Consider the following 57,671-nt stretch of genomic DNA (forward strand, 5'->3'; position numbering starts at 1 on the left):
GGAATACGTTTCAAAGCTGAACTAATCTGACAATTCTGGCCCGTCAAAAGGGACGACTGTCAGATCAAGTATGAACCACTACACTCTATACGTATAGGCACATTGTGCTCGTTGACTATCTTTAAAAGTCGCATCTTCTTCAACTATACAACTTACTGCATATCCACACATCCCCTTGGGGACGCCACAGAAAAATAAGCACGCATGCGCAAGCATAGGTGCTTTTTTCTTTTGTTCTGCCTCAGTGTGTCATGGGTAATGCTATTACAGCACACGCAGAGAATTATTCCGCCTGGTTGCCCCAACAGGCAATGCACACATCCCATTCAAACCACGCAGCACAAGAACAGCCAGCTCGGAACCACCAACCGCTCACCCGCTCCATAGATCACTTTATAATGTATCCGTCCTAATATATTATCGCAATGATACACTTCCCAGCATGTGACCAATCGCTCTTATGCTTGACTTTTCCGGTCCCTGGGCGGTAATACCCACTTCTTGCGTTGATAACGAAATTCAAATTCATATTCCGACACCACAGGTAGGACGTGATAATGCTACACCGCAGAGCCGTTGCCATACTGCTGTTCCTTCTTCTGGCAGGATGCCTGCACCAAACGCCGCTGTCCGCACAGCAGGATGAAGCCCATTGGCTGGACGGCCTCTGGCCCCACGAGAAAAGTGAACTGCCCCGGCACGAATCCGCACTCTATGGACGGCTGGAAAACGGCATGCGTTACATCATCCAGCACAACGCCAAACCGCAGGGCCGCGTGACCATGCAACTGAATGTTCAGGTCGGCTCGCTCATGGAGCGCGACAACGAACGTGGGCTGGCCCATTTTCTGGAGCATATGGCCTTCAACGGCGGCCGCAACTTCCCTCCCGGCGAACTGATTCCCTTCTTCCAGAAAAACGGCATGGCCTTCGGACGCGATGCCAATGCACACACCTCCTATCAGGAAACCGTCTATAAACTCAATCTCGTCTCCCCGGAGGCAGAGAACCTGCAACAGGGCCTGCTGGTGCTGCGCGATGTTGCAGACGGCCTGAGCATCCTGCCCGAAGAGGTGGATAAGGAGCGCGGCGTCATTCTGGCAGAAAAGGCCGCACGCGATTCGGAACAGTACCGTGCGGGCAAGCGGGTGCGGGAAGTGCTCTTCGGCGGCACGCGCTTCCTCAACGACCCCATCGGGGAAGAGGAAATCATCCGGCAGGCCACGGCAGAGACTATCCGCGGATTCTACGAGGCATGGTACCGGCCGGAATTCATGGTGCTCGTGGTTGTGGGCGAGGTGAACCCGGCAGACGTGGAAGCACGCATCAAGGCCATGTTCGGCGATTTCAAACCCCACGGCGACCCCCGCCCCGTACTCCCGTGGGGCGATGCCGTCCATACAGGACTCATCCCCTTCCACGACCGTTACAATGCGGAATTCACCATCGTCCGCGTGGGTGCCGTCAAGCCGCGCACATGGCGCAACGACTCGGAAGCCGTTCAGCGCGAAATGGCCTTCGCCTCCATGGCCAACAGCATTCTCAGCACCCGGCTTCAGCGCATAAAGGCATCCGGCAACGCGCCATACATGGAGGCGCATGTCCGCCAGTCCGATACGTTTAACCAGTTCCCTTCCGCAGACCTTATTGCCAAGTGCGAAGCAGGCAAATGGCAGGCCTCCCTTGCCGTTGTGCAGGAAGAGCTTAACCGCACCCTGCGCCACGGATTCCTGCAGAAAGAGGTGGACACCGTCCGCGCCGAAATGCTCCGCGCCTACGCAAAACTGGCGGAACGCGCCGCGAATCTGGAGAACGACTTCGTGGCCCAAACCATCATCGGTTGCCTGAACGGCAACCGCGTGTACCAGTCATGGCAGCAAACCTACGACATGTATGCCCGATTCTTCAACGAGGCCACGCCGCAGCTGCTGCACACCGCCTTTGTCTCCGCATGGAACTCCGGCAACCGTCTGCTCTTTGTCACAGGCAACGCCGACATCCCCGGCGATGCCTCCGCCACCCTGCGCACGACATGGCTGGCTGGCGAAGAACGCGACATTACCCCACCAAAGCCCCTGAACCAACTGGATTATCCCTATGTGGATGAACCGCAAGTTCCCGGCACTGTGGCGGAACGCGCTGTCCTTGCCGTACCCGGCACCACTCTTTCACTGCATGAGGTCCGCTTTGCAAACGGCCTTATGCTGCGCATGCTGCCCACGCCCTTCCTGCAAGGCAAAAGCTCCCTCTCTCTTCACACGGGCGGCGGAACAGACGCAGTGGAAGATGCGCACTACACGCAGGCAGTACTGGCCTCCCATACAGACCGGCAGTCCGGCTTCGGACGACTGAGCACGGAAGAGGCCCGCCAACTGGCCCGCCGCGAAGGATACAACGCGCAGTCCTCCCTTGCTCCCCGCTCGCTCATCATAAGCGGCGCAGGAGAAACAGAGGACATGGCGGGCATCCTGCAAGCCATGTGGACACAATTCAACGATCCGGTGATAGAAGAAAAAGACCGTGCGCAGCTGCTCAAAGCGCTGGCCGTGGCAGATGCCGCCCGCGACAAGACCGTCTCCAGCGCCATGGACCACCGCAGCCGCGCCTACTTCTTCGGGGCATCGCCCCGCACCCTGCCCGTCACCGCACAACAGGCGCAGACGTTCACCCTAGAACAGCTTCAGCGCACCCTGCGTGAACTGCACGCCCCTGCGGATGGTGTGCTGAACATCGTGGGCGACTTCAACCCTGAGCAGGCTGAAAACCTCGTTGCCCGGTTCTTCGGCGCGCCCGATGTCGTCTGGACTTCGCCGGACCATGCCTCCCACAGGCAAAGCTACGTCTTTCCGCCCGCAGACGACAGGGAGCGTGCATTCTCCGTCCGGGCAGAACTGGGGCAGGCCTCATTGCAGATCGCCTTCCACCGTAATGTGCACGATGTCTCAGACCGCAGGGAAATGGCCGTGCGCAGGCTGCTTGCCGCCGTTGTCCGCGACAGGCTGCGCGATACCGTGCGCGAAGAGCTGGGAGCCTCCTACTCCCCCGGCATGCGCTACTGGGTGGAAGATACCGACGGATTCGGCCTCTACATCATCCGCATAGAAACCAAAACAGACCAGTTGCCCCTGCTGCTCAAGGCGGTGGATGACGTGCTGGCCGATGTTGCCACCGGTAACATCCGGGCAGAAGAACTGGAACGCCAGCGCCTGCCCATGCTCAGCGGGTGGGAGACTTCCCGCCGCGAAAACACCGTCTACACCCGCCTGCTCAACCAGATGGCGCGCCAGGACAAACCCTTCATGCAGTGGGATGCAGAATACCCCGGCCTGCTCATGTCCGTAACTGCACAGGACCTCAACACCGAAGCCGCACAAGCGTTCGCCGCGCAGAACCGGGCAGTCATGACGGGCACGGAGGCTCCTGCGGGAGAATAAGCACATGGCAGCACTTATCGAATGCACGGGCATCACCCATTCCTACGGCGAAAAAACCGTCCTGCACGACCTCACCTTCACCGTGCATCCCGGAGGCGTATTCGGCCTGCTGGGCAAGAACGGCGCGGGCAAAAGCACGGCCATCAATATCCTCATGGGGTTTCTGTGCCCCACGGGCGGCTCATGCCGCGTTCTAGGGGAAGAGAGCCACAATCTCACGCCGTCTGCCCGCAGCCGCATAGGTCTGCTGCATGAAGGTTTCGTGCAGTACGACTTCATGACCGTGGCCGAACTGGAACGCTATTACGCTCCCTTCTATCCCAAATGGGACAGAGAGGTCTTCTTCGACCTCATAGCGCGTATGCACATGCCCCACTCACGACGTCTTTCCCGCATGTCGTGCGGGCAACGCTCACAGGTGGTGCTCGGGCTCATCATGGCCCAGATGCCGCAGCTCATGATCCTGGATGACTACAGCATGGGGCTGGATGTGGGCTACCGCAGGCTGTTCATCGACTTCCTGCGGGAATACGTCACGCGCCGCAACACCACGGTCCTGCTCACCTCCCACGTGGTGCAGGAACTGGACAAAATCGTGGACAGCATGATCGTGCTGAAGGAGGGACGGGTCTGCGTCTCAGGTACCAAACAGGCGTTCATGGCATCCTTCAGCTGCTTCCGGTTTAACCGCACGGAGGCCTCCCTTTTACTGAAGCAGGACAAGGTGCTCTGCACAGTCGAACACGGCAGTACCCAGACCGCAGTGTACGGCTTCTTCAACGAGGACTCCCTGCGGGCCTATCTTTCCGGCAAAGGGGTGCCCTGCACCGCACTTGAACAGGTTGCCATGGACTTCGAAGACGCCTTCATCGGCCTTACCGGCAAGTACTAGCGCTCTGTGCGCTGCAAATAACCCTGAGACTCTTCTGGAACCACAATGAACGCACAGACGCGATCCCTGCTGGAAAAGGAATGGATAAAGATACGCCGGGGCATATGGATTATCCCGCTCCTGCTTGCCTACGCCGTGGCAGACAGCCACCTCGTCCTGAATACCATCAACCGCATGCACGGTCCGCTGGGACTGTGGGCAACCATACTCGACAAGTCACCAACCTTTTTCTCCAGCTACCTGCTGCTCGTTCCCTGCGGCGTGTTGCTGGCAGCCCTGCAGGCATGGCCGGAATGCCAGGGCAAACGGCTGCGACTGCTCTTTCACACCCCCGCAACGCCGGAGCGCATTCTCTCCGTCATGCTTCTCACAGGCACAACGGTACTCATACTCTTCAACCTTCTGGCACTGGCCGCACTCACCGTTTCCATGCGGGCACACCATTTCCCGCCGGATGTCATCATCCCCGTGCTGCTCACGGTGGCCCAGTGGTGCGTGCTCAGCTTCGCGGCTTATTTCTCGGCCATGGCCTTCTTCGGCAGCACGGGCCTGCCCATGAAGCTTGTCGCCCTTGCAGGCGGTTACGCAGCCTACACCCTGCTGGCCGATGTGCGCGGCTACGGCCTCTATGCCCGGTCCCTTCCGGTCTATACCGCCTTCGCGCTGGCTTTTGTGCCGCTGGTGTACTTCGCCTTCCTGCGCTTTATGGGAGACCGTACCACCACCCGCTTCGAACTGCTGCGCACTGCATCCCTGCTGCTCATATCCTTCTGCCTGTGCGCGCTGCTTCCCGTAAATTACTGGCGCGTTGCCATGCCGGAACGAGTGCGGCAGAGCATGCACTACAGCCCGGTTCTCGGCGAGTTTGTCCTCTCCAGCACGGTGCTGGGCAAAGCCATAGGCCCCCTCGGGGCAGGCTCTACAGTGAACACCCTTGAGAATGGCACCGAACTCACCAGACAAGAACACGCGCGGGCGCTGCCCTTCCTCTATGCGGAAGACCTTATGAAATGGAATACCTTTCCGCCCGAGGTGGCAGGCATGGCCATAACAGCCCAGCAGGCCAAATACGGCTGGCAGTTCCTGCGTTTCCGCGCCAACGACTGGAACCGCCCCGCCCCCATGCTGCACATGCTGCTGGAATCCAGCCCGGAGGGGGCTCGGCTGCAAATGGCACCAGACCTCATGCGCCTCGCCTCCGGCGGTATGGGGCTGGAATTCATACGCCCGGAAGACGGTCAGATTGATGAGAAAAAAAGCCGGCTGTTCACTCTGGCCCTCAGTCAGGCGGGTTTCGCCTTTCCCGTCACGGCACTGGGCGGCAACCCCGACACGCGCAAGGAATATGATCTGGGCTACTTTCTGACAGACTCCGGCAACACCCTCTTCCAGCTGCAGATGGTCCGGGGGGAGCCCCGCTGCGTGAACACGAAACAGAACATTCCGGGCACCGTCCGTTCCATCATCGTGCAGGAACATCGCCGCAGGGATTGGAGCGCCTTTGTGGTTACAGATGCCGACCTCTACGCACTGGAAACCCACTCCGGCCAACTGCGCCGCTTCCCGCTGGAGAGGTTCAATGCCAACACCTCCCGCCTGACCCTGTGGTCAGACATGGTTTCCAAAAGCGCCATTCTGGCCAACATGGCCCTTCCGGAAGATGGCGAGCACGGCATAGGCATGACTCCGGACTACGAGCTGGCGCATACCTTCACCCGTCCTCCCAATCCTGACGACCTTGCCGCCATGGAGCAACGGCGGATGCTGGCCTCGTTCCTCTTTCCGCTGCAGGTCGGCCAGCATATTCCCGGCTCCGCGTATGTGCATCTGGGCGTGAAACGGGCAGACAATCCCGCACTGGGGCTGGCCTCCTGCCTTATTTCGCTGCTGCTTGTGGTTCTTATGCGCCGGGTTTCCCGCAAGCCTTGCCGCCCGGGGAACTGGATACTCGCGGCCGTATTCGGCCCTGTGGGCCTGCTTGCTATTGTCATGGCCGATGCCCATTTTTCGCTACCTTTCCTGAAACGGCGCGGGGAATAATACGGTAACCACCCTCAGAAACACGGGGGTTCGTTGTTTCTGGGGGTTTTATAATAACCCTTAACTGATAATGAAATTCATTATGCACGGGAGAAAATGATGAAAAGGGTACTTCTGGGATGCCTGCTCGCCCTGCTGCTTTCTCCGGCAGGTCACGCGGAGGAAGCGGCGCTGCACGCAGTTCCCTCCGCAGTCGCAAACCCGGCGGAGCGCGCAACCGGCCACAACGCAACGGTTCCCGCCCCGCAGGGCAATGCCACGCTTCAAATGGAACAGGCCGCAACCACAGGACCCCAAGGGGATCAGTCCGTCCACCAGCTTGATTCGGTAGAGGTGGAGGCAGAAAAAGTGCAGTCGGGCAGCGCAACCATAAAGGGCCGTGAACTGCGCTCGCTGCCTTCGCACAGCGGCTCCATAACAGAAGCCCTCAAGGGCATGTCCAATGTCCAGTTTTCCAATGAAGAAACGTCCGGCCTCACCGCCGGAGAAATCCGTCCGCCCCGCGTGTCCATTGCCGGAGCAAAGCCGTACGAGAACAATTTTCTCATAGACGGCATGAGCGTGACCAACACCCTCAACCCCGGCGGGCTGGCTGCCAACGATTCCGCCGCCTATAACGACATGACCGTGAGCGGCGCGGACCAGACCATCTTCTACGACAGCAGCCTCGTGGATTCCGTGACCGTGCACACCAGCAACGTTCCCGCCAGATACGGCAGCTTTGTGGGCGGCGTGGTCAGCGCGGAACTTGTCGACCCGCGCAAGGACAAGTGGCACGGCGCCGTTTCAGGCAAGCATACCCGCAGCAAATGGTTCGAACTGCGCGGCGTGGACCAAAGCTCGGTGACAGCCGACAACCAGCCCCGCTTCACCATAAACACCATGCATGCCGCGGCAGACGGCCCCCTGACCGACAATGCCGCCCTGCTGGTCTCCTACTCGCAGAAACACTCCACCATTCCCCTGAAGATCAAAGAGAACGACGGCAGCTACAAAGATAAGAACCAATACCGTATAAACGAGAACTACATCTCCAAGCTCACGGTCACCCCGGATGAAGACCTGAAGCTGAGCGTCGACTTCACCTACGCCCCCTATGCCGAAAAGCGCTGGCGCTCCGCATGGCCGGACAGCGATTGGTATATTGAAAACGAAGCTTACCGCTTCGCTGGCAAGGCAGAGCTCGCCACCGACTGGGGCGACTGGACAGCCAAAACCGCCTATTCACAGAACGGCTGGAGCCGCGATTCCTCCAGTAACTATCGCTCCCAGTCCACAGGTGCCGGTATTCCCGTAGCAGACCGGGTGGCACGTGGGGGCGTTGGCGACGCCCTAACCGAAACCCGGAGTATTGATGCCGGGCTTGATTTCGACCTCACGGAGTTCGAAACCGACTTCCTTCTCTGGCGCATCTCCACGGGTCTTGCTGTGAACAACACCACCACAGACATGTGGAATCAGGAAGCCGAACTCTCCGTATACAGCCTTCCCGCCAACGGACGCTGGATAAAGACAGAGACCAGCTATGCCGAGCGCAGCCAGTCAGCCACCCTAAACACACTGGGCTATTATGCACAGACCGAGATACAGTGGGACCGATTCACCCTCACGCCCGGCTTCCGCGTGGATTACGACGACTTTTCCTACAACACGGACATAGCTCATCGCCTCAAGGCGGAACTGGACACCATGGGCGACGGCACCGTGCGTCTGGTGGCAGGCTATAACCGATACTACGGCAGCCAGCTCAGAGCCTACGCTTTCGACAGATATCGGCCTTCATCAACACGTCAGGAACGCCTGAATGCCGATATGACCACCACCACAGTCACCTTCTCGCAAGGTACAGACAGAAGCTACCAGTCGGCGGGTATAAAAACCCCCTATTCGGACGAGATCACCGGAGGAGTCCTCGGCACGGTGCTCGGCCTTGATTACGGTGTGGAAGTGGTGCAGCGCGAGCACAAAGACCAGATCATCAGCAAAACGCGCGGCAACAACCTGTACGAACTCACCAACGACGGCAAAAGCGAGTATGAAGGCATAACCGTCAACCTCGGCCGCTCCTTTGAGACCGAGCATCTGGGAAGCCACACGCTCAAGCTGGGTGCCACCCAATCCAAGACCAAGACCTTCAACGGAGCCTATAACAGCGAGGTAGCCGTAAACACCATCACCAACGGGTTCAAGTACAATTACGACAAGGTCTACTACAACGGCGAGGTCATCAACCGTGCCGACCTGCCTGCGGAAGACTACAACGCCCCGCTGGTGCTCACCCTCTCGTGGCTGGGCAGCTTCTACGAAGACAGGTTCCGCGTGAACTCCGTCTCCCGTTGGAAAGACTCCTCATCGGGGCTCTCCACAGATTCCCGCAAGGCCGCCGCAACCCCATACGGCACCACCGCCACCAACCCTGCCACCAGTTCCTCGCAATGGGTGTCTCCGGACGGAAGCTCTTACTACAATGCCTACAAAATGGGCGTCATCTCCGGCGGCTTCGTCACAGACGCCTCCTTCGAGTTCGATGCCCTCAAGGAAGAACAATACACCGTCACCCTGCTGCTGGATGTGCTCAACGTATTTAGCGAGAGCACAGAAACCAGCGTGACAGAGGGGGCGCTCTCCCGCGGCCGCTCGGTCTACGCGGGCATCCGCTGCGAATTCTAGTGCAGGCCTGTCCGTGCCGCAGCATGCCCGCCGTATGCGGAAGGCAGCGCACGGCGCAACCGCATCACACTACCGCGCCGCGCCGGGGTTTTTCCCCGGCGCGGCACCACCACAAGGAAAAGGCCGATAAAGACCATGCGGAAGAAGACCGAAAGAGAACATCGTCACAAAGAACTCCTCCGGCACTGTTGCTGCCCGCTGACACTGATGATGACACTGGCGCTGCTCCTGCTGCCCGCAGCTTCCGGAGCAGAACCGATATCTGTACTCGGGCTGGGCGATACCCCCCGCTACCTGTGGAATCAGGAGCACTTTGCCCACGCCAATCTCCAAGCCCCAAAGGGCGGCACGCTGCGCCTGTCCGCCAGCGGCAATTTCGACTCCTTTCACCCCTACATCGCGCGCGGCATCACCGCCGCAGGCATGGGGCTGACGGTGGAAACGCTGGGAGAAGCCGCGCCGGACTACAATACCTTGGAGTTCTACGGCCTGGTGGCGCAATCTTTCGAAGTGGCTCCGGACCGCTCCTCCGTCACCTTCCACATCAATCCGGCCGCCCGCTTCCACGACGGCACCCCCATCACGGCGGAAGACGCAGCCTTCTCCTTCCGCCTGCTCACGGAACAGGGAGCACCCAACTACCGCAATTACTATGCGTCCGTGGAAAAGGCAGAGGTGCTCTCCCCCCTGAGCGTCCGCTTCGTGTTCTCAGAAAAAGACAACGCCGAATTGCCCGTCATTCTGGCCCAGCTGCCCGTCCTGCCCAAGCACTACTGGGAAACAAGAAACTTCTCAGCCCCCATGCAGGAACCGCCTCTGGGCAGCGGCCCCTACCGGGTCAAATCCTTCTCCATGGGCAGCCACGTGGAATACGGGCGGGTGCCGGACTACTGGGGCAAAGACCTGCCCGTAAACCGGGGCCGGTACAATTTTGACTCCGTGCGCTATGAATACTACAGGGACGACACCGTAGCCCGCGAAGCCTTCAAGGGCGGCGCCTTCGACCTGTATACCGAACGCACGGCCAAGGCATGGGGCAACGCCTATGCCGGTCCCGCTCTCGCTGCGGGCGACATCGTGCGCGAAGAATTTTCCACCAACAAGCCGCAGGGCATGTACGGCTTCATCTATAACACCCGCCGCCCGGTCTTCGCAGACCGCAGGGTCCGGCAGGCGTTGGCGTTGGCGTTTGATTTCGAATGGACCAACCGCGCCCTGTTCCACGGTGCCTACACCCGCTCCGAAAGTTATTTCAGCAACAGCGAATTCGCCAGCAGCGGCCTGCCCGCACCGGAAGAACTCGCCCTGCTCTCTCCCTTTACCGAACAGCTTCCTCCCGGAACACTGGATACGGCATACACCGTGCCCGTCACGGCGGGCGACGGCAACCTGCGCCCGGTCCTCACCAAGGCCCTCGCCCTGTTCGGCGAAGCGGGCTGGACCCTGCGCGAGGGCAGGCTGGTCAATGCGCAGGGACGCCAGATGGAATTCTCCCTGCTGCTACGCTCCGCCAGCCTGAACAGAATCGTGCTGCCCTTCCGGCAAAATCTGGAACGTCTGGGCATCCGTATGCATATCGTGCAGGCAGATGCCACCCAGTATGTAAACCGTGTGCGCGATTTTGATTACGACATGATCCTGTCCGGCATCCCCCAGTCGTCCTCCCCCGGCAACGAGCAGCGCAACTACTGGGGCAGCGCCGCAGCCGCCACCCCCGGCTCGCGCAATTACGCGGGCGTAAACTCCCCCGTGGTGGACGCGCTGGTGGAGCACATCATCGCCGCCCATGACCGCGCAAGCCTTGTGCATGCCTGCCGCGCGCTGGACAGGGTGCTGCTGCACGATGCCTACGTCATCCCCGGCTGGTACTCCACCACGCTGCGGGTGGCATACTGGAACAAATTCGCCCGCTCCCCCGTTGCCCCCGCCTCCGGCATAGACATCCACTCATGGTGGGCAGACCCCGCCAGGGAAGCCGCCCTGCGGCGTCCGGGCACCAAAGGCGGAGAATAGGCATGCTCACGTATATCCTGCGGCGGCTTGTGCTGCTCGTTCCCACGTTCCTTGGCATCATCGCCCTGAACTTCTTTGTCATCCAGTCCGCTCCCGGCGGTCCTGTGGAGCAGTACCTGCTGCGTCTTGAAGGGGCAGACAAAGCGTTCATGGAACGCATCGGTGCAGAATCCTCCGATTCAGGCGGGGGTATGGGGGGAACGCAAAGCTTTGACGCGGGCACCACAGACGGCCTGTACAAGGGCAACCGGGGACTCTCGCCGGAGGTGGTGGAAGAGGTTTCGCGCATGTACGGCTTTGACAGGCCCATCCACGAACGCTTCTTCCTTATGCTGCGCAACTACCTCAGCTTCGACTTCGGCGACAGCTTCTTCAAGGGTCGCAGCGTCATGCAGCTTCTGGGAGACAGCCTTCCCGTCTCCGTCTCGCTGGGGGTATGGAGCACCCTCATCATCTACATGGTATCCATCCCGCTCGGCATATGCCGGGCGGTGCGTCAGGGCACGCGGTTCGATGCGGTAACGGGCACCCTCGTGGTCATTGGCGACGCCATCCCCGGCTTCCTGTTCGCCGTCCTGCTCATCGTGCTGTTCGCGGGGGGCAGCTACTGGAGCATCTTCCCCCTGCGGGGCCTTGTCTCACCCGGTTTCGAGCAGATGACCCTATGGCAGCAGATAGCAGATTACTTCTGGCACATGGCCCTGCCGCTCACGGCACTGGTCATCGGTGGATTCGCCACCCTCACCACGCTCACACGCAACTCGTTTCTGGACGAGATACACAAGCAGTACACCGCCACCGCACTGGCCAAGGGCCTGACCATGGGGCAGGTGCTTTACCGGCATGTGTTCCGCAATGCCATGCTCATCGTCATTGCCGGATTTCCTTCCACCTTCATCCACATGTTCTTCACTGGCTCGGTGCTCATAGAGGTCATTTTCTCCCTCAACGGGCTGGGACTGCTGGGTTTTGAAGCCGCCATGACCCGCGACTATCCCGTCATGTTCGCCACCCTGTACCTCTTCACGCTGCTGGGGCTGCTCACGCGCATCCTCTCAGACATCACCTACTCCATGGTAGACCCGCGCATCACCTTCGGCAGCAGGGGGGTATCGCGTGGCTAAACTCTCCCCCTTCACCCGGCGCAGGCTTGCCGCCTTCCGCGCGCACCGGCGCGGCTGGTGGTCCCTGTGGCTCTTCCTCGGCTTCTTCGCCCTGAGCCTCTGCGCAGAGATCATCGCCAACGACAAGCCCCTGCTTGTCTCGTACAGGGGCGAGCTGTTCTTCCCCGTGGTCAAGGATTACCCGGAAACCGCCTTCGGCGGTGACCTGCCCATCCTTGCCAATTTCAAGGACCCCGTCGTGGCAGACTCCGTCACCCGCCACGGCTGGATGCTCTGGCCCCCCATCCGGTTCGCCCACAACACGGTGAACTACGAGGCGGAATCGTTCCCCGCCCCCCCATCCGCCCGCAACTGGCTCGGCACAGACGATCAGGGGCGGGATATCGTGGCCCGCATCCTCTACGGATTCCGCCTGTCCATCCTTTTCGGATTCGGCCTCTCGGCCATCAGCTCCGTGGTGGGCGTCACCGCCGGGGCGGTACAGGGCTACTACGGCGGCAAGGTGGATCTCCTGTTCCAGCGGTTCATGGAAATATGGTCCGGCATGCCCGTGCTCTACCTGCTCATCATCCTGTCCAGCATCATCACCATGGGCTTCTGGTCGTTGCTGCTGGTCATGCTGCTGTTCAGTTGGATGGGGCTGGTCCATGTGGTACGGGCAGAATTCCTGCGCTGCCGACAGTTGGACTACGTGCGCGCGGCGCGGGCCATAGGCGTGTCCGATGCAACCATCATGTTCCGGCACATCCTGCCCAACGCCATGGTGGCCACACTGAGCTACCTGCCCTTCATCTTCAGCGGGTCCGTGACCACACTCACCTCGCTCGATTTCATCGGTTTCGGGCTGCCCGCCGGGTCGCCCTCGCTGGGCGAACTGCTGGCGCAGGGCAAGAACAATCTGCACGCCCCCTGGATAGGACTCACGGCCTTCGGCGTGCTGGCATGGCTGCTGTGCATGCTGGTGTTCATCGGCGAGGCCGTGCGGGATGCCTTTGACCCCAACGGAGGAAAACGCGCATGAACCCTGTTCTGCACATACACGGGCTGACCATAGGCTTTCCGGGAACCGCCGCAGCCGTCTCCCCGGCGGACACGCCGCCCCCGGTGGTCCGCAACGTCAACCTCACGCTGCACAAGGGGCAGGTGCTGGGGCTGGTGGGCGAGAGCGGCTCCGGCAAATCCCTCACCGCCCGGGCCATCATGGGCCTGCTGCCCCCCGGCGGCAGAATTCTTTCCGGCAGCATGGAATTCTCGGGGCACAACCTCGCCACCCTCTCCGGGGAAGCTATGCGCTCCCTCCGGGGAAACCGCATCGCCATGTTGTTTCAGGACCCTTTAAGCAGTTTCAATCCTCTGCACAGAATAGGCCGGCAGATAGGAGAAGGCCTTGCCCTGCACAGAAAATGGCCCCCCGCGCGCATCCGCAAAAGGGTGGCAGAGCTGCTGCAACAGGTGGGCATGAACGATCCCCGGCGATTCATGGACGCCTTCCCGCACCAGCTTTCCGGCGGCCAGCGCCAGCGCGCCATGCTTGCCATGGCGCTGGCCAACGAGCCGGATATCCTCATCGCAGATGAACCCACCACCGCACTGGACGCCGTTGTCCAGCAGCAGGTGCTGGAATTGCTGCTCTCGCTGCGGGGAGATATGTCCATCATTCTCATCAGCCATGACCTGCCCATGATGCAGCAGGCGGCGGACCACATCTGCGTCATGCGCAACGGCGAAATCGTGGAGCAGGGACCGGCCCGCGCCCTCTTCTCCGCACCGGAACACCCCTACACCCGCCTGCTCCTGTACCGGGGAGAAGACCGCGACCCGCAACCGGCGGTAACAGATACGCTTCCTGTGCTCTCCGTACGCGACCTGAACGTGCGCTATCCGGCAGAAAAGAACTGGCTGGGCAAAACCCGCACATGGCACCACGCCGTGCGCAACGTCCGCTTCGACCTGCACCGGGGCGAATGCCTCGGCATCGTGGGCGAAAGCGGTTCCGGAAAATCCTCGCTGGGCCTTGCCGTGCTCCGGCTGGTGGAATCATCCGGAGAGGTGCGCTTCATGGGCACCCCGCTGCACACCCTGCCGGAAGCCCGCCTGCGCCCGTTGCGCGCCGGGCTGCAAATCGTGTTTCAGGACCCCTTGGCATCGCTGAACCCCCGCCTCAGCGTGCAGGAATGCATTGCAGAAGGACTAAAGGCGCAGGAACGGCTCAGTGAAGAGGAAACGGAAACCCGCGTGATCTCCGCCATGCGCGAGGTGGAGCTGGACCCGCTCCTGCGCCACCGCTATCCGCATGAACTTTCGGGCGGGCAGTGCCAGCGCATCTGCCTTGCCCGTGCGCTTGTCATGGCGCCGCGCTGCATCGTGTTCGATGAACCCACCTCGTCGCTGGACAGGAACACCCAGTTTCAGGTGGTCCATCTGCTGCAACGGCTCCAGCAGAAGCACGGCCTTTCCAGCCTGTTCATCGCGCATGATCTGGCACTGGTCAGACGCCTGTGCCACCGGGTGCTCATCATGCACAACGGCAGCGTCGTGGAGTCCGGTCCCACACCGCACGTCTTCGCGGCACCGCAGCACCCGTACACCCGCTGCCTGCTTCAGGCGGCGCAACCTTCGCTGCAACGTCCCGCAGGCATGGCGGGAACAGGAGAACCCGCATGATCAGCATACACACTCCGCTCTCCCGCCCCCACGGCGGAACAGAAGCGGACAGTCCCGATACAACGACAATCAGCATACCCCAAACGGAATATCGCACCATGCGCACCATAATGCTCACGCCCCCTCAGGCCCTCCCGCACAGCGCCCTGCGCCTCTTCACCCATATGACCGGCATACTGGGCATGGCCCTGCTGTGGCTTGCCGCCCCCGCCCTTGCGGCAAACGCTCCCAACCCGGATGCGGTCATGCGCTCCGTCACCTCCACCATCACCATGGAAAAGGCAGGGCAGGAACGCGGCAGGGAATGGGAAAACGAACAGGCCCGCCTGCTGGAAGAAATCCGGCAGGCCCGGCTTGAGGAATCCTGGTACGCCCTGCAGGTGGAAACCTTCACCCGTTATGTGGAAACAGCCCGCAGCCGCGTGGCCGAACAACGCTCCGTCCGGCAGGAGTTGGAACGCATGGAGACCGAACTGGAGGGCGAACTGGTACGCACGCTCACCGCCATGGAATCCCTTGTAAACAGCGACATGCCCTTCCTGAGCGAAGAACGGGCGCGCAGAATCGCCTTCCTGCATAAATCCCTTGCAGATTACGAACTCGCCAGTGCGGAAAAACTGCGCCGCGTGCTGGAAGGCCTTCAGGCAGAAGTCTCCTACGGTGCAGGCGTGCACATGGAAGATAACATCATAGAACCGCACGGCGTCGCGCAGGGCGTGCAGCTTATCCGCACAGGCCGCGTAGGGCTGTATGCCCTGTCGCCCGACGGGGCGCGCGGCTGGCACTGGAAACGCGGGCACGGATTTGCCCCGCTGGATGACGCGGCGGTCCGTTCGGTGGCAACCCTGCGGGATATGCTGGAAAGAAAGCAGGTTCTCACCCTGCCCGTCCTGCCGTTCTCCCCTTCACAGCCGGTAATGGATGCTTCGCACGGAGCCGCAGAACCCAACACCGCCGGTCAGGCAGAAGAATTCAGGGGCGCTGCAGCCACAATCAGCGCCCCCGGCACAGATGCGGATAACCTGCTGCATCAGACAACGTCCGCAGCACAGGCACAAGGGGAGGACCGCTGATGCGCACCATGATCATATGGATACAATGGATAATGCTGATCTGCCTGCTCGCCGCCCCGCAAGGGGTGTGGGCGGACCAGGCTGCCCCCGCTGCAGCCGCCGGAAAGGATTTACGCACCGTCGGCACGGAAGCGGAAGCCACAAAGCAGCAGGCACAGGAAACCCTGTCCCGTGTGGCCAGGGATATTACTGCCGAACGGCAGGCCCTGCAACAGGAGCTTGCCCGGATAAAGACCGCCGCCGCACAGGCACGCACGCGCGCAACAGCACTGGAAACAGAACTGCGCGCCCTGCGGGACGAGGAATCCACCCTCGCCCGCGCACTGGACGGCAAGCAGGACACCCTGCGCAAGATAGGCAACACCATCCGGGACAACGCCCGCCTGCTCAAAGGTATGGGAGCCACATCCTTTGCCGCCTCCATGCACGGCGAATGGCAGCCCCGCCTTGCCCTCATGTCAGACCCGGAACGCTTTCCCTCGCTGGAAGACGTCATCTTCCTCATGCACAGCCTTCTGCGCACGGCGCAGGACAGCGGCCATGCCATCCTCACGCAGGAAACGGTGCTGGGCCGCGACGGGGCGGCCATCACCGCCTCCGTGCTGCGCGTGGGAGCCATGCAGGCTGTCTACTCCGGCGGGGCGGAAACGGGCTTCCTGCTGCCCCGCCCGGAGGCAGGCCCGCTCCATGCCGCCCCCTACGTCCCTTCCGCTGCGGAGACGGAACGCATACGCGCCGTCCTCACTGGTCCGGCAACACCTCTGCCCGCGCCTGACAGCAACGTCACTCCGGCACGGGCCGCTGTGGAACAGGGCACCGTTCCCATGGACTTTTCCGGCGCAATGCTGCTCAGCAATCCCCCGGAACCGCGCACCCTGCTCACCTCCCTGCGCGAGGGCGGCATCTTTCTGTGGCCCATCCTGCTCATAGGCCTTGCGGGCTGCCTCATCGTTGCCGAGCGTTGCTTCGTCCTCGCCCGGATACGCATAAACGGCAAACAGGCCGTGGAACAGGGGAAGCAGGGGGAGCAGGGGGAGCAGGGCATCTCCGGTGCAGGCGCAAGCCCGGCGGAGCGCGTGGTAAAGCGCATACTGGCAGATGGTGCAACCTCCGCCGAAGCCATGGAAAAACGACTGGAGGAATCCATTCTGGAAGAACTGCCTCCCCTTGAGCGGTTCCTCCAGACCCTGCGCGTGCTTGCGGCCGTATCCCCCCTGCTGGGCCTGCTGGGCACGGTTTCCGGCATCATCCAGACCTTCCGCGTTATCACGGCCCACGGCAACGGCGACCCCAAACTCCTCTCCGCAGGCATCTCAGAAGCCCTGCTGACCACAGAGGTGGGCCTGTTCACGGCCATTCCGCTGCTGCTGTGCCACCACTTCCTCACCCGCCGCGTCCACGCCGTGGTGCTGGACATGGAGGTTGCCGGAACATCCCTCATCACCATGCGGCATAACGGAGAAACGTCATGATGCCGGAATCCATGACCACCGGGCTGGAGGCCCTCTCCTCCGGCTGGTTCGTCCTGTGCCTTCTGGGAATCATTTCCATATGGGCTTGGACGCTCATCATCGGCACTGCGCTGCAACTGCGCGCCCTCTCCGGCCCCGGCAGTTCTGTCCGCAGCAGCCTTGCCGCAACGGCAGAAGAGCTGCTGCGCGGCCATGCCGACTTCTGCGCACGCATAGCCGCAGGCCCGTTGCGCAAACGCCTGCGCCAGCGCGTCATCCGCACCCGCATAGAAGCAGGCCTGCACGGCATATCCGCCAACGTGGGCACCGTGCTGCTGCTGGCCTCGCTGGCACCGCTGCTGGGACTGCTGGGCACGGTGGAAGGCATGATCGTCACCTTCAAGGCGCTGGCAATCCACGGTAATGCAGACAACACCGCCCTCACAGAGGGCATTTCCAAGGCACTGGTCACAACGCAGGGCGGCCTGCTCGTGGCCATTCCCAGCCTGCTCGCAGGCGGTGTGCTTTTCCGCAAGGTGCGCAAGGCGCGCAACAGCCTTCGCGTCATGGCCCTGCGGGCCGTAGCGGCGGAAGCGTCCCCGCCCCGGTCCCCTGCCGGAGCCAATCTTCAGGGAGGCATGCAATGAGACAGTCCCGGTATACCGACAGGTCGGAAATGTTCAATGACATCGACCTCACCCCAATGATCGACATGGTGTTCATCCTCCTCATCTTCTTCATCGTCTCCACAAGCTTCATCCGCGAGGCGGGCGTGGTGGTGGAGCGCCCCGCCGCAGAAACGGCGGAAAGCCAGCATGTCCAGATCGTCATCGCCATTGATGCAGACAACATGCTCTGGATGGAGGGAAGCTCCATAGACATCCGCTCCCTCGGCGCGCGGGTCCACACCCTGCGGGCGGAAAACGAAGAGCTGGGCATCATCGTGGCAGCCGACGTCCGCACCCGCGCAGGTGTGCTGGTAGAGGTGCTGGACCTGTGCAGGCAGGCAGGGGTGCGCAACGTCAGCGTCGCTACAAGGAAACCGCAATGACACGCGCAGCAAGAAACACCGTCAGCACCATGGGCGGAGTCGGCATGACCCTGCTGCTCTTCCTGTTCCTCGTAACAGGGGCCGTCTTCCATGAAACGCCGGATAAACGGCTCATGCACGGCGCCGTTCGGCTGTCTTCCTTCGAAGAGACGCCCGTGCAGGATGAAGAGGTATACAGCACCAAAGATGTCCCTCAGGTACAGCGCATGGAAGAAATCGCCGCCGCAGAGATGTCGCTGGAGCAGCCCCAGCTTGAGATGGAAGTCTCCAGCCTGAATATGGATATGGCCCCGGAATTCGCTGGCTCGCTGCCCATGAGCGGAATGCCCTCTCTGTCGCAGGCGGGGGCGTTGTCCGCTCCGTCCGGCGGCGCGCTCACGCTGGGCGAGGTGGACGAGCAGCCCCGTGCCCTCTACGCGCCCTCCCCGCTCTATCCCTCGCGGGAAAAGGCGCAGGGCAAAGAGGCCAAGGTGCTTGTACGCATAACCCTGCGCCGCGACGGCACCGTTATGGAAGCCCTGCCCCTCGGCACCACAGACGATACAGCCCCCTTTCTGGACGCCGCCGTCAGTGCCGTGCTGCAATGGCGTTTCGTCCCGTGCAAAAAGGGCGGCGAGGCCGTGCAGTGCATAGCGGACCAGCCCTTTACCTTCACCATCCCCCGGTAGCCCCGCCAAGGAGGCCTGTCATGCTTACCATCCACATAGCCCCATACGGGGCCTTCCGCACCCTGCTGCTGTGCGCCGCCCTGCTGCTCGGCCTGGCAACGGTTCGCCCCGCGCTCGGGGCACCGCAGGACGAACAACGGCAGGTAACGCAGCAGGAATACACCCTCTTCAACGAGGCAAAACGCCACGCGGAACGCAAGAACTTTGCCAAGGCGGACGAGATACTGAACCGCTACTTTACGGGCGACACCAGACGCAGGCACCTCTTCGGCTACGAACTTTACAGCTACGTGCTGCTGCAGATAGGCGGCGAGCCTGCCATAGCCAAGGCCGTGCGCATTCTGGAAGAAGGCACTGCGGCCTACCCCGGAAACTCAGGCCTCCTGCTGAATCTGGGTACAGCTTATGCCCAGTCCGGGCAGCCTCTCAAGGCAGCGGAAACCTACCTCAAGGCTTATGAGCAGGAAGGCCGCACAAACCATTCGCTTGTCTTTTCCGCCGCCGTCCTTCTCGCGGACGCAGGCAAACCCGGAGAAGCCTACGAGGCACTCTCCCCCCTCAAAGACCTGCCGGAAGCCCGCGACGACTGGTTCGTCCTGCTGGGCCAGTGCGCCCTGCGCATGAAAAAGCCCCGGCAGGCGGCAGAGGTGGTCCGCACAGGCCTGCAGCGTTATCCGGAGCATACCAACCTGTGGCGCATACTCGGCCACGCGCACATGCAGGAAGGCAACCGCGAACAGGCGGCAGCCGCATTCGGCGTGGCCCACAAGCTAACTCCCGCGTCCGAGGAAGAACAACGCCAGCTCGCCTCCCTGTACAGCTCCGTAGGGGCCCCCATCATGGGAAAGGAAGCGCTGGGGCAGGCACCCGCCACCGCCCAGTTGCTGGACCACCTTGCCTTCGGCCTTGCCCGCACCGGTGACCTTACGGGCGCACTGGACAAGGCGCAGCAGGCTCTGGCCATGGAACCCACTGCGGAGCGCCGCTTCCGCAAAGGCCAGATACTGCTCCGCATGCGCCGCATGGACGAGGCACGGCAGGTGTTCTCCGGCCTCGCCACAGAAAAGGGCCGCTGGCAGGGCAAGGCCCAGTGGGCGCTGTGCATCATCGCGTGGCAGGAAGGGGACTGGCAGGCCGCCAAAAGCGCGCTGGAAGTGGCCGCACAGTCCGATGCAACCATCCGCAAACGCGCCCTGCGGCTCATGGCTCTGCTGGAAACCGTTACCACCCGGCCTCAGTAACATTTCCTCTCCCCCAGCCGCACGACCTTGACACCGGACCTGCTCCGCACTATTGGTAGTACCAATCGAGAGAAAACGAAAATGGTACTACCAATAGGCGAGATACAGGAAAAAACGCTGGCCAAACTGCGTTATCAGGAAGTGGCGGAGCGCCTGCAGGCACTCGTGGCTTCCGGGCAGTTGCAGCCGGGTGACAAGATTCCGCCGGAACGCACGCTGGCGAAAACCTTCCGCGTTTCGCGCAACTGCGTGCGCGAGGCCGTGCGCGCCCTTGCGGAAAAAGGCGTACTGGAAAGTAGACAGGGCAACGGCACCTACGTCTGCGCCAGCGATGCAGCACAGCTTGCGGCAGACTTTGCAGAAGCCTTCGGGGCCCAGCGCGGCAGACTGCGCGACATAATGGAACTGCGCCGCGTGGTGGAACCGGGCATTGCCGCCCTCGCCGCTGCCCGCGCCACCCTCGACGATGTAAACGCCCTGAAAGTTCTGGTTTTCGACCAGCAGCGCCTTGCCGCGCAGAACGAGGACGATGCGCATCTGGACGCGGAATTCCACCTCACCCTCGCCCGCATCACAGGCAACAAGCCCCTCATGTCCATGATCACCGCCCTGCACGACACACTTTCGGAAAGCCGGTCAGACTACCTGCGCACTTCCCGGCGCAAAAGCTGTTCCACCGCCTTTCACCTGCGCATCATAGACGCGCTGGAAGCCAGAGACGCACAGGCAGCGCGGCACGCCATGGACGAGCACCTTCAAACCATAGAAGCCGACCTGTTCGGCCCGGAGTAGCAGCACACATGTTCAGCATCATCGCATTATACAGCCTTGTGGGCGGCGTGGCGGGCGTTCTCGCCGGTCTGCTGGGCGTGGGCGGGGGGCTCGTCATCGTTCCCATGCTGGTCTTCTGCCTCGCCCAGCAGGGCATGCAGCCGGAAACCATCATGCACATAGCCCTCGGCACCTCCATGGCAAGCATCATCTTCACCTCCATATCCAGCTTCATGGCGCACCACAGGCGCGGTGCCGTGGACTGGACCATCGTGCGCAACGTCACACTGGGCATCCTCATAGGCACCTACGGTGGCTCCATCCTTGCCGCGCACCTTTCCGCCTCCTTCCTCAAGGGCTTCTTCGTGGTCTTTCTGTATTACGTCTCCTTCCAGATGTTCACGGGCAAAAAACCCAAGCCCGCCCGCACCATGCCGGGTAAACCGGGCATGTTCGCGGCGGGTGGCGTCATCGGCGGCGTATCCAGCCTTGTGGGCATCGGCGGGGGCACACTCTCCGTTCCCTTCATGCTCTGGGGCAACGTGCCTGTGCACAGGGCCATAGGCACCTCCGCCGCCATCGGATTTCCCATAGCGCTCGCAGGCTGCGCCGGCTACATCGTAAACGGCCTGCATGCCACAGGGCTGCCCGAATACTCGCTGGGATACGTCTACCTCCCCGCCCTTATCGGCATCGTGGCGGTGAGCATGCTCACCGCCCCCCTCGGCGTGCGCCTTGCCCACAGGCTGCCTGTTGATAAGCTCAAGCGCGTCTTCTCCGTTCTGCTCTTCCTTGTGGGCACACGCATGCTGGTGAGCATCCTTTAGCCCTTTCCCCTGCTCACTTTCCCCTGTTCCCTTTCCCGCGCGGATGCGAACCCCCCCGTTCGCATCCGCGCGCATTTTTCCGAATCATCCCCGCAAAAAATCATCACCCCGCTCTCCCGTATCGTTTATTCTTTTTTTTAAGCAGAGGGAATGATCAGAGGATACACAAACACTGGGCTGCTGCAGCCCGCCATAATCAAACAAATCATACTGATGTACCGAACTACCGGATACCGGAACGGCCCATGGCAAGAATAAACGCACCCGACCTGCGTCCCGGCATGGTGCTGGCGCAGGATGCCACAGGCGCCAACGGCCGCCTGCTGCTGCCCAAGGGAACAACCCTTGAGGAAAGGCATATCCGTGTCCTGCATATATGGGGGGCCATAGACGCCGATATAGAAAACCTCTCCCGCGAGGATTCGCAGCAGGCAGCCCTTCAGGAGATGCAGCACGACCACGTGGAAGCCGCCACCCGCTACGTGGATATCCTGTTCCGCCACGCCGACCTCAGCGTGCCGCCCATGCACGAACTCTATACCCAGTGCCGCAGGCACTATGCGGAACTCATTGCCGCAGGCGGGCGCATCTCAGAAGAAACCTTCGGCTGGAACCCCCTGCCCATGCCGGACACCTTCCCCCCCATGGATCTGGAATCCTTCGTCAGCAGCGACAAGGGCCTCGCCTCCTTTCCCGACATCTACTTCCGCATCAGCGATGCGCTGAACGACCCCAATTCCACAGCAAGCCGCCTTGCCGAGGTCATCTCCAAAGACCCCAGCATGAGCGCCAAACTCCTGCAGTTGGTAAACAGCCCGTTTTACGGCTTCGGGCAGCGCATAGATTCGCTGAGCCGGGGCGTGGTGCTGGTGGGCGCGCGCGAACTAAGCCAACTCGCTCTGGGCGTGGCAGTCATGGACCTGTTCATCGGCGTGCCGGACGGCCTCATCACCGTGCGCGGCTTCTGGCAGCATTCCATAGCCTGCGGCGTGCTGTGCCGCATCATCGCCTCACACATTCCCGGCATGCAGCAGGAACGCTGCTTCGTCATCGGCCTGCTGCACGATGTGGGCAGGCTGGTCATGCTCAAACTCGCCCCGCGCGAGATAGCGTGGGCCATCAACCTGTCCCGCACGGAGAACATGCCCCTGTACCAAGCGGAGAAAGCCGTGTTCGGCTTCGACCATACAGATGTGACAGAGGCCCTCTTCACCCGCTGGAACCTGCCGGGAGAACTGCTGGAAGGCGTTGCGGAGCATCACGCCACCCACCGCCCCACCTTCCGCGAAGCCGCCATCTGCGGTCTGGGCGATACCATGGCCATTGCCATGGGCCACGGCTTCAGCGGCACCATGCACGTGCGCACCCTCCCCCCGGAAATGTGGCGCGCGCTGGAAGTGCCGGACAGCATCCTCAACGCCTCCATGCTGGCAGCCCGGCGGCAGATTGACGACATCCTCACCATTTTCATGAAGTAGCCGGAGAACGCATGCGACCGGAACAGATCATCGCCTTTCAGGAAACTCAACTGGAACTGCTGCGCAGGGAACGCGCAGCCGCGCTGGAGGCACTGGACCTTGCCGCCTCGCTGGGCAGTTTTTCCGCCTCCCTGTCCCGGCAAACGGAGGTCATGCCCATCCTGCGCGAAATATGCCTGCGCTCCCGCCGCATGATAGACCTTGTCACCACGGCCATCTATCTGGCGGACGATGAAACAGGCGATTTCCGCCTCGCGCTGTGTGACAACCCGGAAAGGGAACAAGCCGTGGAATCCACCGTCACCGAGCTTATACGTGACCGTTCCTTTGCCTACGCCCTGCAGACCAACGGCCCGTGTTTCTTCCTGTCTCCGGAAAAAGGCCACATCCTGCTGCACGCCATCAGCACATCCAAGCGTATCCGGGGCATGCTGGTGGGCGAACTGCGGCAGGACAGAGACGACATTCTGGATACCACCCGCAAACTCTTCTCCGTGGTCATGCTTTCCGCCGCGCACGCGCTGGAAAGTCAGGAGGTGAACCGCCTGTTCCACGAGGATAACCGCCGTCTGGAAAAAAAAGTGCAGATGCGCACGCAGGCACTGACCGAGGCCAACGACCAGCTCAGAATCGTGCTTAACTCATTGCAGGCGGGCGTGCTGCTCATAAACGCCCGCACCGGACTGGTAGAAGATGCCAACCCCGCCGCCCTTGCCATCCTGCGGGCAGAAAGGGGCGATGTGGTTGGCAGGCCGTGCATGGGCACCATCTGCTTTGAACAGGATGAGTATTGCCCGTTTAACAGTACCTTCACACAGTCCGTAAACGGCGAACGCAGCCTCACCGCCCATGACGGCACCGTGGTTCCCATTCTGGAGAGCGTAAAGGATATCTACCTGCACGGCAGCAAATACTACCTCAAAAGCTTCATTGACATCTCAGAACAAAAAGCCCTGCAACAGCTCAGGGAAGACGTGGAAAACATCACCCGCCACGACCTCAAAACCCCGCTCAACGGCATCATCAACCTGCCGGACGTGGTCATGGGCCTTGGCCCCGTCAACGAGCAACAGCGGGAAATGCTCCAGTTCATCAAGGATTCCGGCTACAAAATGCTCAAACTGGTAAACATGTCTCTCCATCTCTACTGCATGGAACGGGGCACCTATGACTACCAGCCGCAGCCTACAGACATCCTTCCCGTCATCCGCACAGTCCTGCGCGACCTGCGGGGCACGCTGGAAGCAAGAAAACTGCGGGCAGACATAACCGTACAGGGCCTTCCTGCCGGAGAAAACACCAACCTGATTCTGCAGGGTGAAGAAACGCTGCTGCACTCCCTGCTGGGCAACCTCATCGCCAATGCGGCGGAAGCCTCGCCCAAGGATGGCACCATCCACATCGATGCGCACAGGCAGGGCGCGGGAAGCAAGGAAACCGTTCTCATTTCCGTGCACAACGCGGGCACCGTGCCGAAAGAGGTACGCAACAACTTTTTCGGAAAATTCGTCACCGCAGGAAAAAAAGGCGGCACAGGGCTTGGCACCTACTCCGCCCACCTCATCGCGCGCACCATGGGGGGCGACATCACCTTCACCTCTTCGGAGACGCAGGGCACCACCGTCACCATCACCCTTCCCGGCGGACAGGCAGCCCTTCCCCGATCACAGCCAGTGTCGAAAGACGGTGCAGAAATCACCGTCCCGTAGCTGAAGACGGCAGCACCCCGTCGCGCATGCTGTTCAGATTCCGGACAGCGGAAGGAAGGAAGGAAGGAAGGAAGGAAGGAAGGAAGGAAAGCGCGCACCTCCTTCCTTCATCAAAACCGCACAACAGCCTGCCCATTGCCCGGCGGCAGAGCAGTTTCCCGCTTCCCCCCGGTTGCCGCCCTCTTCTCTCCTGCGCCAAACCGCGCTATAGTGTCCTTCCGGCCAAACAAGCCGGTCACGGACTTCGTCACACCCCGGCCACACAGACTTCCAGAGGATTCAGATGACCATGCCCCTTTCCCGTGCCACCATTTCCGGCAGCTCCTGCCTGCGGGCACTGTTTCTGCCCTGCTTCATCGCCCTCTTGCTGACAGTGCTCGCCCCCGTGCAGGGCACAGCCAGCACCTCTGCCCAGTTGGGCACCTTCCTCGAAATGAAGCAGCGTGAACTGGACATGCTGAACAGTACGGAGCGGAGCATAGCCGATGCCGCCGACCAGCGGCTGGAAGAAGCCCGCACCGAATACACCGCCATCAAGCAGCAGTTCGGCGAAACACTGCTGACGCAACGCCTTTCCCTCGCCTATCCCATAGAGGGACGGGCCATGAGCCGCCAACTGGAGTCCATGGAAACCCGCCTGCGCCGGACAGCCGAATCCCTGCGCGGCATTTCGGAACAGGCCGCCGTGCGCCGCGACAGGCTCAGTTCCGCCACCACCCGCGACATCGCCCCCGCCGGCTCCCTTCCCCCGGACATGCAAACCCTTGTGGAGGCCTACGCACGCCAGACCGCCGCCCTGCGCTCCCGTCTGGACTCCCAGCAGGAAAAAGCCGACAGCCAGCTCAAACAGGCCACCGCCCTGCTGGAAAAGATCACTGCCAAACGCATTGAACGCGAAGCAGGGCTTGCGGCAAGCTGGCAGGATTACTTCTTCCGCAACAAGGAGCCGCTTCTCTCCGTGGAACTGTGGAAGCAGCCGGGCTCCCTGCCCCTGTGGCTCTCCATCCGCACAGCCTCGCTCATGCAGGAACTGCTCATCATCAAAGAACGGGCCATCTCCGCCGTCCTGCTTTCCCTGTTCGTCCTGGCCCTTGCCGCCGCGGGCGGCATCCCGATGCTCAGGGCCGGACTGCGCGCCCAGCAGCCCGCGCCGGAACTGGCGGCCCGCCTGCACAGGGCCGGGTTCATCGGCTCGCTGGGATTTGCAATGGTGTTCACAGACATGCGCATCTTCGGCGGTGCGGCCCCCGCCTTCAGCGTTTTCTGCTGGTTCCTGTTCGGGCTGGGTGTGCTCATGGGGTCCAATGCCGTGCGCAAGCTGGTGCTGCCGGACTTCATAAACATATCCAAAGCCCCTGTGGCGTGGCTGTTCCTGATCGGCGGCGCCATTCTGGTCAGCGAAATGCCGGGCAAGCTGGTTGTGCCACTCTGGACATCCACCCTCGTCCTGTTCATGGCCTATATGATACGCGGGCACCGTCGGGCCAACCCCGGCCCCCTTGCACTGAACGTCTGGTTCTGGATGGGCATCATATTCATGCTGCTGGCAGTGGCGGGCTACGGCCGTTTTTCCGCCTTCCTGTGCATGTTCTGGTTCACCGCCTATGTGGCCTACGGCGTCAGCGCGGGCCTGCTGGCCGTGCTGGGCAGAAGCATGCAGAGCCTGCCGGATGAAGGCGGCTTCGTCATGGTCAAGGGCCTTGTCATGGGCACCGCCTCTCCCCTCATCTGGACAGGCAGCACGGCGCTGGGCTTCTACTGGCTCTATCAATTTCTCGGGGAAGGAATACTGCGCAGCGTGGGCGACCTCGCCATAAGCTGGCAGGGCTTTTCGCTCAGGTTCGCCAGTGTGCTGGTGCTGGCCATGCTCTTTTACGTGGCCCGCGCCTGTGTCCTGCTGGCACGGGGTGCGCTGGACCGCATGGCCCTGCGCTGGCCGCGCGAGCAGCGCGGCACTGCGCTATCCCTCAAGACCATGGCCACCTACGGCATATGGGGTCTGTACGGACTGGTGGGCCTGAACATCCTCGGCGTCAGCCTCACCAGCCTCACCGTGGTCGCAGGTGGTCTGAGCGTGGGCATAGGCTTCGGCATGCAGACCATCTTCAACAACTTCTTCAGCGGTCTCATCCTGCTGTTCGGGCGTTCCATCCAGCAGGGCGATATCATTCAGGTGGACAACCTGTGGTGCGTGGTGCGCACCATCAGCATCCGCGCCACCGTGGTAGAAACCTTCGACAACGCCTCCCTCATCATTCCCAACTCGCAGCTTGTCACCTCACAGGTCACCAACTGGACCAAGAACAACGCCACCATCCGCCGCGACATGCTCGTGGGCGTCGCCTACGGCTCGGATACGGAACTGGTGCGGCAAACGCTGCTCCGCGTAGCGTCCGAAAATCCTTTCGTGCTTCCCCACCCCGCCCCTGCCGTCATATTCAACGACTTCGGGGCGAGCAGTCTGGATTTCATCCTGCGGGTCTGGATAAATGACATAGACAATTCGCTGCGTGCCCTTTCCGACCTGCGTTTTGCCGTGGACAAGGCCTTCCGGGAAGCCAATATCGAGATAGCCTTCCCGCAGATGGACCTGCACATCCGCAGCGCACCGGGATTGCAGCAGGTGCAGGCCGCCCCCGTCATGGCGGCACCGGAAACCAAGGCATAGCAGACTGCTTGCGGGGCGGCGCAATACCTTTACCTGCGCCGGGTATGCCCGGCGTATCTTGGGGTCCGGCTACAGCCAGCGGTTCTTCTTGAAAAGATAAACCATTATACCGCCCAGCCCGCCCATGAAGGCCAGAGCCAGATAATAGCCATACTCCCACTCCAGTTCAGGCACGCGCTGAAAGTTCATGCCGTACACACCGGCTATGAAGGTAAGCGGTATAAAGATGGTGGCTATAATGGTGAGCAGCTTCATCACCTTGTTCATGCGCATGCCCGCAAGCGATATCTGCACGTCCAGCATGCCGGAGAGCAGGTCGAGCAACGCCTGCACCGATTCCACCACCTGCTCGGCATGCCCCTTCACGTCTGCAAGAAACGGGGCCGTCCCATCGTCAATCTCCACTGCCTCGTTCATATGCAGCGCCCCCAGCGCCTGCCGCGCGGGCATAAGCGCGTTGCGCAGTCCCACCACCGTACGCTTCAGGGTATAAATATCCTTCAGCGCCTGCTCGTCCATATCCCCTTCGCCCAACCGCTCCTCCAGTTCCTGCATATCCGCGCCAATGGCGCTCAGGGTGGCGTAATATCCGTCCACCAGCGCGTCCAGCATGGCAATGACCAGATACATGGACCCCAGCCGCCGCACACGTCCCCTCCCCTTGCGCAGTCTGCCCAGCACGCCCTCCCACACCGGTCCCGGTTCCTCCAGAAACCCCACCACCACGTTCTCCCGGCACGCCACCGCCGCGTGCCGCTCTTTAAGCCGCAGCGTCCCCGGCTCGTACTCAATCTGGCGAAAGGTCATGATCACATGGTCATCATACTCTTCCAGACTGGGCCTGTGTCCCGTGTTCAGAATATCTTCCACAGAAAGCGGATGCAGGCCGAACCAGTCCGCCACCGCCTGCACCTGTTCCGCCTCGTGCAGCCCGCTCAGAATGAGCAGATGGCTCGGCCCTCCTGCGTCTTCGCAGGTATCCGCTATACCTGTTCCCGAAGGAGCGTTGCCAATCCCCTCGTTATCAGTCCCTTTCTCGCCAGTCCCTTTCTCGCCAGCCCCTTTGTCGCCAGTCCCCTCGCAATAGGGCACTGCACCGGCAGGCACTCCGCCGGCGGCAACAGCAGCCGTGTTCCGTCCGTGTTCCCCGGCGGAACCCCCTTGCGGCACTGCCTCTGCCGCAGTCATGCGGCTGTCCGCATCTTCCCGCGCCCCGCCGCACGTTGTACGCAGGGGGGGCAGAACAAACGGAAACGTCTGCACCGTCTCTTCCAGTTCGGTGCCGGTATAGGCCACATGCAGCAGCACGGGGCTGAAGGACTTTCCCTCGCCCGCATACACGGCATCGCCCGCTTCCCTTCCCTGCTTTCCGCTGTGGTGCCGTATGGATTCGAACATGCTGTCTCCGTTATCCGCCCTTTTGTGCGCCCCGTTATCTGTTCCGTATCTGGCCGTATCTGTTCCGTATCTAGGCCGTATCCGGCCCGTTCTCTGGCCCGTTCTCTGGCCCGTATCTGTATTGACTATCTGTCGTCCGTTCCGGGCAGAATAACACACTGCGAGCTGCGCCCGTCCACCTTGAGCACCACAGGTTCTTCAAGGCGCACCCACCGCGTGAACACGCCCTCCTCGCGGACAGGCAGCGACTCAAGCCACGCCCAGTCCAGCAGGTCGTCCCCCTGCTGCCCCACCATGATATAATGAATACCCAGCGTGGTAAGATTATGAAAAAAGTGCGACCCCTGCGAAGGTTCCACCCGCAGATTCTCCGCAGCGGTTTCCACCATGGCGGCAACCCCGCTGATATCCTGCCAGCCCACGGGAATGCCCAGCCAGCGGTCCGCAGACCCCCACCGGCCGAAACCGATGAGCAGGTACGGCCTGCCCTCAGCCACCAGCGCACGATTCATGGCGGCAATCTCGCGCGCCATCTCCTGCGTGCGGGAAACGTCAAAGCTCTCCCGCCGCACAAACACTATATCCCGAATGTCCCGCCGTTCGCTGTTGCCCAGCGCATTGGCAGAACGGCATACCGCCACCCGGCGTTCCTCATCGGTAATGACCACACGCCGCACCTCCGCCCGTGCGCTCATGGGCCGCATCTGCAGCAGGGCAAACCGCCCTGCGGGATACCGCGCATCCGTCTCCTTCGCACCGGGTTCAGGCATATCCACGCAAAATTCCAGCTCCACGGCACCGCCCATGGCCTCTTCCGCCACCCCCAGCACATCGGTAATCAGCCCGGAAAGCGGAAACTGCCCATGCCGCAGAAGCTGCGAAAAAAGCAGCACCCGCGCCCCGGGCATATCGGTGGTGTCGCGCAACACGCCTTCCCGCGGATCGTAGGTGCTTGCCAGAAAAGAAAGAGGCCCCGCAGGCTCGGCATCGCACACATCGCGCAGCACCAGCCGGTCAGCGCACGCCTGCGGCGGGTCTTCGCCTTCCTGTCCCATGTACAGGCTGTAAAACCGCGACTGGGCATTATGCATCATATCCGCCGCAGAGGCGAACTGCGGCAGCAACTGGGGATGCCGCGGCGAAAAGCGCAGTGCCGTGCCCCCGTCCATGACCAGCTTGCCCAGCCCCATGGCCACGGTGGCAACACCATCCACCGTGCCCATGCGCCCGAAGGGGTAATAGTTGTGCGACTGCGCCACCCCGGACAGGGCGGGATAATAATGCTGCCCGTACTGCCTGCCCACCACTTCCTGTATCACCAGCCCCATCTTCTCCTCATCCGGGCGCAGCTTCACCCGGCGCGAAAACGCCTTGGGAGCCTGACAGCAGGTGGAGGCATACACCAGCCGCACGGCATCCAGCAACTGACGCAGCCGTTCCTGCGGGTCCGGGTGGTTGTTGGGCAGCATCCGGGTGGCGTACAGACCGGCATAGGCCTGAAACTGCGCGTCTTCCAGCAGACTGGATGAGCGCACCGTAAGCGGGCCGCGCACCTCGCGCAGATAGGCCCGCAGGTGGTGCTCCAGCCAGCCGGGCATCTTGCCCGCCAGAAACTGCCGCGCCACCTCCTCGTCTGTCACCTCTGTGCCGGACCCGTCGGCCTTGGCAAGGTACTTCAGGTTGTTAATACGCATAAAGGCGTCGTAGGCGTCCGTTCCCACTGCCACCGTGCGCGGCGGCGCAATGAGAATGCCGGGGTACTTGGCATGCAGCCATTCGTGCCGCGCCATCAGGCGGAACAGATACGCCAGACCGCGCCCCTTGCCGCCCAGCGACCCCTTGCCCATCTTGAGAAAATCCGTCTCAGGGTCAAAGTCTCCGGCATGGAAGGTGACCACCACCCCCCGCTGCCGGGCGCGTATGCGGTCACGTATGAGCGTGAGCAGATAATCACGCAGCATAAGGGGCGATGCAAAGTCGTTGTGCGAGAGAGGCCGCATCACGCAGGCAAGTTCAAACTCGTTGCGAGCAAAGAACCAGCGGGAAAAGTCATTGCGGTCGCAATGGGCAAGGAACACATCATCGGGAATGGTGCGCAGCATCTTCTCCACCCCGTGCATGCTGGAAGCCCGCCCAATCTCCCCGCCCTGCGCATCACGGAACACAAAATCCCCGAATCCGAGCTGTTCCGCCACAAACCGCCGCACCTCGGCAAGCAGCATGGGGGAATTCTTGTCCACAAAAAAGGCCGGAATATCACGCGCCTTTGCACCGTTGGCCGATTCGGAACTGGTCAGCAACAGCGGAATATCTCCGCGCCGCCCGCGTATGCCGCGCAAAAGCGCCACTCCCGCTTCCTCCGTCTGCACGCCCCCCCGGGGAAAACGCACATCGGATATAACCCCCAGCACATAATGCTGGTACCGCTCAAAGTATTCCATGGCCTGTTCAAAGTTCTCCGCCACCAGAATCTTGGGGCGGGCGCGCATGGCCAGCAGCCGGTGTTCCTGATTCAGCCCCTCGTGAATAACCTGCTGGGCCTGCAGCACCAGTTCGCGGTAGAGTATGGGAAGCAGCGAAGATATAAAGACCGGCGAATCTTCCACCAGAATAATAACCCGCACACCGGCTGTTTCCGTGTCCCGTTCCACGTTCAGCCCGTCTTCCGCCAGCTTGACTATGGCAAGCAGCAGGTCCGCATTGCCGGTCCAGACAAAAAAACGGTCCACGCCCATGCTGCGCAGGGTTTCGGTGTCTTCCGCTGCCTGATGCGTGAGCATGACCACGGGCATGTTGGGATGCGGAGCCTTCACACTTGCGCGCAGCGCACGCAGGTCTTCCGGCCCGAAGTTGGACATGAGGATGAGCATGTCGAACGACTGCTCCTCAAGGACGCGGGGCACCTCATCGAAGGAAGAAACCCACGTCAGGCGTGGAGGCTGGCTGAGGTTAAGCCCCCGGTATTCACTGACAAGCCGTTCAGAGAGCTTGCAGTCCTCCTCCATCACCCATGCGTCGTAGGGTGTGGAGAGCAGCAGTATGGTCCGCACCTTGCGGGCCATGAGTTCCTGATACAGGGCAAAACGCGCTTCCGCCCCGGTCCTGTGGCAATAGGGCTGCTCGGTCATGTGCTTCCTCCGCTCTCAGCGTAGCACACGCGGCGGAAAAACACGACAGCAAACGGCCCGCTTCCGGCCTTACCGCTCCCCCCCGCCAGAGTGCGGGGCGTACGGTGCGCACGGGCCTGCCACATCGCGCTTGTCGGCATACATGGCCTTGTCGGCCCGCAGGTAGGCACTGTCCAGCGTGTCTTCCGGCAGCACGGCAGAAAGGCCGCAGCTCACCGAAACAAAAATATCCCTGCCGTCCGCCCGCGCCACAGGCTCTGCCGCCAGCCGCTCCCGGAAACGCTCCAGCACAGCCCCTGCGGCCGCCTCGCCGCCCATAATCAGCAACATAAACTCGTCTCCGCCCCACCGGGCTATGGTGTCCGTCTCACGGAAGCACTCCTCGGCAAGGCGCGAAAATCCCTGCAACACATGGTCGCCCGCCGCGTGCCCGTAAGTATCGTTAATATCCTTGAATCCGTTCAGGTCCATAACGGCAAGTGAAAAAGGCAGCCCGCCGCGCCCCATCATGGCATGCAGCAAGGCGAACTTCATTTCCAGCCCCCTGCGGTTGTCCAGACCGGTCAGCACGTCCGTGCGCGCCTGTTCCTCCAGCCTGCGCTGGTAGCGGTTCACCGTGAGCACACTCACCATAAGCACCGCCAGCGTCACCAGCACCCCCGCCCCCACCGTGCGCACAAGGTTCTCCCGTGCGGAGAGCAGGGCAATCTGCTCCGGCTGCTGCACCACAAGATACCAGTCTATCTCCGGTATGTAGCGCGCGGTAAGGTACACATATCCGTCATCCCCCTCATAGGCAAAATCCACAGCGGCATTGCGCTCCTTCAGCACCGCTGCCGCCGCCTCCGGCGTGGTCACGTCCGCCAGCCCGCTCTTCATGACCAGCGCGGTATTCGGATGCACCTGCACCTGCCCGCGGGTGTCCGTCAGAAACACGGTGCGCCCGCCCAGATGGGCGAACCCTCCGAAAAACCGCGCCAGCGTCTCCATGTGCAGGCCCACGCCCGTCACGCCTATGGTGTTGCCGTCATAATCGAGCACGCGGTAGTTGATGAACACGGTCAGCGCGTTATCCGCCGCCTCGTTGGTGTCCACGTCCAGCCGCATGATCATGGGCGAATCCAGAAACGAATAATACCACCCGTCGTGCTCATCCTCGCGTGCAACGGTCTTGAGCACATCGTTGAAATGATAATACCGCCCCGTTGCCGCCGAGACAAAAAAGGTGGAAAAAAAGCCGAATTCCTCATGGATGCGCAGCAGATACTTGCGTACAAGCTCAGGGTCACGCTCACCGCTCAATGCCCAGTCCTTCAGAAAGGTATCGTTGGCCATCACAGATGACACGTGAATAGGCTGCATCAGGTCGGAATGAATTTCAGAAAAGATGGTGTCGCGCAGCAGCGGCAGTGAGGAATTTACAATCTCCTCACGTATGAACCGTCTGGAAACCTGATAGTTTACCACCGCAATAAACACGAACGCCGCCAGCATGATCCCGGAAAGAACGGATACCAGCTTGGCCTTGTCAGATCTCAATACCATGCGCACCACCTGCGTAAAGGAATAACGGTCCTTTGGGGAAATACTCCAGAAGCGCCGGAAAACCAAGTGATTTGCCACGCCCGCCTGCACCTCCTACCCCCACAGCCGCCGCCCGGCAAAACCCGTCACCCCGCACAGAGCCACATAATTATTCACGTTCAAGCCGTCTCTTCATCCGCTCCGGCACAAAGACCATGGCCCCCTTCTATGCAAAAAGCCGCCCTCCCGCATCCGGTCACACATGGTCACACGTGGTCAAACGTGATCACACGTGGTCGCACGTGATCACAGGTGGAAGAACCACCCTGCATTGAGTGAGCAATCAGTTCAGTTGCCAACCTCGGAAAAAATCCCTATAAGAGTTCTCTTTTCCGAAATACTGGGAGTAAAGATAATGCCGCACAAAGGTCCACACATTTCCATAGGCTCAGAGTTTCTCGTGCACCGGGTGCTGCGTATCGATCTGGACGAGTTCGAGGACTGGCCCGAGGCAGTCCGCGAAACGGCCATAGCGCTTGCAGAAGAGTTGTTCCTTGTCCGGTACAACCCGTTCATCGATGCGGAAACCGTGCGCCAGAGCGTGCAGGCCCGCTTCGATCAGACCGTGCCCGGCCTTGCCCACCATTACGCCACCACCCTGCGCGAAGGGCTTACCATGTTCTGGAGCTCCTACGATTCCGACATGGAATTCCGCGACGAGCTCATCAGGCGCATCGGGCAGGTGATCCCGCGCGACCGCATAGACCTGCGCCCCGGCTCGCTGGTGGAATGCTCCACCGATGCCACAGACCTGCGCATGGAGCTGCCGCTGCTTGTGGTCGCCCCCGCCAGCGCAGAAGAGGTCAGCGCCGTGGTGTGCCTTGCCAACGAGATGAAGTTCGCCCTCATCCCGCGCGGCGGCGCGTCCGGCTGTACGGGCGGCGCCATTCCCGCCCGCAAGCGCACGGTGGTTATGACGCTGCAAAAGCTCAGCCGCATCAGGGAAGTGAACACAGGCGACATGACCCTCACCGTAGAGGCGGGCGTCATCACCGCGTCCGCCATCAAGGCGGCGGCGGACAAGGGCATGCTCTTCACCGTAGACCCCGCGTCCAAGGCGGCGTCCACCATAGGCGGTAATATTGCAGAAAACTCCGGCGGTCCCTCAGCCTTTGAATACGGCACCACGCTGGACAACATCCTCTCCTACCGCATGGTCACTCCCACCGGCGAAATCGTGGATGTGGAGCGGGTGGCCCACCCCCGCCACAAGATCATGGAAACCGAAACCGCCGTGTTCGAGGTCAAAGACGTCTCCGGCGGCGTGCGCACCGTCATCACCCTGAAGGGAGACGAAATCCGCAAACCCGGTCTGGGCAAGGACGTCACCAACAAATTCCTCGGCGGACTTCCCGGCGTGCAGAAGGAAGGCACAGACGGCATCATCGTGGAGGCACGCTTCGTCTGCCATCCGCCGCAGAAGCATTTCCGCGTGGTGGTGCTGGAATTCTTCGGGCGTTCCATGCACAACGCCATGCTGGTTATCAAGCAGATAGTGGCCCTGCGCGATACCATCCGCACACAGGGCGATCTGGTAAAGATATCCGCGCTGGAAGAGTTCGGCATCAAATATGTAGAAGCCATCGAATACCAGAAAAAGTCCACGCAGTACGAGGGCAAGCCCATCTCCGTGCTCATCCTGCAACTGGACTCCAACGATGAACCCGCGCTGGAAAAGAACGTGCGCGACATCGTGGATATCTGTGCGCCCTACGACATGGTGGACGCCTTTGTCGCCAAAGATGCCGCGCAGGCGGAACACTACTGGGAAGACCGGCACAAACTCTCGGCCATCGCCCGCCGCACGTCCGGCTTCAAGATCAACGAAGATATCGTCATCCCCATCGACGTCATCCCCGACTTTTCCGACTTCATCGAAAAGCTCAATCAGGAATGCATGGGCAAGGCCTACCGCGCCGCATTGCAGGACGTGGGCCGCGTTCCCGGCATGCCCATGGAAGACAAGTCCCTGAACCGCGAGTTCACGTTCGCCTCCAAGGTGGCGCAGGGCAAGGTGCCCACGGCCGAACTTTCCGATCAGGAAATGCTGGACAGAACCACCGCCTACTTCGACGAGCTTTCGGAGAACTATCCCGCGCTCAAGCGCACCTTCCAGAAGATATACGAGCACATGCTCGCCACCCGCATCATCGTGGCCAACCACATGCACGCGGGCGACGGCAACTGTCACGTGAACATCCCCGTAAACTCCAACGACCCCATCATGCTGCATAATGCCGAAGAAGTGGCAGACGCCGTCATGACCAAGGCGCAGGAGATGCATGGCGAGGTCACGGGCGAGCACGGCATCGGCATCACCAAGATCAAGTTCCTGTCCGAAGAGAAGATGCAGGCCCTGAAGACCTTCAAGAGCCGCGTGGACCCGCATTCCATCATGAATCCGGCCAAGCTTACCCAGCGCGAAACGCCGGTCAAGCCGTTCACCTTCTCCTTCAACAGGCTCATCAAGGACATTCAGGCCTCCGGCCTCGCAGACAAGGACAGGCTCATCGGCCTGCTCACCAACATTCAGGTGTGCACCCGCTGCGGCAAGTGCAAGCAGGTCTGCCCCATGTTCTTCCCGGAAAAATCGCTCCTCTACCACCCGCGTAACAAAAACCTCAGCCTCGGCGCGCTGCTTGAGGCGGTCTACTACTCGCAGGTGAACAAGGGCAAGCCGGACGAAAACCTGCTCACCCAGTTGCGGCAGCTTGTGGAGCACTGCACCGGCTGCGGCAAGTGTACCGCCGTGTGCCCGGTGAAGATAAACTCCTCCAGTGTGGCGCTGGAGCTGCGCGCCTTTGTGGATGAAGAAGGCGCGGGCGGGCACCCTATCAAATCCAAGGTGCTGGATTACATTGCGGCAGACATTTCCGGCCGGGCACCGCGCGCCGCAAAGCTTGCCGCCATGGGCCAGAAGCTGCAGAACAGGGCACTCAAACTTATCCCCGCTTCATGGCGTTCGGGACTGGATAACCCGCTCTTTTCCGGCCCCGGGCCGGAGGTCGGCTACAACAGCCTTGCGGAAGCCATCCGGCTGGACAAGGGGTCCATCTTCATCCCCAAATCCCGTACGGAAGCAAAGCCGCTGGAAACGGTGTTCTACTTCCCCGGCTGCGGCGGCGCACTGTTCTACCGCAACATCGGCCTAGCCGGGCTGGTCCTCATGCTCCGGGCTGGCTTTGCCGTGATCATGCCGGATAAACACCAGTGCTGCGGCTACCCCCTGCTGGCAGCAGGCAAAGATACCCTCTACCGCAAAAACCGCGAATCCAACCTCACCGCCATGACCGGGCTGCTGGAAAAAGCCGCCGCGCAGGGGCTGAATGTCACCCACGTCATCACCGCCTGCGGCTCCTGCCGCGAAGGGCTGGAAAAATACAACCTGCCGGAATCGCTCAAGGCAGGGCTTATCCACAAGGATATGACGCAGTTGCTCATGGAGCGCACTCCCCCCGCACGCTTCGCGCAGGGTGGCAAGCTCCTCTACCACGCTGCTTGCCATGCGGAATGGAGCGGCGTGCACAAGGTCAAGGCTGCCGGGGTATACCAGAAGGCGCTTGCAGACTTCTCCGGCGCCAGCGTGGAGATAACCCCCGGCTGCTGCGGAGAATCGGGCATGGGTGCCATGACCAACCCGGAAATCTACAACAAGCTGCGCGGACGCAAGCAGATGAATATGGAAGCCTCGCTCACCGGCTACGGCGAGGGAGAACCCGTCATCGTGGGCTGCCCCTCCTGCAAGGTAGGTATCGCGCGCATCCTGCTGAACATGCAGGAAAAACGCCCCGTGCTGCACACGCTGGAATACCTTGCCGCCCAGATGCACGGCGATGACTGGAAAAAGCGCTTCAAAAAACTGGTGCTCGATTCCCTTGCCTCCGGCCATAATGGCCACAGCGGCAATGGCGGCAACGCCCGCGTGGTGGACGACGCCTCCCTTTAAACAGACAAAGCCCCCGGACCGCATGGTCCGGGGGCTTGGCTTTCATATCCACCGCGGGTTACGCGGGTTCAAACTCACTCTTGGGTGCGCCGCACACGGGGCATACCCAATCGGAAGCCACGTCTTCAAACTTGGTTCCGGCAGCCACGCCGTTGTCGGGGTCGCCTTCAGCCGGATCATATTCATAGCCGCAAATGGTGCAAACGTACTTCTGCATCGGAGTATTCCTTTTTACTTGTTCTTTTACAGCTCAGCCTTCCAGTGGCCATGCAGGTTGCAGTATTCACGCGCCGTAACCTTGGAGGCCTGAATGCAGAATTCAGCCACCGGTGTATCGCCGGGATTGAGGAACTTGGTGTAGCTCACGCCGTCGGCCACAAGCTCAATCCACTGTATCCAGTGCTTGGCTTCCATGGGATGCAGCACTGCACCCACAGACACCTTGTAACCGGTGGCGGTCTTTTCAATGACCGGCACATGCTTTTCGCGTGCTGCGTCAACAGTGCCTTCGGCTTCCAGATGCATTTCCTCGCCGCAGCACACCAGTTCTGCGCCGCCGCCCACCATCACTTCAACCATGTTGCCGCAGTGCTTACACCGGTAGATCTCAAGAAACTTGGGCATGAATGCCTCCTTATCGTACGGATTATCATGAATGAATCCCCCTGCCTGACAGGAGGGCGAATCTTAGCAGTAAAGATTCCTACCATGCCGAAGCATACACGCTCCTCTCCTTCAATTCAATCCCCTGTAGCAATTTTTCCACACTGATACGCCGCACAGTTTCCCCACCTTACGGGGCAAGCAATGCCTGCAAATCGGAAGAGGCAAGCTCAAGCTCAAGCTCAAAGCGCAGCCCAAACTCTTCTCCGCTATGCCAGCGCACGGTGCTTTCCAGCCCGTTCAGCCGCATTCCTTCGGCATTGAGCATGGTGTCAAACACCACCGCAGCAAGCATGTCCGGCACGCGGCTTCCCGGCTGCGCCATCTTTACCCGCGCCCCGCCGGGGCTGATGTCTATAAGATACAGGTCCTGTGCCGAGCCGTTGCTGTGCAGCCTGCACCTGTGCTTAAATCCGTATGCCTTGAGTTCCAGGCGCGAATGTTTGCGCCGTTCAATCGCAGATGTGCTCATATCTCCCCCGCTGTGCTGAATTGCCGGTCACTCTGTCAGGCGGTGTACCCTGCCCGGTGCAGCGCACTCCGCATAAAGAGCAACACCGTACCACACCATTCCGGCACTGCCATTATTACTCTTTAAACCGCTCCACCATCACGTTCAGCTTGTGCGCCATGCCCGCCACCTCGCGGATGGCGTCGTTGGCTTCCTGAATGCGCCCGGCAATGGCTTGGGAAAGATCATTAATGGCATTAATGCTCCGGTTAATCTCCTCGCTGGTGGCAGACTGCTGCTCAGAAGCCGTGGCAATGGACCGCACCATGTCCGCCATGTCTTCCGACCGCTTCACAATGTTGGCAAATATGCTTCCCGTCTGCCCCGCCTTTTCCGCCGTACTCACGCTGCGCTTGCGCGTGTCGTTCATGCCCTGCACGGCACTGCGCGTACTTTCCTGTATCAGCACCACAGCTTCCTCCACCTCACGGGTGGCGGTCATGGTCTTCTCAGCCAGCTTGCGCACCTCGTCCGCCACCACGGCAAATCCCCGTCCGGCTTCACCGGCACGGGCGGCCTCAATGGCGGCGTTCAGCGCCAGCAGGTTGGTCTGGTCCGCTATGTCGTTAATCACGCCGATCACGTTGCCGATATTCTGTGCGCTGTCAGCCAGCGCGTTCAGGCTTTCCGCCATCGTGGCCGCATGGTCAGACATTTCCTGCGTCTCACGCACGGTGGCAGCCATCTCCTGCCCGCCGGTAGAAGCCTCCGCACTGGCCTTCTCCGCCATCTGTGCCGTAGATGCCGCGCTCTGCGTCACCTCCATCACGGTCACATTCATCTCTTCCATGGCGGTTGCCACCTGACTGGTCTGGCTGGCGGTCTGCTCAAAGTTGCCGGTCACTTCCGTCATCTGGCTGGAAAGCTGCTGCGCCGCAGAGGCAAGATTCATGGAAATGGCGGTCACCTGCTCGGCCACAGTCAGCAGGTTCCTGCGGTTGGCCTCAATGCGCGCCTTGTCCTTCTCTTCCTGCGTCAGGTCTATCATCACGCCGATAACGCCCGTCACCTCGCCGTCCGCATCCTTCAGGGGCGAAAACTCGTATTGCAGGGGAAACTCCACCCCGTCAGAACGCCGGTACGTCATGTGCCCGCTGGCACTGCGCTTCGTGGCGAGCACCACGGAAACAATGTCCTCCCCGTGGCCGCCCCGCTCCAGCACCCTGTTCAGGCGCATGGATGCCATATCGCCCTCCACGCCCAGAATGGCGCGCATGGGCGCGTTGGCATAATCCACCGCCTGCTCCCTGTTCACCACCACCAGCGGCACAATAATGCCGTTGAGCACCGATCGGTTGTACTGCAGCTGGTCACGGATGGTTTCCACCATTTTAGCCAGATTCCCGCTCAGCCTGCCCAGCTCGTCTATGCCCGAATCGGAAAAATTGATGGAGTAGTTGCCTTCCTCAATCTCGTGGCTCACATCGGTGATGCGGCGGATGCGGTTCACAATGCCGAACTTCATGAACAGCAGCAGCACGGAAACAAGTGCCACCAGCCCCGCAAGCGAAATGCCCGCTCCGGTGTACTGGGCAGAACGCAGCATACCCACCTCGCCGGAAATATCCTTGAGCATGACCATGGAGCCTAAAATGGCGCGGCTGGCTCCATGACAATGGTGGCAGCCTTCCTCATTGGGAATGGTGTTGGTGGAAACAAAATAGGGCGTCCCCTTAATAGTCAGGGTCTCAAACTCCGTGCCGGGCTGCCTGAGCGAGGTACGCACCATTGCCGACAATCCCTCATCGCCGTACGCGCCCGCCAGTTCCTTACGCAACGTTTCCGGGCGGGTGCCGTAGGTGACAACGCCGTTGTAGTCGGTCAGAAACACGTCAATGGTCTTGTACTCTTCGCGGATATGCTCAAACTTGGCGGCGGTGCCCGCATCATCGCCCACGGACATAGGGTCCTCTATGGCGCTGAGCAGCATGTCGGATATGGCCACGGCAGAATCGTGGATGAGATAGAAGGCCGTCTCCTTCTGCTTGTAGGAGTTGGCAAGAAACAACCCCGTAAAGGAAAGCAGCGAGGCCACGGTGACAAGCAGAAACACCTTCATTCCCAGGGAATGATGCAAGAACCGCATAGAACCTCCCGACGCGCACCCCGTGCGCAGCAGCTGGTTACCCACCGCTATCGCCGCACCCCTACGACGAAACCCCGCGCGGAAAGGAAGCGACAAAACGTCGCAAGCAACACCCGCATGGCGGGAGCGAACGCCCCACCCGAAGAGAGTATGAATATTATCCCCGTCTTAGGATACATCGCACAATGCGTCAAGCCATGTAGCCCCGGTAACATGAAAACATGGCAATGTAACATATCGCCCGGGCAGGCTGCGTCAGCAGCCCCTAGCGTCGCCCGCCCAGCTGGTACTTGCGCACGGCGGCGTTGTGCTCCTCCAGCGTCTTGCTGAAGTGGTGGGTGCCGTCCTTGCGGGAAACGAAATACAGGTAGACATGCCGTTCCGGGTTCACGGCCGCGCGTATGGCTTCCAGCCCCGGCGAGCAGATGGGACCGGGCGGCAGTCCCCGGTGCACATAGGTATTGTACGGGTTTTCGGCATCGCGCAGATGCACGCGGGTAATGTTGCCGTCAAAGGCAGGCCCAATGCCGTAAATGATGGTGGGGTCCGCCTGCATGAGCATGCCTATCTCAAGCCGCCGCGTATAGACGCCCGCCACCCGTGCCCGCTCCTCAGGTACGGACGTCTCTTTTTCCACCAGCGTGGCAATGGTAAGAACACGTCGCAACTCTTCGGGTTCCGGCAGCCCCTGCGGCCAGAGCGCAGCCGTCTTGCTGCGGAACATGCGCACCAGACGCGAAGCCACGTTTCGTGCCGCCGCCGGGGTCAGGTCTTCCGGCATGTCCATAAGATACGTTTCGGGAAACAGAAACCCCTCGGCGTTCTCAAAGGGAATCCCGTGCTCCTTCAGAAACTCCGGGTCGTGGAACACGGCCTTCAGCTCTTCCGCGCGTGCAAAGCCCTGTTCCTCAATGGCCTGCGCCGTTTCCCACCACGTCAGCCCCTCCCGCAGCTGCAGCCTGTGCTGCACGGGAATGCCGGAAACCAGCACCTCCAGCACGCGGTCCGGCGTCCAGCCGGTGCTGAACACAAATTCCCCCGCCCGCACGGCCCCAAGCTGCTTGCGGTAGCGGGCCAGCAGACGGAACCGGTCCACATCGGTGATCACACCGGCCTTCTTGAGCTGCCACGCCACCCTGTCAAAGGTGGATCCCGGCCGGATGCGTATATGCACCTCCTGCCCCTGTGCCTCCGGCGCGGTGGTCATAAAGGAGTGCACCGCATACCACACACCTATGCTTGCGGCCACCAGCAGAACCCCCGCCGCTGCGGCGGCGTACAGCAAAATCTTCTTTCTCATGCCCGGTTATTCCGCTTCGCGCCGCTGCTGCGGCGGCAGCGCAAGGAAGGTTTCCAAAATCCGCACGGCAGCCTGCTGATCCACCACCTTGCGCGCTTCCCGGCTATTCAGCCCGGCGGCCCGCAGGTCTTCCTCAGCCTCATACGAACTGAGCACCTCGGTCATGTAGTAGACGGGCAGCGGGCAACGCCGCTTCAGGCGCGCCACGAAATTGCGCACCTGCCGCGTCATCAGAATTTCCGTGCCGTCCACGTGCGTGGGCAGCCCCACCACCACCCCGGCCGGATTCTCCGCCGCAATAAAGGCCAGCAGTTCCCCAAAAAACGCCTCCCGCGTGGTCATGGCAACGGTCCTGCGCGGAAAGGCCATGCGCCCTCCCGCATCGGTGGCCGCAAGCCCGGTGCGCCGGGTGCCGTAATCAATAGCTATGAACTTCATGCGCTCCACGGAAAAGGAAAAGGGTGAAAGGCCAACCGTGCGTTCAGGGCTTCGGGCCATACGCAGCGTACACAAAAACGCACGGGCAGCCTCATGGCGGCCCGTGCGTCTGTGTGTAGCCTGTGGCGGGCCGGTCGTCCAGCCCTTCCGCCCTGCCCGGCAGGGGATGGTGGTTGGTGTTGTGGGCGGGGATAACCTAGATAGCCAGATCCGCCGCCACCACTCCCTGCAACACTCCCTGCGCGTCACGGACAGGCGCAGATACCGTAATGCACGGCGCGCCCGTGGCGTCAGAAACATAGACGCTGGAAACATACAGGGCATTGGTTTCCAGCGGCCCGGTAAACCACGGGCGGCCGGACCAGTTTCTGCCCTTGGCCTTGGCGTCCTCCCGGCTTTCCTTGCCCGCACGGGGCACGTTCGCCGCGTGCTGCACACCCTTGGCGTCCGTGAGAAACAGCAGTTCAACAAAAGGATACCGGCCAATGACGGCCCGCATGGCCTTTTCCTGCCGCGCCGGGTCGCCGGAAAGCACTTCCGGCGATTGTGCAAGCGTGTTGATCAGTTCATGCGCCTTGCCGCTGCCTATCAGGCGGAACACGGCGTTCAGGTTGGCCAGAGCGTCCACCTCGATAGAAAGCCGTTGCAGAGCACGCAACGATTCGTGCATGTGCCCGCTGGTGGATGCGGAAATCTCGTCCACGGTGCCGATAATGGTATTAATATGCTCCGCGCTTGCAGCCTGCTGGCTTGCCGCCGCCGCAATGGACTGAATCTGCCCCGCGCTCTCTCCGGCAAGGCGCACTATCTCTTCCAGCAACTCGCCGGAACGCGATGCCAGTTCCGTGGCCGTATCCACCTGCCGCGCGGCGGCGTGCATGCTTTCCCTCGTCTGCCCCACACCCTGCTTAATGGCGGTTATCTGGCCGCCCACCTCGCCTGTGGCCTGCATGGTCTTTTCCGCCAGCTTGCGCACCTCATCGGCCACCACGGCGAACCCCCGCCCCGCATCGCCCGCCCGTGCAGCCTCAATGGCCGCGTTCAGGGCCAGCAGGTTGGTCTGGTCCGCAATGTTCGAAATAATCTCCATCACCTCGTCCACGGCGTCCGCCTTGGCACCCAGCCCGTTGACAATCCCCTCCAGTGCCTGCGTGCGCTCATGCACTTCCGTAATGGCCCGCACCGTGTCGGTCACCGCCTGTGCCCCTTCCTGCGCCCGCGAGCGCGTCGTGTCACTATGCGCAGAAGCCGCTTCGGAGGCCTCAGCCACCTGCTGCACGGCGGCATTCATCTGCTCCATGGCCACGGTCGCCTCTCCAGCCAGTTGCTGCTGCTGTTCCGATCCACGGCTGGCGCTGGCAGCGGCCTTGCTCAGTTCCCCGTAGCTTTCCCGTATGCCGGAAACGGAGCCGTCCAGCGTCTGCGAGGAGTTCAGCAACCCCCTGCACCGCGCCAATTCCGACTGCGCACGTGTTTCGGCAATCTCGCGGCGCGCAGCCTCCGCCGCTGCCTTATGCGCTTCAGCCGCTTCATGCGCAGCCTTGCGATCCGCGCACAGTGCATCTGCGGCCCGCGCCAGTGCTGCAAACGCAGCCGCCGCGTCCTGTGGCAACGCGGCAACAAACTCTCTGTATTCCGGCATGGCACCAGTGCCGACGGAACGGCCTCCCTCTTCTTTCCCGATACGGGCAGACAACGCCTGCGCCCAGCGCACCATAGCTGTCTCACGCCGCCCGGCCGCAAACACCCGCAGCCAGCCTAAGAGCGCGGCAAGCAACGCCACACCCGCCACCACGCCCGCGGACAGCCAGCCAGCCCCCCCGTTTTCCTGCGCAGCATACGCATATGCCGGAGCCGCCCACGTCACCCAAACCATTGCCAAGCGTATCGCCATCCGTGTGGGCAGGCCCGTGAACCGGCATAAACGCTGGCACAAGGGCTGGCAGACTTCCTTTTTCATAGACAACTCCTCTTCCCTGCTGTTGATCAGTTGCCATTATTGTAACATTTTGACAATAAAAGCAATAACCTACGTTTTTGTAGGCACTCGGAACGCACCCAACAGCAGGCAGCACCCTAACATGGCGTGAAAAGAGGATTTTTACGGTATCCAGATAACGGAATGCGGTTTTACAAAAATGCTATTTTTGACGCAAAACCATTTCAGCCAGCGCATTCACGGTGGCAGCGGCAAGGGGCGATCCACCTTTCCGCCCGCGTATGGCAATGAAGGGAACCCCCGCCTGCTCCACAAGAATAGCCTTTGATTCCGCTGCATTCACAAAACCAACAGGCATTCCCACCACCAGCGCCGGGGCAGGGCCGCCGGATTCCAGATGCTCCATGAGCCGGATAAGCGCCGTGGGCGCATTGCCAATGGCAAGAATACAGCCGCCCAGCAGCCCCCGTGCCGCGTCCATAGCCGCACGGGCGCGGGTTGTGCCCTGCTCCTTGGCGGCGGCCACCACATCCGGGCGGTTGAGCAGGCACTGCACGGTGCACCCCAAAGGCTCCATGCGCCGCACGGGAATACCTGCGCGGGCCATCTCCGTGTCGGTAAATACGGTGCATCCTGCGGCAAGGGCCGCCATGCCCGCCTCCACGGCGCGGGGATGAAAAACCACATGGTTCAGCAGGTCAAAATCCGCCGAGGTATGGATGAGGCGGCGCACAATCTCCCACTCGCCCCCCTCAAAGGGGCGCGGGGCGGGTACTTCGGCGTCGATGATGGCAAACGAACGCGCCTCTATGGTGTCCGGCGCAAAGTAAGGCTGCAGCGTGGTCGGGGACAAATTGGCTCTCCCTGAAACAGACCTGAAAAACGGCTCTGAAACAAGCCTTGATAAAGACTAACAATGGTCACCGAAAATGGTCAAAGCAACGCGGGACGCCCCCTACCGCGAGGCAACAAGCCGGGCCTGTACGTCAGCACAGCCTGCATCCCTACGGCGCAGCCGCACGCAGGCGTCCACAAAGGCCGGAGCGACCTCCGGGTTGGAGCCGAAATGCAGATGAATGTACGAGCCCAGCGTGTTGTTGCGCAAAAAGCCTTCGGACTCTTCCCGCCAATCCTTCCTGTCCCTCACCTTATAAATAGCAAGGGCCTCCGGATCTTTTTCCGCAATGTAGGAATAGTGAAACTCGTGCCCGCGCGCCACGGTCCACGCCCCCCCGAGCAGAGAAGGCGCCATGGTGGTCACCTCGCGGTACCCCAGTGCACGACGCTGCGCATCCATGCGGCACCGGGCGGCAAAGCAACCGCACATGGGCAGTATGTCGCCGTCCGGCGTTTGCAGGTCGCGCATCAGATACATAAATCCGCCGCACTCCGCATACACGGGCCTGCCGCTTTCCGAAAAAGCCCGCACCGCCTGCCGCATGCCGTAATTGGCGGTCAGCCCCCCGGCATGCACTTCCGGATACCCTCCGCCGAAGTACAGCCCGTCCACATCCGGCAATTCCGTATCCGCAAGGGGAGAGAAAAAGCACAGCTCCGCCCCGGCTTCCTGCAACAGGCGCAGGTTTTCCTCGTAATAGAAGCAGAATGCGGCATCCCGTGCCACGCCTATACGTGCCCGCACCGGAACCACCTCCCGCAGTGGCGGCAGTCCGGGGTGCACTTCCGGCAGCATATCCAGCAGGGCAGGCACATCCACTCCCCGCTCCAGCCATCCCGCCATGGCATCCAGCCGCTTCGTGGTAAGAGGATGCTCCAGCGCGGTAACCAGCCCCAGATGCCGCGAGGGCACAACCAGCGCCTCGTCACGTCCAAGGCAGCCAGCCAGCGCAACGTCAGGGCAATGGGTCTCCATAGCTTCACGGAGCAGGGCGGCATGGTTGTCGCTGCCCACGCGGTTGAAGACAGCGGCGGCAATGCGCACGTCCGGATCAAAGCCTGCAAATCCGCGCACCACGGCGGCGGCAGAACGCGCCATGGAACGCGCATCCACCACCAGCAGAACCGGGGCGTTCAACCACTTGGCAATCTGCGCGGTGGAGCCGTCTTCACCGGAGCCGGAAGCTCCGTCAAACAGCCCCATAACTCCTTCCACAATGGCAACGTCCGGTCTGTTCTGTGCGTGCACCGTGTAGCGCATAAAGATATCGCGCACGGCTGCACTGTCGGTCATCCAGCCGTCCAGCGCGTGCGATGCGCGCCCGGTAGCCAAGGCATGGAACCCCGGATCAATAAAGTCAGGCCCCGCCTTGAATGCCTGCACGGAATAGCCGCGACGCACAAGTGCCGCCATCAGTGCCAGACTGAACAGCGTCTTGCCGCACCCGCTGTGCGTCCCCGCGACAACCAGCACCTTGGTCATGCGTTGTGCACCAGACTTTCCCGGCGCGCGAATTTGCGGGTAATGGTTTCGGCGTCTTCCGGGCTGGAGGTCACCTGCAATTCAGGGCTGCCACCGTAGCAGCAGAACTCGCCCCCCTCCATAAGCACGTATCCGGCGGACAGCACCTTGGAGTAGGGTAACTGCTCGCGCATGTCCGCATGGTCCACGCGCTGCGGAAAAATGAACGGCACTGGCTGGCCGGAAAAATCTTCGAAGATGATATATTTCATATTCGGCTCCTGTACGGCCAATATACGGACAATACCGGCAAAGGTCTACTCCGCCGGAACATACACAGCCTTCCGGGCACAGAATCCTGCGCCACCGGCCTGATGCGTAACAATGGATATCGCGGCACATGGAAGGAGCGTGGCGGAGAAACGGGCCTTGTAACTCCTTTGATTACTCCGCTGCAATCGATAGAGATTGCATAACCTGCAAAAAAAAGCCATTCCGATTGTTGTATTTCAGACACAACAGCGCAACGCGCTTTTATCGCCTACCGTGAAGAGAGCATTTCTTACAGTATACACACACATGGAAAAGGCACACGCCAATCCCATTATCGTAACAAACCTGCAACCATGCTTCTTCTCTAACAGCGTCTGGGAAAAGCCCTGCTTAAGGAGCCGGCACTGCAGTTTTCTCAAAAGCCATTGCGCTTTTTAATGTTTTCTGGAATAAGACTTCGGAGTCGTGGCACACCGCCGCGCCTGTTGCGCTATCGTGCAACCGCCACCCGGAGGAGCGAAGAAATGGAAAACTACCTGAAGGAAGCCTTGGAGATCGTGAAGGCGCAAGCCAGTGTCCGCACCATGACGGAAGAAGAAATCACCACCATGGTCAAAAAGCTGGCGGATGGCATAAAAATCATAAGCGAGGGCTGCGCAGGGACAGATGAAAGCGAAACCTTCGATATGGACCCCAAAAAGGCCATCAAGGAAAAATCCATAACCTGTGTAGAGTGCGGCAAGTCATTCAAAATACTTACCAAAAAACACATCGCCACCCACGGAATGACCGTGGAGGAATACCGTGAGCGGTGTGGCTACAAAAAAGGCACCCCCCTTGTGTGCAAGTCGCTGCAACGCGAGCGTCGTAAAAAAATGAAGGAAATGAAGCTGTGGGAACGCCGCAATCAGAATTAGGCGTCCCGGCCTGACTCCGGGGGGCCATCCCCCGGAGCCGAACCTTCTCTTCCTCCACCCCGCTGCCCTACACACCGCCACGCAGGGGAAGCTATTCCGGCGTCACCCCGCCGCCGAACATAGGGGCCGAAAGAACAAGAAACTCTTCGGTCCATGAACCGAGCACAAGATTCAGATACAAATGGGCCGTTGCCGGGCGCATCCCCGGCGCGGAACAGTCCGCAGGCGCGCTGCCCCAATATATATGATAGACCGCATGTCCGGCATAGGATACGCGGCACAGCAGGTCATACGGCCCATATTGCTCCACATGCCGGGCCAGCACATTCTCCAACCGCTCATCCGGCGAACGCCTGCGCGTGTTCAGCGTCACATTCCACGCACCGCCCCCCATGTCTTCCGGCTGAAAGAGCACGGAAAAAAACCCACCATCACTGTACCCCTGCTGCGTGTGCGCACGCACCCCCAGCAGCACGCCGTCCCGTGTCCGCAGGGACGATGTGCGCAACTGGGGAAACCGCGCCGTCACATCCCGCAGCCGGTCCCCCAGACGCACCCCGTGAATGGAAAAAGGCAATATTTCCCGCACAGGTTCTGCCCGGGCCACTGTACCAAGACACAGCAGAACCATCCCTGCCAAGCCAAACAACATCAGCCTTATGGCCTTATCCGATACAGCACCACGCATTAGGAAAAGAAGCGGCACAATATTACCCGCCTGTTGCAGTTGCCCACTATCCATGCGCGTTTGTTTGGGCTAGTATTCAGTCAAAACAGCAGGCGGGGGGGATGCTCCGCTCACTGTTCCCGCATGGCATCAAGAAAATACGCTATGTTGCCGATAATACGCTCGTCAATCATCAACTTTGTGCAGCGGCGTAACGCCCGCCTGCGCAACATCATCCGGCAACACGCCGGAGGAGAACACCCGTGAGCAAGCAAAAAGCCGCGCTGAGCATCAAATGGAGAATCCTCATCCTCGCCCTGCTCGGCCCCGTGCTGGTGGCAAGCATTATGGCCTGGCAACGCATCAGTGATATCCGGAGTGATGCCATAGACGCCACCATCCAGAAAAGCCGCGCCCTTGTCCTCATGGCCGAGGCAACGCGGGAAGAAATGTCCCGCAAGCTGAGCATCGGTGTTATCAAACCCTTTGACGAACTGCCTTCCGACAAAGTTATCGAAGCCGTTCCCGTGGTCACCGCCATGCGCACCGCCGCCCTTAAGGCAGAAGAGGCCGGCTACCAGTTGCGCGTTCCCAAGGTATCGCCCCGCAACCCCGTGAACACGCCAACGGCGCTGGAACTGGAGGTGCTCCGCGAATTCACCAGAACCAATCAGCCCGAAAAAATTATAGTCACCAATGATCTGGTCCGCTTTTTCCGCCCCATCCGGCTGACGCAGGAATGCCTGTACTGCCACGGCGACCCCAAAGGGGAACGCGATGCCGTGGGCGGCATAAAAGAAGGCTGGAAAGTGGGCGAAATCCACGGCGCATTCCAGATCATCAGCTCTCTGGATGAGGTAAACGCCGCCGTCACCCGCGCCCAGTTCACCATCGCCGGAGTCACATCGGGCATCCTGCTGCTCATCTTCGGCGTTGTCTGGTCTCTCATGAACCGGAACATCATCTCTCCCCTGCTGCGTATTCAGGGCTTTGCCGTATCTGTTGCAGGCGGCAACCTGAACGCCAGGCCGGAAGGCGACTTCCCCGCCGAACTGGGCGAGGTGAAAGACTCCATCGAATCCATGGTGGGCAACCTGAAAACCAAGATGCAGGAAGCCGGAGAAAAAACCGTGGAGGCGGCCGCCCAGACCACACGGGCCGAAGCGGCGCTGGAAGAGGCGCGGCAGCAGGGAGAAAAGGCTTCTTCCCTGCTCACAACCATGCAGCATGTGGCTTCCGAGGCGGCAGACATCGCCAACAAAGTCTCCCTTGCGGCAGAAGCCCTTTCCGCTCAGGTGGACGAAGTTTCCGCAGGTATGGAACAGCAATCCGCCCGCACCGGCGAAACGGCAACCGCCATGGAAGAAATGAACGCCACCGTGCTGGAGGTCGCCCGCAGCTCAGGCAACTCAGCCGCCAGCGCGGAAGCCGCCCGCGAACAGGCCCTCACCGGCTCGAAGATCGTGGAAGATTCCGTGGCCGCCATCAGCAAGGTGCATGAGCAGGCCCAGACCCTCAAGCAGGAAATGACCCTGCTCGGCAAGCAGGCTGACGACATAACCCGCATCATGGACGTCATTTCCGACATCGCGGACCAGACCAACCTGCTTGCGCTGAACGCCGCCATAGAAGCCGCCCGCGCGGGCGATGCCGGACGCGGTTTTGCCGTGGTGGCGGACGAGGTGCGCAAGCTGGCAGAAAAGACCATGCAGGCCACCAAGGAAGTGGGGCAGGCCATCCACGCCATACAGGCGAGCGCGCGCACCAACATCCAGAGCATGGACGCGGCTGCCGAAAGCGTGGAAAAGGCCACCGCACTGGCAAGCCAGTCGGGAGCGGCGCTGGAAAAGATTGTGCATCTTTCCGAGGACAACTCCGATCAGGTGCGGGCCATTGCCACGGCGGCAGAGCAGCAGTCCGCCACCAGCGAAGAGATAAACCGCGCGGTGGACGACATAAGCCGCATCGCCGGAGAAACGGCAGACGGCATGACACAGGCGGCGGAAGCCGTAAGCAGCCTTGCCGAACTGGCAAAAAAGCTGGAATCCCTTATCACGGAGATGCGCGGCACATCCCGCTGACCTGCGGCAACACGCGCGTACGTCCACGCACTACTCACACTGTCCCCGGCGGCGTCATGCTGCCGGGGATTTCTTCTGCAGTCCTTTCTCCTGCACACCGCCGCCCGCACCTCATCACGCAGGCGCAGCCAATTCCCTGCCTAAGACCGTTGCTGCACTATAACCGCTGCACGCTCCTTCTGTAATAATTCCTGACTGCTGCGGGAGGAAATAAAACACGCTTCAGCCGCTCATTTTTACACGTTTTTTTTCCGAAATTTCGTGCCCAAAACCGTGCCCACCGCGTGTTTGACCGATCAATCCAAGCATTAACCTCCTGAAAACAGAAGAGACTTGGCCGTCCATGTGCGGGAATGCAAAAGAACAAGACCTTCTTTTCAAAATTTGCAAAATGGTCTAAACCAATCCAGCCAACAGATATCTTTCGTATTTTGTGCAGTTCGCCTTAACACCAAGTTTCGAGGAAGGTGTACCTTGTCAAAGAGATACTTTCCCATTGCAGTGCTGACCGGTATTCTGGCAGCCGTGGCCCTTTTCGGCTACATGACCCCGACCCAGTCGGAGGCAGTCCCCACCCGCGTTCTTCTCGACAACGCGGGCGGCAAGGTTGTCTTCAATCATGTTGTCCATGCAAGGGACTACGACATTGCCTGCGAAACCTGTCACCACGAGACCGTAGCAGGGGACACAGAACCCCTTTCCTGCGGTCAATGCCATGGGGCCGAAGTCACCGCCGCATGGGTAACGGGGCATGAAGCCTCCTTCCCCAAAGACCTTCAGTGCGTAACCTGCCACCATGTCGAATTCGCCAAGAATCATGACTGGGGCCACAAAATGCATGAGGACATAGCCTCCTGTACAGACTGCCACCACGAAGACACCAGCATTGAACCGGAACCGATGAACTGCGCCGACTGCCACAGTTCCGAAGCAAGCGGGGCCCTGCTCTCGCTGCGCGATGCCGTGCACGTGAAGTGTCAGGCCTGCCATCAGGACATGTTCGACGAGCAGCTCAAGGGCTGCGGCAACTGCCATGGCGAGCAGAACCAGAAGGACGCCCTCAGCGCCGGCATGCTGGACAAAAAGTTCACCAAGTGCACTTACTGCCACAGCGACAAGGCACTGGAAGAAGTCATCCCCAACCGGATGACCGCTCTGCACGACAGTTGCATGGGGTGTCATGAGGAAAAGGCCGTCGGTCCTTACAAGAAGGACGAGTGTAACCAGTGTCATTTCCGGTAGGGTAGCATAATGAGTAACGCTAAATTCTCCCTGACCTACGGAGACAAGGGTAGCTTTCTTGACGGTCCTGTTCCCGCCGAACTCCGCATCCCGCTGGCCGGGCACGAGACAAAGACGGTGAAGAAAAAGGCCGTTGTGGGCGCTGGCACGCTGGTAGCGGACCACAAAAACGCCAAGACAGGCAACCTGCACTCCGGCATCCCCGGCACAGTGGCAGACATCACAGCAGACTGCGTTGTGGTGGCCGCGCTGGAAGCCCCGGCCGAGGGCGAGGCTCCGGCTGTTCCCGCATCTCCCGCTCCCGTAAACCTTGCGTCTCTGCAAGGCGAGCCCCTTGCCGCCGCACTTAAGGAACTGGGCGTGGACACCCGCCCCCTGCTCAAGAAGTGCGACACCCTGATCATTAACGGCCTGAACCCGGAACCCGGCATCACCTTTGCGGAGACCATGCTCTCTGCCCACAAGGCCACGCTGGAAGCCGGACTTGGCGTGCTGCGCAAGCTCTCCCCCGCCAGCAAGATGGTTCTTGCCTGCCCGGAAGGTGCCCAAACGTCTCTTTCCGGCGTCACCTCTGCGGGCGTCAAGGCGGAATACCCCAACAGTCTGGATGAGCTGCTCATCGCCAAGGTCAGCGGCAGCGAGAAGAGCTCCGGCTACCGGGTGCTGCCCCTGCACACGCTGTACAACCTCGGCCGCGTGGCCGAAACCGGCCTGCCGCTCACGGAAGCCGTGGTCAGCGTGCAGGGCGTGAACTACACCGTAAAAATCGGCACTCCCGTCAGCGTGCTGCTGCAGCACGCCGGGCACCAGATTGCCGACGGCGACATGGTCATCGTGGGCGGCCCCATGCGCGGCAGCGCAACAGCCAACCTCATGCTCGGCATCGGCAAGGATACGGCGGGCCTGTTCCTTATCAAACAAGGCACCTTTGCTCCCGTAACCAACCACCAGTGCATAAGCTGCGGCGAATGCGTGCTCAACTGTCCGGCCCGCATCATGCCCGGCCTCGTCTCCCGGTACGTGGAAGTGCGCCAGTACGACCACTGCACCAAGGAAGGCATCCAGCACTGCATGGAATGCGGCCTTTGCGCTTACTACTGCCCGGCCCGCAGGCCCATGCTGCAGATAATCAGACTCGGCAAACATCAGATTGCCCTTAAGGAAGCACAGGTAAGCGCCTGCTCCCTGCAGGGTGAAGAGGGGGTAGCATAATGGCTAAAGAAGCTTTGCCAGCCGCTCCGTTCCTCGCCGTAGGGGCTGCGCCCCACTTCCATTGCGGCACCAGCATACAGGGCATGATGCGTAATATCCTCATCGCCCTTGCTCCCGCCGTGGTGGGTGCGCTGTACTGGTATGGCATGGAAGCCGCGCGCGTCATGGCGCTTTCCGTTTCCACCGCCATAGTGGTTGAAGTTCTGGCCACCCGGCTCATGAACCGCGAAGTCATGGTAGACGACCTGCACGCCGTGGTTTACGGCCTGCTCTTCGCCTTCATTGTGCCCGCAGGCGCACCGTGGTGGCTGGTTGTGGCCGGCTCCACCGTGACCATGCTCATGGGCAAAATGCTGTTCGGCGAACTGGGCGGCTCTCCCGTGGCCGGTCCCGCCGTGGGCTGGGCGTTCTGCAGCGTTTCGTGGCCCATCTTTATGGACCCCGATGCCGTGCTGCTGAATACGGAAATGATCAACCCCCTTACCCAGCTCAAGTACTTCGGCGTGGATAAGGTGGCCGACTTCGGCATTCCCGCCCTCCTCTCCGGTGCCCAGCTGGGCGCACTGGGAGCGGCACAGGTGGGTGCGCTGCTCATCGGCGGCATCTACCTGATCGTGCGCGGCACCATCCGCTGGCAGGCCCCGGTGGGCTTCATCGTCGGCGTGCTGGGTCTCGGTTCGGTGTACTACTTCATCGATCCCACCGTGTACGCCAGCCCCCTGTTCCACCTGTTCACCGGCTCCACCGTTCTGGCGGCCTTCTTCCTGATGACAGACACCAACTCCTCCCCCGTAGGCTGCGTATCCCGTCTGGTATATGGCATCATCGGCGGGGTGCTGGTCATTCTCATCCGGACCTACGGCCAGTACCCGGACGGCGTCATGTTCGCGGTGCTGCTCTCCAACATGGTCAGCCCCCTCGTGGACCTGATCAAGCCCAAACCGTTTGGAGCGAGGTAGGCCATGCGTGAAATAATCAAAATGATCGTGGTTCTCTCCGCCATATGCGGCCTTTCCGGGTTCTGTCTCTCCTATCTCAAGCAGATGACGGCCCCGGCCATTGAAATGCAGGTTCTCACCTTCGTGCAGGGTCCGGCTATCCAGCAGGTGCTGGCCGATGCCGACAACGACCCCATCGCGGACAGAAAGAAGTTCGTCAATCCGGTTACCGGCAAAGAAATCAACGTGTTTCCCGCGCTCAAGGGCGGCAAGCTCGTTGCGCTGGCGCTTGAAGACTTCGGCGGCGGCTTTGGCGGCGACATCGGCGTTATGGTCGGCTTCAACGTGCAGAACGATACCCTCACCGGCATCGGCGTTACCACCATGAAGGAAACGCCGGGCCTCGGTACCGTTGTCGCGGACGCCCGGTTCACCAAGCAGTTCAGAAACCAGCCCATGGCCATCAGCCAGAAATCCGCAGGCGGACAGATAGACACACTGTCCGGCGCGACCATTTCCAGCCTCGGCGTCATCACGGCTGTGCAGAACGCGGCTAAGGTGTATCAGGCCCTCAAATCCGAAGCCACGGAAACCTGGCAGTAGCCGGCCGTGATCCTCTAAAGGAGAAAACAATGGCCAGTATGTGGAAAGAGTTTTCCAAAGGCTTGTGGGCTGAGCTGCCACCGTTCCGGCTGATGCTGGGCCTGTGCCCCATTCTCGCCGTGACCAAGTCCGCGGAAAACGGTCTGGGTATGGGGCTTGCGGTTATCTTCGTTCTGACCATGTCCAACGCGGTCATTTCGCTCATCCGCAACATCATCCCCAAAAAAGTCCGTATCGCCTGCTACATCGCCATCGCCGCCTCGCTGGTGGTTTCGGTAGAACTGCTCATGCAGGCATACACCTATCCTCTGTATCAGCAATTGGGCATCTTCGTGCCCCTTATCGTTGTGAACTGCCTCATTCTCGGCCGGGCAGAGGCCTTTGCGGGTAAAAACCCCGTGCATCTCGCCATCGCCGACGGTCTGGGCATGGGCATAGGCTTTACCCTGTCGCTCACCCTGCTGGGCGGCATCCGCGAGCTTCTGGGCCTTGGCACCCTGTTCGGGCGCGAAATATTCGGCCCCGGATTCCAGCCCGTGCACTTCATGGTAGAGGCCCCGGGCGCATTCGTCACTCTGGGTCTGCTGCTGGCGGGCATGAACATGCTGAACATCGTTCAGGCCAAACGGCGCGGCGAAAACCCCGCTGAAAACCCCATGCCCGGTTGCGACGCCTGTCGCGCCTGCGCCATGGGCCGGGAATAGGAGCGTAGTCCATGTTAGAGTACTTCCTGCTTCTCATTTCAGCCGTCTTCGTCAACAACGTCGTTCTGGCCCAATATCTGGGCCAGTGCCCCTACCTTGGGTGTTCCAAGGAAAAGGGCGTATCCATAGGCATGGGCGGCGCGGTTATCTTCGTCATGCTCATTGCCACGCCGATTACATGGCTCATTCAGTCTCTCGTGCTCATTCCGCTGGACCTCGGGTACTTGCAGACCATCATGTTTATTCTGGTCATCGCCTCCCTGGTCCAGCTTGTGGAAATGTTCCTCAAAAAGGCCATTCCGCCGCTGTACAGTTCGCTTGGCATCTTCCTGCCCCTGATTACGACCAACTGCGCCGTGCTCGGCGTCGCCATTCTGGTGCAGCGCAACTCGTATGACCTGGGCACGTCCGTCTACTACTCCTTCGCCACCGGGCTCGGCTTCATGCTGGCTCTGGTGCTTCTTGCCAGCATCCGTGAACGGATGGAGATATCCCGCCTGCCGCTGTCCATGAAAGGCGTTCCCGCCGGTCTGGTCATCGCGGGGATCATGTCCATGTCGTTCATGGCGTTTGCAGGCATGATTTAGGGTAGGGCGGATTCGCGGTAATTGACCCCCAAGCATGGGGGCAAACCACAAGGATAGCATTATGCTGACATCTGTGCTTTCTCTGCTGGCACTGGGCTTTATCGCCGCAGTCGTGCTCTCTGTGGCTTCCCGCGTGTTCTACGTGGAAGAAGACCCCAGAGTGGCTGCCGTGTCTGAAGCTCTGCCCGGCGCCAACTGCGGCGGTTGCGGCTTTGCAGGCTGCGATGCGTATGCAGCCGCCGTTATACAGGACCCATCGGTTTCTGCAGGGCTCTGCTGCGCCGGTGGCCCGGACGTGGCGGCCAAGGTGGGCGAACTGTCCGGCAAAGCCGCCGGCGGTGCCGACCCGCAGATATCCTTCCGCCGTTGCGTGAAGGACCAGGGCAAGGTTGCCAAAAAGTACGACTATCAGGGCCTCTCCTCCTGCGCGGCTTCCGCGCAGCTGGAAGACGGGCCTGACGCGTGCCGCTTCTCCTGCCTTGGCTTCGGCGACTGCGTTAAGGTGTGTAACTTCAACGCCATGTACATTGAAAACGACCTGGTACGGATAGATCCCGACAAATGCGTTGCCTGCGGCGCATGTGTGGGTGTCTGCCCCAACCATATTCTGGAGATGATCCCCCGCCGCGCCCGCGTTCAGGTCTTCTGTTCCACCAAGGACAAGATGAAGGACGTGATGAACGTGTGCGAGGCCGGTTGCATAAACTGCGGCAAGTGCATCAAAAAATGCCCCGCCACAGCCATCAGCAACCCGGACGGTCGCATCCAGATAGATCAGGCTGTCTGCCTTGCCTACGGGCCGGACTGCGAGGAAGCGTGCGTGGAGGCCTGCCCCCGCAACATCCTGCGTCTCATGTGCTCCGTAAGCTCGGCCGCCAAGGCGCGGGAAGCGGCAGCCGCCGCAGCCGCCGCCCCGGCACAGGCACCGGAACAACCCCAGCCCACTGCCTAAAGGAGCGAAGAGCATGTATACCAATCGTCGCCAGTTCCTCACGGCATGCGGTCTTCTCGGCCTCGGAGCCGCCGTGAACGGCGCGCTGCCCATGGTCTGCGAGGCCGCCCGCGTGGGCAAGGAACATTCCGTGCATCAGACACGTCTGATGATGGGCACCATCGTCACCATAACCGCCCTGCACGAATCGAAGCAGCTGGGCGAAGAGGCTGTCGGGCGCGCCTTTGAAGAAATTGCGCGCCTTGAGGGCATCTTCAGCCGCTACGATGCCGCAACGCCGGTTTCCGTCCTCAACGATCAAGGCAAGGTTTCCGGCATCCCCGCCGAACTTGCCGAGGTCATGGACCGCGCCCTGCGTTTCGGCTCCCT

Annotated in this window: 44 protein-coding genes (1 of these 44 running past the window's edge); 30 read left to right on the forward strand and 14 right to left on the reverse strand. The window is 61.0% G+C overall.

Translation table 11 applies throughout. The features are described from left to right. Positions 1-557 precede the first annotated feature (557 nt). The 19 genes from HUV26_RS04665 to HUV26_RS04755 all read left to right on the forward strand — a co-directional run bounded on the left by HUV26_RS04665 (position 558) and on the right by HUV26_RS04755 (position 27,774). Positions 558-3,434, forward strand: coding sequence for a M16 family metallopeptidase (locus HUV26_RS04665; RefSeq protein WP_174408953.1), 2,877 nt, complete (start codon positions 558-560; stop codon positions 3,432-3,434). A 4-nt stretch (positions 3,435-3,438) separates the two neighbouring features. After that, positions 3,439-4,326 (forward strand): ABC transporter ATP-binding protein, encoded by an 888-nt coding sequence (locus tag HUV26_RS04670; protein WP_174408954.1) that lies wholly within the window; start codon positions 3,439-3,441, stop codon positions 4,324-4,326. A 45-nt stretch (positions 4,327-4,371) separates the two neighbouring features. Beyond that, a complete protein-coding gene (locus tag HUV26_RS04675) occupies positions 4,372-6,366 on the forward strand; it encodes a DUF4857 domain-containing protein (protein WP_174408955.1) in 1,995 nt (664 codons plus the stop codon). A gap of 99 nt (positions 6,367-6,465) precedes the next feature. After that, the gene (locus HUV26_RS04680; RefSeq protein ID WP_174408956.1) at positions 6,466-9,036 is read left to right on the forward strand and encodes a TonB-dependent receptor plug domain-containing protein; all 2,571 of its coding nucleotides are present in this window, start codon (positions 6,466-6,468) and stop codon (positions 9,034-9,036) included. 207 nt (positions 9,037-9,243) lie between these two features. After that, positions 9,244-11,049 (forward strand): extracellular solute-binding protein, encoded by a 1,806-nt coding sequence (locus HUV26_RS04685; protein ID WP_243451265.1) that lies wholly within the window; start codon positions 9,244-9,246, stop codon positions 11,047-11,049. Positions 11,050-11,051: 2 nt separating this feature from the next. Continuing rightward, entirely contained in the window at positions 11,052-12,173 is a 1,122-nt protein-coding gene (locus tag HUV26_RS04690; protein WP_174408958.1) for a microcin C ABC transporter permease YejB, read from the forward strand. After that, positions 12,166-13,194 carry an ABC transporter permease gene (locus HUV26_RS04695; protein ID WP_174408959.1) on the forward strand — a complete coding sequence of 343 codons (1,029 nt, stop codon included), beginning with the start codon at positions 12,166-12,168 and terminating at the stop codon, positions 13,192-13,194. The genes HUV26_RS04690 and HUV26_RS04695 overlap by 8 nt, the downstream gene beginning before the upstream one ends. Then, positions 13,191-14,837: an ABC transporter ATP-binding protein gene (locus HUV26_RS04700; RefSeq protein WP_174408960.1), complete on the forward strand. Its 1,647-nt coding sequence runs from the start codon at positions 13,191-13,193 to the stop codon at positions 14,835-14,837. Before HUV26_RS04695 ends, HUV26_RS04700 begins: the two co-directional genes overlap by 4 nt. Next, positions 14,834-15,910 (forward strand): DUF3450 domain-containing protein, encoded by a 1,077-nt coding sequence (locus HUV26_RS04705; protein WP_174408961.1) that lies wholly within the window; start codon positions 14,834-14,836, stop codon positions 15,908-15,910. Before HUV26_RS04700 ends, HUV26_RS04705 begins: the two co-directional genes overlap by 4 nt. Further along, positions 15,910-17,382 (forward strand): MotA/TolQ/ExbB proton channel family protein, encoded by a 1,473-nt coding sequence (locus tag HUV26_RS04710; protein WP_174408962.1) that lies wholly within the window; start codon positions 15,910-15,912, stop codon positions 17,380-17,382. The genes HUV26_RS04705 and HUV26_RS04710 overlap by 1 nt, the downstream gene beginning before the upstream one ends. Continuing rightward, positions 17,379-18,008, forward strand: a complete 630-nt coding sequence (locus tag HUV26_RS04715) for a MotA/TolQ/ExbB proton channel family protein (protein ID WP_174408963.1) — start codon at positions 17,379-17,381, stop codon at positions 18,006-18,008. The genes HUV26_RS04710 and HUV26_RS04715 overlap by 4 nt, the downstream gene beginning before the upstream one ends. Continuing rightward, the gene (locus tag HUV26_RS04720; RefSeq protein ID WP_174408964.1) at positions 18,005-18,412 is read left to right on the forward strand and encodes an ExbD/TolR family protein; all 408 of its coding nucleotides are present in this window, start codon (positions 18,005-18,007) and stop codon (positions 18,410-18,412) included. The genes HUV26_RS04715 and HUV26_RS04720 overlap by 4 nt, the downstream gene beginning before the upstream one ends. Next, positions 18,409-19,080 carry an energy transducer TonB gene (locus tag HUV26_RS04725; RefSeq protein WP_174408965.1) on the forward strand — a complete coding sequence of 224 codons (672 nt, stop codon included), beginning with the start codon at positions 18,409-18,411 and terminating at the stop codon, positions 19,078-19,080. Before HUV26_RS04720 ends, HUV26_RS04725 begins: the two co-directional genes overlap by 4 nt. Positions 19,081-19,100: 20 nt before the next feature. Beyond that, on the forward strand, positions 19,101-20,321 hold the full coding sequence (locus HUV26_RS04730; protein ID WP_174408966.1) for a tetratricopeptide repeat protein: 1,221 nt from the start codon (positions 19,101-19,103) through the stop codon (positions 20,319-20,321). A gap of 81 nt (positions 20,322-20,402) precedes the next feature. After that, a complete protein-coding gene (locus tag HUV26_RS04735) occupies positions 20,403-21,113 on the forward strand; it encodes a FadR/GntR family transcriptional regulator (protein WP_174408967.1) in 711 nt (236 codons plus the stop codon). 8 nt (positions 21,114-21,121) lie between these two features. Next, positions 21,122-21,919, forward strand: a complete 798-nt coding sequence (locus HUV26_RS04740; protein WP_174408968.1) for a sulfite exporter TauE/SafE family protein — start codon at positions 21,122-21,124, stop codon at positions 21,917-21,919. A gap of 245 nt (positions 21,920-22,164) precedes the next feature. Continuing rightward, positions 22,165-23,397, forward strand: coding sequence for an HDOD domain-containing protein (locus HUV26_RS04745; RefSeq protein ID WP_174408969.1), 1,233 nt, complete (start codon positions 22,165-22,167; stop codon positions 23,395-23,397). Positions 23,398-23,408: 11 nt separating this feature from the next. Beyond that, on the forward strand, positions 23,409-25,106 hold the full coding sequence (locus HUV26_RS04750) for a sensor histidine kinase (RefSeq protein WP_174408970.1): 1,698 nt from the start codon (positions 23,409-23,411) through the stop codon (positions 25,104-25,106). Positions 25,107-25,389: 283 nt separating this feature from the next. Further along, complete coding sequence (locus HUV26_RS04755) at positions 25,390-27,774, forward strand: mechanosensitive ion channel domain-containing protein (RefSeq protein ID WP_205245116.1); 2,385 nt, start codon at positions 25,390-25,392, stop codon at positions 27,772-27,774. A gap of 69 nt (positions 27,775-27,843) precedes the next feature. On the opposite strand, the gene corA is transcribed toward HUV26_RS04755, so the two are convergent. The 3 genes from corA to HUV26_RS04770 all read right to left on the reverse strand — a co-directional run bounded on the left by corA (position 27,844) and on the right by HUV26_RS04770 (position 33,845). Further along, positions 27,844-29,172, reverse strand: coding sequence for a magnesium/cobalt transporter CorA (gene corA / locus HUV26_RS04760; RefSeq protein ID WP_174408972.1), 1,329 nt, complete (start codon positions 29,170-29,172; stop codon positions 27,844-27,846). Between the two features lie 125 nt (positions 29,173-29,297). Continuing rightward, positions 29,298-32,300, reverse strand: coding sequence for a PEP/pyruvate-binding domain-containing protein (locus tag HUV26_RS04765; protein ID WP_174408973.1), 3,003 nt, complete (start codon positions 32,298-32,300; stop codon positions 29,298-29,300). Between the two features lie 69 nt (positions 32,301-32,369). After that, the gene (locus HUV26_RS04770) at positions 32,370-33,845 is read right to left on the reverse strand and encodes a sensor domain-containing diguanylate cyclase (protein ID WP_174408974.1); all 1,476 of its coding nucleotides are present in this window, start codon (positions 33,843-33,845) and stop codon (positions 32,370-32,372) included. A gap of 394 nt (positions 33,846-34,239) precedes the next feature. Between HUV26_RS04770 and HUV26_RS04775 the strand changes: the two genes are divergently transcribed. Further along, positions 34,240-37,830, forward strand: a complete 3,591-nt coding sequence (locus tag HUV26_RS04775) for an FAD-binding and (Fe-S)-binding domain-containing protein (RefSeq protein ID WP_174408975.1) — start codon at positions 34,240-34,242, stop codon at positions 37,828-37,830. A gap of 58 nt (positions 37,831-37,888) precedes the next feature. On the opposite strand, the gene rd is transcribed toward HUV26_RS04775, so the two are convergent. From rd to HUV26_RS04825, 10 genes are all read right to left on the reverse strand, one after another. Further along, positions 37,889-38,047: a rubredoxin gene (gene rd, locus HUV26_RS04780; protein ID WP_174408976.1), complete on the reverse strand. Its 159-nt coding sequence runs from the start codon at positions 38,045-38,047 to the stop codon at positions 37,889-37,891. Positions 38,048-38,073: 26 nt separating this feature from the next. Then, positions 38,074-38,454: a desulfoferrodoxin gene (locus tag HUV26_RS04785; RefSeq protein WP_174408977.1), complete on the reverse strand. Its 381-nt coding sequence runs from the start codon at positions 38,452-38,454 to the stop codon at positions 38,074-38,076. A gap of 169 nt (positions 38,455-38,623) precedes the next feature. After that, positions 38,624-38,965: a PilZ domain-containing protein gene (locus HUV26_RS04790; RefSeq protein ID WP_174408978.1), complete on the reverse strand. Its 342-nt coding sequence runs from the start codon at positions 38,963-38,965 to the stop codon at positions 38,624-38,626. 115 nt (positions 38,966-39,080) lie between these two features. Continuing rightward, the gene (locus HUV26_RS04795; protein ID WP_174408979.1) at positions 39,081-41,090 is read right to left on the reverse strand and encodes a methyl-accepting chemotaxis protein; all 2,010 of its coding nucleotides are present in this window, start codon (positions 41,088-41,090) and stop codon (positions 39,081-39,083) included. A 265-nt stretch (positions 41,091-41,355) separates the two neighbouring features. After that, entirely contained in the window at positions 41,356-42,390 is a 1,035-nt protein-coding gene (gene mltG / locus HUV26_RS04800) for an endolytic transglycosylase MltG (RefSeq protein WP_174408980.1), read from the reverse strand. Positions 42,391-42,396: 6 nt separating this feature from the next. Continuing rightward, positions 42,397-42,828: a Holliday junction resolvase RuvX gene (gene ruvX, locus HUV26_RS04805; protein ID WP_174408981.1), complete on the reverse strand. Its 432-nt coding sequence runs from the start codon at positions 42,826-42,828 to the stop codon at positions 42,397-42,399. 196 nt (positions 42,829-43,024) lie between these two features. Beyond that, positions 43,025-44,788 carry a methyl-accepting chemotaxis protein gene (locus HUV26_RS04810; RefSeq protein WP_174408982.1) on the reverse strand — a complete coding sequence of 588 codons (1,764 nt, stop codon included), beginning with the start codon at positions 44,786-44,788 and terminating at the stop codon, positions 43,025-43,027. Positions 44,789-44,969: 181 nt separating this feature from the next. Next, positions 44,970-45,620: a precorrin-8X methylmutase gene (locus tag HUV26_RS04815; RefSeq protein WP_174408983.1), complete on the reverse strand. Its 651-nt coding sequence runs from the start codon at positions 45,618-45,620 to the stop codon at positions 44,970-44,972. Between the two features lie 102 nt (positions 45,621-45,722). Continuing rightward, positions 45,723-47,147, reverse strand: coding sequence for a cobyrinic acid a,c-diamide synthase CobB (locus tag HUV26_RS04820; protein ID WP_174408984.1), 1,425 nt, complete (start codon positions 47,145-47,147; stop codon positions 45,723-45,725). Continuing rightward, positions 47,144-47,398 carry a hypothetical protein gene (locus tag HUV26_RS04825; protein WP_174408985.1) on the reverse strand — a complete coding sequence of 85 codons (255 nt, stop codon included), beginning with the start codon at positions 47,396-47,398 and terminating at the stop codon, positions 47,144-47,146. Before HUV26_RS04825 ends, HUV26_RS04820 begins: the two co-directional genes overlap by 4 nt. 525 nt (positions 47,399-47,923) lie before the next feature. Here HUV26_RS04825 and HUV26_RS04830 point away from each other — a divergent pair. Then, complete coding sequence (locus HUV26_RS04830; RefSeq protein WP_174408986.1) at positions 47,924-48,316, forward strand: Ros/MucR family transcriptional regulator; 393 nt, start codon at positions 47,924-47,926, stop codon at positions 48,314-48,316. Positions 48,317-48,407: 91 nt separating this feature from the next. Here the strand turns inward: HUV26_RS04830 and HUV26_RS04835 are convergent, their stop codons facing one another. After that, on the reverse strand, positions 48,408-48,905 hold the full coding sequence (locus HUV26_RS04835; RefSeq protein ID WP_174408987.1) for a hypothetical protein: 498 nt from the start codon (positions 48,903-48,905) through the stop codon (positions 48,408-48,410). A gap of 341 nt (positions 48,906-49,246) precedes the next feature. Between HUV26_RS04835 and HUV26_RS04840 the strand changes: the two genes are divergently transcribed. The 9 genes from HUV26_RS04840 to HUV26_RS04880 all read left to right on the forward strand — a co-directional run. Beyond that, on the forward strand, positions 49,247-51,064 hold the full coding sequence (locus HUV26_RS04840; protein WP_373869052.1) for a methyl-accepting chemotaxis protein: 1,818 nt from the start codon (positions 49,247-49,249) through the stop codon (positions 51,062-51,064). A gap of 474 nt (positions 51,065-51,538) precedes the next feature. Next, positions 51,539-52,306 carry a cytochrome c3 family protein gene (locus HUV26_RS04845; protein WP_174408988.1) on the forward strand — a complete coding sequence of 256 codons (768 nt, stop codon included), beginning with the start codon at positions 51,539-51,541 and terminating at the stop codon, positions 52,304-52,306. Positions 52,307-52,315: 9 nt separating this feature from the next. Beyond that, entirely contained in the window at positions 52,316-53,518 is a 1,203-nt protein-coding gene (locus HUV26_RS04850) for an NADH:quinone oxidoreductase subunit RnfC (protein WP_174408989.1), read from the forward strand. Then, complete coding sequence (locus HUV26_RS04855) at positions 53,518-54,477, forward strand: RnfABCDGE type electron transport complex subunit D (RefSeq protein WP_174408990.1); 960 nt, start codon at positions 53,518-53,520, stop codon at positions 54,475-54,477. Before HUV26_RS04850 ends, HUV26_RS04855 begins: the two co-directional genes overlap by 1 nt. 3 nt (positions 54,478-54,480) lie before the next feature. Further along, positions 54,481-55,059: an RnfABCDGE type electron transport complex subunit G gene (gene rnfG, locus HUV26_RS04860; protein WP_174408991.1), complete on the forward strand. Its 579-nt coding sequence runs from the start codon at positions 54,481-54,483 to the stop codon at positions 55,057-55,059. Positions 55,060-55,088: 29 nt separating this feature from the next. Further along, entirely contained in the window at positions 55,089-55,763 is a 675-nt protein-coding gene (gene rsxE / locus HUV26_RS04865; protein WP_174408992.1) for an electron transport complex subunit RsxE, read from the forward strand. Between the two features lie 11 nt (positions 55,764-55,774). Beyond that, complete coding sequence (locus HUV26_RS04870; RefSeq protein ID WP_174408993.1) at positions 55,775-56,350, forward strand: electron transport complex protein RnfA; 576 nt, start codon at positions 55,775-55,777, stop codon at positions 56,348-56,350. A 61-nt stretch (positions 56,351-56,411) separates the two neighbouring features. Next, positions 56,412-57,302: an RnfABCDGE type electron transport complex subunit B gene (gene rnfB / locus HUV26_RS04875; protein ID WP_243451266.1), complete on the forward strand. Its 891-nt coding sequence runs from the start codon at positions 56,412-56,414 to the stop codon at positions 57,300-57,302. A 13-nt stretch (positions 57,303-57,315) separates the two neighbouring features. Next, positions 57,316-57,671: the start of an FAD:protein FMN transferase gene (locus tag HUV26_RS04880; RefSeq protein WP_243451267.1), read on the forward strand. The gene runs 658 nt beyond the window's last position; the window shows 356 of its 1,014 coding nt (coding positions 1-356); the start codon lies at positions 57,316-57,318; its stop codon lies off the right edge, out of view.

The organism is Desulfovibrio psychrotolerans (assembly GCF_013340305.1).
Taxonomy (GTDB): Bacteria; Desulfobacterota; Desulfovibrionia; order Desulfovibrionales; family Desulfovibrionaceae; genus Halodesulfovibrio; species Halodesulfovibrio psychrotolerans.

What these genes read in the sequence shown, in the direction of transcription:
- HUV26_RS04690 (WP_174408958.1), top strand. Translation starts at nt 11,052, where the DNA reads ATGCTCACGTATATCCTGCGGCGGCTTGTGCTGCTCGTTCCCACGTTC.
- HUV26_RS04750 (WP_174408970.1), top strand. Translation starts at nt 23,409, where the DNA reads ATGCGACCGGAACAGATCATCGCCTTTCAGGAAACTCAACTGGAACTG.
- HUV26_RS04730 (WP_174408966.1), top strand. Translation starts at nt 19,101, where the DNA reads ATGCTTACCATCCACATAGCCCCATACGGGGCCTTCCGCACCCTGCTG.
- HUV26_RS04700 (WP_174408960.1), top strand. Translation starts at nt 13,191, where the DNA reads ATGAACCCTGTTCTGCACATACACGGGCTGACCATAGGCTTTCCGGGA.
- HUV26_RS04775 (WP_174408975.1), top strand. Translation starts at nt 34,240, where the DNA reads ATGCCGCACAAAGGTCCACACATTTCCATAGGCTCAGAGTTTCTCGTG.
- rd (WP_174408976.1), bottom strand. Translation starts at nt 38,047, where the DNA reads ATGCAGAAGTACGTTTGCACCATTTGCGGCTATGAATATGATCCGGCT.
- rnfB (WP_243451266.1), top strand. Translation starts at nt 56,412, where the DNA reads ATGCTGACATCTGTGCTTTCTCTGCTGGCACTGGGCTTTATCGCCGCA.
- HUV26_RS04785 (WP_174408977.1), bottom strand. Translation starts at nt 38,454, where the DNA reads ATGCCCAAGTTTCTTGAGATCTACCGGTGTAAGCACTGCGGCAACATG.
- HUV26_RS04675 (WP_174408955.1), top strand. Translation starts at nt 4,372, where the DNA reads ATGAACGCACAGACGCGATCCCTGCTGGAAAAGGAATGGATAAAGATA.
- HUV26_RS04765 (WP_174408973.1), bottom strand. Translation starts at nt 32,300, where the DNA reads ATGACCGAGCAGCCCTATTGCCACAGGACCGGGGCGGAAGCGCGTTTT.
- HUV26_RS04735 (WP_174408967.1), top strand. Translation starts at nt 20,403, where the DNA reads ATGGTACTACCAATAGGCGAGATACAGGAAAAAACGCTGGCCAAACTG.
- mltG (WP_174408980.1), bottom strand. Translation starts at nt 42,390, where the DNA reads ATGAGAAAGAAGATTTTGCTGTACGCCGCCGCAGCGGCGGGGGTTCTG.
- HUV26_RS04790 (WP_174408978.1), bottom strand. Translation starts at nt 38,965, where the DNA reads ATGAGCACATCTGCGATTGAACGGCGCAAACATTCGCGCCTGGAACTC.
- HUV26_RS04855 (WP_174408990.1), top strand. Translation starts at nt 53,518, where the DNA reads ATGGCTAAAGAAGCTTTGCCAGCCGCTCCGTTCCTCGCCGTAGGGGCT.
- HUV26_RS04770 (WP_174408974.1), bottom strand. Translation starts at nt 33,845, where the DNA reads ATGGTATTGAGATCTGACAAGGCCAAGCTGGTATCCGTTCTTTCCGGG.
- HUV26_RS04850 (WP_174408989.1), top strand. Translation starts at nt 52,316, where the DNA reads ATGAGTAACGCTAAATTCTCCCTGACCTACGGAGACAAGGGTAGCTTT.
- HUV26_RS04830 (WP_174408986.1), top strand. Translation starts at nt 47,924, where the DNA reads ATGGAAAACTACCTGAAGGAAGCCTTGGAGATCGTGAAGGCGCAAGCC.
- HUV26_RS04870 (WP_174408993.1), top strand. Translation starts at nt 55,775, where the DNA reads ATGTTAGAGTACTTCCTGCTTCTCATTTCAGCCGTCTTCGTCAACAAC.
- corA (WP_174408972.1), bottom strand. Translation starts at nt 29,172, where the DNA reads ATGTTCGAATCCATACGGCACCACAGCGGAAAGCAGGGAAGGGAAGCG.
- HUV26_RS04825 (WP_174408985.1), bottom strand. Translation starts at nt 47,398, where the DNA reads ATGAAATATATCATCTTCGAAGATTTTTCCGGCCAGCCAGTGCCGTTC.
- HUV26_RS04705 (WP_174408961.1), top strand. Translation starts at nt 14,834, where the DNA reads ATGATCAGCATACACACTCCGCTCTCCCGCCCCCACGGCGGAACAGAA.
- rnfG (WP_174408991.1), top strand. Translation starts at nt 54,481, where the DNA reads ATGCGTGAAATAATCAAAATGATCGTGGTTCTCTCCGCCATATGCGGC.
- HUV26_RS04715 (WP_174408963.1), top strand. Translation starts at nt 17,379, where the DNA reads ATGATGCCGGAATCCATGACCACCGGGCTGGAGGCCCTCTCCTCCGGC.
- HUV26_RS04680 (WP_174408956.1), top strand. Translation starts at nt 6,466, where the DNA reads ATGAAAAGGGTACTTCTGGGATGCCTGCTCGCCCTGCTGCTTTCTCCG.
- HUV26_RS04810 (WP_174408982.1), bottom strand. Translation starts at nt 44,788, where the DNA reads ATGAAAAAGGAAGTCTGCCAGCCCTTGTGCCAGCGTTTATGCCGGTTC.
- HUV26_RS04755 (WP_205245116.1), top strand. Translation starts at nt 25,390, where the DNA reads ATGACCATGCCCCTTTCCCGTGCCACCATTTCCGGCAGCTCCTGCCTG.
- HUV26_RS04720 (WP_174408964.1), top strand. Translation starts at nt 18,005, where the DNA reads ATGAGACAGTCCCGGTATACCGACAGGTCGGAAATGTTCAATGACATC.
- HUV26_RS04745 (WP_174408969.1), top strand. Translation starts at nt 22,165, where the DNA reads ATGGCAAGAATAAACGCACCCGACCTGCGTCCCGGCATGGTGCTGGCG.
- HUV26_RS04665 (WP_174408953.1), top strand. Translation starts at nt 558, where the DNA reads ATGCTACACCGCAGAGCCGTTGCCATACTGCTGTTCCTTCTTCTGGCA.
- HUV26_RS04710 (WP_174408962.1), top strand. Translation starts at nt 15,910, where the DNA reads ATGCGCACCATGATCATATGGATACAATGGATAATGCTGATCTGCCTG.
- rsxE (WP_174408992.1), top strand. Translation starts at nt 55,089, where the DNA reads ATGGCCAGTATGTGGAAAGAGTTTTCCAAAGGCTTGTGGGCTGAGCTG.
- HUV26_RS04820 (WP_174408984.1), bottom strand. Translation starts at nt 47,147, where the DNA reads ATGACCAAGGTGCTGGTTGTCGCGGGGACGCACAGCGGGTGCGGCAAG.
- HUV26_RS04725 (WP_174408965.1), top strand. Translation starts at nt 18,409, where the DNA reads ATGACACGCGCAGCAAGAAACACCGTCAGCACCATGGGCGGAGTCGGC.
- ruvX (WP_174408981.1), bottom strand. Translation starts at nt 42,828, where the DNA reads ATGAAGTTCATAGCTATTGATTACGGCACCCGGCGCACCGGGCTTGCG.
- HUV26_RS04795 (WP_174408979.1), bottom strand. Translation starts at nt 41,090, where the DNA reads ATGCGGTTCTTGCATCATTCCCTGGGAATGAAGGTGTTTCTGCTTGTC.
- HUV26_RS04740 (WP_174408968.1), top strand. Translation starts at nt 21,122, where the DNA reads ATGTTCAGCATCATCGCATTATACAGCCTTGTGGGCGGCGTGGCGGGC.
- HUV26_RS04685 (WP_243451265.1), top strand. Translation starts at nt 9,244, where the DNA reads ATGATGACACTGGCGCTGCTCCTGCTGCCCGCAGCTTCCGGAGCAGAA.
- HUV26_RS04670 (WP_174408954.1), top strand. Translation starts at nt 3,439, where the DNA reads ATGGCAGCACTTATCGAATGCACGGGCATCACCCATTCCTACGGCGAA.